The following is a 57,671-nucleotide window of genomic DNA, read 5'->3' as shown; positions in this document are numbered from 1 at the left end:
CGTCTTTGATGGACTGACGATTTAAAACCAGGACCTATTCAAAATGCAGATTGAACGCATCGCAAGCAGCCGCGCTACCGATTCCACGGCAACGGGCATCGTCCACCTGGGACTCGGCGCTTTTCACCGCGCCCACCAGGCGGTGTACCTGGAGCAGTACCTGGCGCTAAAAGGGGGCGACTGGGGCATTTGCAGTGCCAATATTCGCGCCAACCAGACCCTGGTTGACCAGCTCAGTGCAGCAGAGTACCGCTACCCGGTGGTGGAATACCGCAGCCGCGAACAGGCCTGCGTACGCGAAATCCGCGCCATTCAAGAAGCCCTGTTCGCGGGGTCTGACGCCGGGCGCGAGACACTGTTACAACGCCTGGCGGCACCCGACACCCGTATCGTCACCCTGACCATCACGGAAAAGGGCTACTACCTGGAACCCAGTGTGGCGCGGTTGCGCCTGGATGATCCGGCTATCCAGCACGACCTGGCCCGGCCCCAGAGCCCCAAAACCGCACCGGGATTGCTGCTTGAAGCTCTGCGGCGGCGGCGCCTGGCGGGTATCGCGCCCTTTACGGTGCTGTCCTGCGACAACATGCCCCATAACGGCCGCCGTACCCGGGCCGCCGTGCTTGCCCTGGCCAGCCGGCAAGACCCCGAGCTGCACGACTGGATCAAGACCCACGTCTGCTTCCCGGGTTCGATGGTGGACCGTATCGTACCGGCCATGACCCCTGAGGACTTTGCGCGCCTGGCACGGGAACTCGACTGCACGGAGCCGACAGCAGTGATTTGCGAGTCCTTCAGTCAGTGGGTGGTGGAAGACAACTTCAGCCTTGGGCGCCCCGAGTGGGAATGCGTGGGCGTACAGATGGTGGACGATGTAACGCCTTTTGAAACCATGAAACTGCGCATGCTCAACGGCAGCCACTCGCTGCTGGCCTATCTGGGCCCGCTGGCCGGGTACCGGACCGTGGCCCAGGCCATGCAAGACCCCGCGATACGCAACTTTCTGCATCACTATATGCTGCACGAAGCCGTACCCACGCTGCAGGGTATTGACCCGGCAGAACTGCAGGCCTACGCAACGCGGTTGCTGCAGCGCTTCGCCAATGACAGCCTGCAGCATCAGCTGCACCAGATCGCCATGGACGGTTCGCAAAAGCTGCCCCAGCGCTGGCTCGATGGCTGCCAGGTCCTGCTCGACACGCATCGGCCTATTGCCTGTACGGCGCTTGGCATTGCCGCCTGGATAAACCACGTGCAGCAGGCCCAGAGCGAGCGGCGCGAACTCAATGACCCGCTGGCCCCGCGGCTTCTGGCACTGGCTGAAAGCCATCGTGACCAGCCGCAGGAGCTGCTCGCTGCCTTCCTGGCCCAGGACGATATCTTTGCCCCCGCGCTCGCAGCCAACAGCCGGTTTCAGGAGGCTCTGAGCCATGCCTATAGCGCTCTGCAGCAGGGCCCCCTGCCCGAACTGCTCAAGCAGCTGACCGCACATTCCGATTAAAGGATCACAACATGGAACATACCTGGCGCTGGTTCGGACCCAGTGACGACATTACCCTTAGCGACATCCGCCAGGCGGGCGCAACCGGCATCGTGACCGCACTGCATGAGATTCCCAACGGCGACGTCTGGCCGCTGGAGGCCATCCAGGCCCGCAAGGCCATGATCGAGGCGGCGGGTCTGCAATGGTCCGTGGTGGAGAGCATTCCGGTCCACGAAGACATCAAGCGACGCTGCGGCAACTATGCCCAGTACATTGCCGCCTATCAGCAAAGTATGCGCAATCTGGCGGCCTGTGGCATCAGCACCGTGTGTTACAACTTCATGCCCATGCTCGACTGGACACGCACCGATCTGGCCTACGAGCTGCCCGACGGCTCCCGCGCCCTGCGGTTTGACCAGATCGCCTTTGCCGCCTTTGAACTGTATATTCTCAAACGCCCGGGCGCTGAGGCCAGTTACAGTGCCGATGAGCAGGCCGCCGCACGCGCCTACCTGGAAAGTCTGTCGCCCGACGGTCACAGCAAGCTGGTGGCCACCATCATCGCCGGCCTGCCGGGGGCCGAAGAAAGCTATACCCTGGACGACTTCCAGCATGCCCTGACGGCCTACCAGGATATCGACAAGGACAGGCTGCGTGAGCATCTCAGGCTCTTCCTGCAAGCCATCATCCCGGTAGCCGAAGAATGCGGCATGCGCCTGGCGATTCACCCCGATGATCCGCCCCGACCCATCCTCGGCCTGCCGCGCATCGTCTCGAACCGCGAAGACGTGCAGTGGCTTATCGAACAGGTGCCCTCCCAGGCCAACGGTATTACCTTTTGCACCGGTTCCTACGGTGTACGGGCAGACAACGACCTCTGCGCCATGGCCAGCACCTTCGCCGATCGCATCTACTTTACCCATCTGCGTTCCACCGAACGGGAAGCGACGCCAGGCAGCTTCCATGAAGCCTCGCACCTGGCTGGGGACGCCAACCTGATCGATGTGATCCGCATCCTGCTGGAAGAAGAACAGCGCCGTGAACAGGCCGGCGACCTGCCCGCTATTCCCATGCGGCCCGACCACGGACACCAGATCATGGACGACCTGAGAAAAGCCGTTAAACCGGGTTACTCGGCGCTGGGCCGCATGAAAGGCCTGGCAGAACTGCGCGGTGCGGAACTGGCCATCAAGCGCTATGTACTTGGGAGCCGGCAGCCATGACGACGAGCCTGCCCTCTGTCGCCTGTATCGGCGAATGCATGGTGGAGCTGGCCCCCGCCGGGGATGGCCTGTATCGCCAGGGCTTTGCCGGCGACAGCTACAACACCGCCTATTACCTCAAGCAACTGCTGGGGTCCCGCGCCCACGTCAGCTACATCACCGCCCTGGGTGATGATCGCCTTAGCCAGCGCATGCTGGCGCAATTTCAGAGCAGTGGTCTGGATACCCGATTGATATCGATCCTGGCGGGCCGCTCTCCGGGCCTTTACATGGTGGAGAACGATGATAGCGGCGAGCGCTGGTTTCAGTACTGGCGCCAACAGTCAGCCGCGCGGTCGATGTTCGACGGTGCCGCCGGCACGGCGCTGCTTGACGCCCTTGCCAACTATGATGTGCTGTATCTGTCGGGTATATCCCTGGCCATCCTGGCGCCGGATGCACGTCAGCGCCTGATGGACATGCTGCGCCGCAGCCAGGCACGCATCGTCTTTGATCCCAACTACCGACCGGCGCTCTGGTCATCCGCGACAGAGGCCGCCGCGGCCATGGCCGAGATCGCCGCCTGTCATGCAACGGTACTTACCACCCTGGATGACGAGCATCTGCTGCACGGCCTGGACGATGCCGACCAGGTGATCGCGCACTGGCAGGCACTCGGCGCTGCCGAAGTCCTGATCAAGCAGGGTAGCGAAGGATGCCTGATCTCGACCGATCGACTCAGTGTCCCCGCCGAGATTGGCATCAAGCCGGTGGATACCACCGGTGCCGGCGACTCCTTTAATGCCGGCTACCTGGCCGGGAGACTGTCGGGCCTGGCGCCACAAGCCAGTGCCCGCCTGGCACACCGTCTGGCCGCCCAGGTTATCCAGCATCGCGGCGCCATCCTGCCCAGCGATGCGGTTCTGCCGACACTGACCGCTTAGTGACTCACTGACCGCCTATCCAGAAGCAAAAAGCTCCGCAGGGCAAACCCTCAAGCGCGTCTAGTCGATCCGCTTGAGAGTTGTCTTGTGTTGTCTCGCCCGTTCGACGTAGTGCTCGGCACTGGCGCGCAGGCCGGCGATGGTTGCCTCGTCAAGCTGCCTGACAACCTTGGCCGGGCTGCCGATAATCAGGCTGTTATCCGGAAAGACCTTGCCTTCGGTGACCAGTGCCCCTGCCCCCACCAGGCAGTTCTTGCCAATCACTGCGCCATTGAGCACCACCGCCTGAATGCCGATGAGGGAACCTTCGCCCACCGTGCAGCCGTGCAACATGGCCTGGTGGCCAACGGTCACATTCGCAGCCAGGGTCAGCGGAAAACCCATGTCCGTATGAAACACCGCGCCTTCCTGTACATTGCTGCCGACACCGATCTCGATGGTCTCGTTATCACCGCGCAGCACCGCCTGGGGCCAGACACTGGCGCCCTGGCGCAAGATCACCTTGCCAATCACCGTGGCCTGATCCGCCACATAGCTGTCGTCGTGAATGTCCGGCACCTGACCGTCGTACTGATAGATCGCCATTCTGAGCTCCTTATAAAAAAGATCAGCGCCACGGCACGGGGGCCGGGCGCTGAAAAAGAATTGTACTGTACCTGTCGGGCAGGGTGTTGCAGCGGATTCTATTTGTCGCCTTCTAATTTGTCGCCTTTTAGCACGCCGCGCTGGATCTGGTCGCGCTCGATCGATTCAAACAGCGCCTTGAAGTTGCCTTCGCCGAAGCCATCGTCCAGCTTGCGCTCAATAAACTCGAAGAATACCGGCCCCAGCAGGGTGTTGGAGAAGATCTGCAGCAACAGCTTCGGTGTGCCGCCTTCGGTGGTGCCATCCAGCAGGATGCCCCGCGCCTTCAGTTCATCCACCGGCTCTCCGTGGCCCGGCAGGCGCTCTTCGAGCATCTCGTAATAGGTCTCGGGGGGGGCAGTCATCAGCGGCACGCCCCGCTCGCGCAGGCGGTCAACACAGGCCGGCAGGTCGTTGCAGCGCAGAGCGATGTGCTGAATGCCTTCGCCATTGAACTGCATCAGGAACTCCTCGATCTGACCGTGGCCGCCGGACGCCTCCTCGTTCAGCGGAATGCGGATCTTGCCGTCCGGCGCCGTCATGGCCTTGGAGGTAAGCCCCGTGTATTCGCCCTTGATATCGAAGTAGCGGATTTCACGGAAGTTGAACAGACGCGTGTAGTAATCGGCCCAGTAGGCCATGCGCCCGCGGTAGACATTATGGGTCAGGTGATCGATCTCGTAGAAGCCGCAGCCTTCGGGATGCCGCTCCACGCCGTCGAGAAACTCGAAGTCGATATCGTAGATCGACAACCCCTCGTCGAAGCGGTCGATCAGATAGACCGGAGCGCCACCGATGCCCTTGATGGCCGGCAGCCGCAGCTCCATCGGGCCGGTCGGGATCTCCAGCGGCTGCGCGCCCTTGTCGAGCACGTATTTGTAAGCCTGCTGCGCATTGCGCACTCGAAAGCCAAGGCCGCAGGCCGAGGGGCCATGCTCCTGGGCAAAGTAGTCGGCCAGGCTTTTCTTCTCCCGGTTGAGGATGAAGTTGATGCCGCCCTGGCGATACAGATCCACCTGCTTGGAGCGGTGACGCGCCACCTTCGTGAAGCCGAGCAGCCGAAACACTTCGGCAACCTTTTCGGGGTCGGGCCCGGCAAATTCGACAAATTCGAAACCGCAGAGGCCAGCGGGATTTTCAAACAGATCAGTCATCTTCTTACCCTCCAGATTTCGGGTACTTTACCGGGCGACAGGACCAGAGCCCGTAACCGGCACCGTACGAATGCACAGTCGCTAGCCCGAAGCACGCAACCAGCACAGCCAGACCGAATACAGCGTGACAATTTAAGGATAGGCCCCCTTATAACCTCTGACAGCGGTTCATCCGTAATGCCCTTGAACACACGCAAATTCATCGCCACCGTCGGCGCGACAACTGCCCGGCGACAAAAAATATCAATGTGAACATCAGGATAATCCCAATCAGGTCCAGGCATATGCCCATGACGAGGATGATCACCAGGATAAGGCTTAGCGGGGTGAGGTTTGCCGATAGCAGCCAGTCGGAGATACCCGCCGGCACGCGGATGAGGTAATGGCTTGCACGAATTTCGCAGCGGCCGGTCTTGCTAACGACGTCATGTGGCCCAGGTCAATCGGGTCCATGCGACCGGGGCGCAAGCTTGCGATACCCTCATTGCACGGGCCCGTCAGCGCGCCGTCTTGACGCCCTGCGCGATATTGGTATCGAGGATCACGCTTTTGCTGTCGCGATTGAACGCGCAAACAGCCTATGTAAAGCCCGCCGCTACAGCCAGACCACGAGCAGGGTACCCGCCAGTATCGCCGTGAGCATCGCATTCAGCGCCATGCCGATAGAGCTGTAGACCCCCATGACACTGTTAACCTGGAAAGCCGCGGCAGTCCCAATGCCATGGGAGGTAACCCCCATGGCCAGCCCCTGGGCCCGCGCATCACGCACACCCAGGCGCGTCATCAGCGGTACGCCGATAATGGCACCAAAAATACCGGTTATGGCACACAGCACAGCGGCCAGCTCCGGAATGCCGCCCAGATCCTGAGCAATGCCCATGGCCACCGGTGCGGTGGCTGATTTGGGTACCAGGGTCAGCAAAATGGTACTGTCGAGCCCCAGCGCCCAGCCCAGCCCGACGGCGCTCAGCACCGAGACCAGCGAGCCGGCCACAAGCGCCGGAATCAGCGCCGGCAGACTGCGTCTGATGCTGCGCCGGTATTGCCAGATCGGCAGCGCCAGACAGACCACTGCAGGACCGAGCAACACGTGGATAAACTGTGCGCCGGCGAAATACTCGTCATAGCTCACCCCGGTGATACTGAGCAACAGAACCAGTTGGCACACGGTGAGCGCCATGGGGTTTAAAAACGCGGTCTGCCCTGCCCGCTCATACAGCGCGCGTGACAGCACAAAGGCGGCCAGCGTAATGAGCAGCCAGGCCAGCGGATCGCGCCCTAGATACACCCAGAATTGCCCGAAATCTGCATTCATGGCAGTAACTCCTCTTCCCGCGCGGGCGTGAAACGGCGCGCCAGGCGAGCAAATACCCAGGATGCAACCACCAGGCCTGCCAGCAGGCTCACCACCAGCACCAGCACCAGCCGCCCCAGAATGGGACTCACCAGATCCAGATGACTCACTATACCAACGGCCGCCGGCACAAACAGTAACGACAGGTTGGCCAGAAAGAAATTGTTAACCTGCTCCAGCTCCTGCCAGTGGCCCCGCATCACGGCCAGCACCAGCAAGAACAGCACCATGCCGACCACCGGCCCCGGTACGGGCAACGCCAATAGCTCGGCCAGTAGGGTGCCCAGTACCTGCAGGCCAATAATCAGTGTCAATGCACCGAGCATGAATCCGTCCTTTGCTATGCCTTGTTTAACCTGAGGATGTTTTTAGCGCCCTATCAGGCTGATACACGCTGTGCCGGACGGGTGCCACCGATGGCGCGGGTAATCGCATCGGCGGCGCGCATCACCGCCGCGCTGTAATGATCCAGCCGATCGGTACCGACACGCACGGACGGCCCGGAGATGGACACCGCGGCAATGACTTCTGCATTCTCGTCATAGATATTGGCCGCGATGCAGCGCAGGCCTGACACCTGTTCCTCATCATCAACGGCATAGCCCTGTTGCCGAATCCTGCGCAGCTCTTCCATAAAAGCCGCCGGGGTGGTGATGGTCTTCTGCGTCAGGGACGCAAGCCCGGTATGGTTGATGATGTTGGTGACTTCCGCATCGCTAAGGCCCGACAGCAGCGCCTTGCCGACACCGGCTGCGTGCAAGGTGCCGCGGCTGCCGATCTGCACCACCATGCGCATGACTTCGTTGCATTCCACCTGGCCGACAAACACATGGTTAAAGCCGTCCAGAATTGCGAGGTTCGAAGTCTCACCGGTTTCTGCCACCAGGCGTTTCATGTGCGCCCGGGCCTCGGCCACGAAATCGCGTTTCTTCAGGTAGGCGCTGCCCACCGAAAACGCCGTAACGCCCACTGACCAGAGCCCGGACTGCTCATCGAAATCGACAAAGTCCAGTTGGCGCATACTGTTGAGCAGGCGGTGCGCAGTAGAGGGGGCTAGACCCAGATCACCGGCCAGCTCTGTCAGATTCAGCCCGATGTCGGAGGAGGATATGCGTTTAAGGAGCAGCAGAGCGCGGGTCAGGGACTGTACCTGTACCGCGCTGGAGGAGGTTTTCTTGCCGGCTTTGGGCCCGTCATTCGGACTGTCGTTCATGGGTTCTGGAATCCTTGCAGAAGGCCTGCGCCACACAAACTGCCGGTTCTCCCAAGAAGGCTATCCCACATCACAGGTGCAATCAGCGGGAGCCGGCAGACTCAATGGGCGCCAGTTTATCACCCAAATGCCCACATCGCTGCCCCCTGTTTCCCGGAATTCGCAGGCTCATTCCAGCCTACAAACTGCAACCCGTAGGTTGGAAATGAGCGTAGCGAGTTCCGACATCCGCAGCGCAGCTGTGGGAAACAGCCGGATCTCAGCGATCCAGCAGTTCGATCCAGTGCTGCACCGGACGGTCCGCCTTGGATTCCAGATGCAGCTGGCAGCCGATATTGGCCGTTACGATCCGTTCGCGCGTCTTTTTGATAAAGAGTACCCGGTCAAGGCCTTAAGTTTGTTTGGCAGTATTGCTCGCTCATGATCGGCAGCAGCATGGATATTCCCAGTGCCTACCTGCCGCCTGACCATAAACCCTAGGCCCGCTAGCGATCCAGCAGTTCGATCCAGTGCTGAACCGGACGGTCCGCCTTGGATTCCAGATGCAGCTGGCAGCCGATATTGGCCGTGACGATCCGTTTGGGATCATCGCCGGTCAGCGCCTCGAGCTTGTTCTTCAGCAGCTTCTGGCTCATTTCCGGCTGCAGGATCGAATAGGTGCCGGCGGAGCCGCAGCACAGGTGCTTGTCCCGGGTTTTGGCCAGTTCTATGCCGGCCTTCTCCAATACCTGTTCCACCACACCACTCTGCTTCATGGCGTGCTGCAGCGTGCAGGGGCAATGGAACGCCACCTTGCCTGCGTCTTTTCCATTGGCCCCCAGCGCCGAGAGGTCTTCCTGTAACAGCACCTCCCCCAGGTCCCGCGTCAGCTCGCTGACGCGGCGCGCCTTCTCAGCGTAGGCCGGGTCAGAGCGCAACAGGTGTCCGTACTCCTGCACCATGGCGCCACAACCGGATGCGGTCATGACGATGGCCTCGGCGCCAGCCTCAATCGCCGGCCACCAGGCATCGATATTGCGGCGCATGAAATCCAGCCCCTCATCCTGTGCCGACAAATGGTAGCTCACCGCCCCGCAACAGCCGGCCCGGGGGGCTTCCACCAGGGTGATCCCCAAACGATCCAGCACCCGCGCCGCTGCCGCATTGGTGTTCGGTGCCGCTGCCGGCTGGGCACAGCCGGCCAGGGCCAGCATGACCCGGGGATGGCTGCTGGTCGGCCAGGGGCTGGCCTGGCGCCGTGGCGGCAGTTTTGCCTTGACCGCTGCCGGCAACAACGGTTTTACACTCTGTCCAAGGCGCAGCAGCGGTCCGAACCGATCCGGATACGGCAGCACCTTGCGCAGCCCCCAGCGCAGCAAGCGCTGAGCCCGTGGGCGCTCAAGTTTTTCGTCCACGATGGCGCGGCCGATATCCACCAGCCGTCCGTATTGAACGCCCGACGGACAGGTCGTCTCACAGCTGCGACACGTCAGGCAGCGATCCAGATGGGTGCGGGTTTTCTCGGTGACCGTGCCCTCCTCCAGCAACTGCTTGATCAGGTAGATACGCCCACGCGGACCGTCACGCTCGTCATTCAGCTCCTGGTAGGTCGGGCAGGTCGCCGTGCAAAAACCGCAGTGCACGCAGCTGCGCAGAATAGCCTCGGCTTCCTGCCCGCGGGCGCTCTGTTTGAACTCGGATACTATGTTTGTTTTCATCGCAAACCTGCCTGTTACATCCAGCTATACAGACGACCGGGATTGAAAACGCCATCCGGATCGAAAGACTGCTTGAGTCGCTGTTGAAGGGTTTGGAGCACCGGGGACTGTGCATGCATGACCTCCCCCTGCCGATCGCCGCCGCGGAACAGGCTGACCTGGCCACCCGCCGCCTCCGCCAGCTCCTGCATCTGTGCCATCGACGCATCGCCGCGATACCAGCGCTGGGCGCCGCCCCAGTCGAGCAGCCAGTCACCCTCAAGCGCAGGGTTGGCTGCGGTCGGGTTCACCGAAAAGCGCCACAGCGGCGCCGCACCGTCGAAAAATGCCAGTTCCTGGTCGCGCAGTGCCGCCCAGAAAGCATCACCATCGTCCAGCTGTTCCCCCTGCCCCTGCCATTGCCGCACAGTGGCATCCACCGCCGCCTGTGCACCGCTGAGGCGCAGGTAGAGACGGTTATCGAGCCAGCAGGCCGCCGACAACGGCTTGGGCTCGGCGGCGCGCCGGTTCATCAGCCCCAATGCTTCATTGAGCGGCATATCGAACACCAGAGTGCGCGTTACCGCAGGCTTGGGCAGCACCTTTAGACTCACTTCGGTGATCAGGCCCAGACTGCCCATGGCGCCGGCCTGCAGCCTGGAGACATCGTAGCCCGCGACGTTTTTCATCACCTGCCCGCCGAAGCGCAGATGTTCGCCACGGCCATTCAGCAACCGAATACCCAGCACCTGGTCACGCACCGAACTCCACCAGGGCCGGCCTGGTCCCGACTGATTACAGGCCAGGGTGCCCCCCAGGGTCGATTCGTTGCTAAAGCGTGGCGGCTCAAAGGACAGCATCTGACCCTGTTCATCCAGCGCCGCCACCAGTTCGGTCAGCGGCGTACCGGCCCGGGCCGTAAGTACCAGCTCCACCGGCTGATAGCTGACAATACCGCTGTGACCCGCCACCATAAGCGGTTCACCGCTGGAAACGCGTCCCATGAAGGACTTGCTGTTGCCGCCGATGATATTCAGTTTTGTGCCTGCATCGCGCGCAGACAGAATCTGTTCCTGCAGGCGTTTGGCTATATCCGCCATATCAGGCTGCTCCCTTTGTGGTCATGGATGCGGGCGCGGGCTTTGTCTCAAGTGCCCGGTGCTCCTGGCAGTGGCGCAATGTCGGCACGCCCTTGCCGGGATTCAGCGTGCCGGCCGGATCAAAGGCATCCTTGATGGCATTGAACTGAACCAGCTCCTGTTCATTGAACTGGATCGGCATCTGGCGAATCTTTTCGATGCCCACGCCATGTTCACCGGTGATGCAACCACCCACTTCGACACAGAGTTCAAGAATGCGGGCGCCGAATTCCTCCGTCTTCTCAAACTCGCCCGGCACGTTCGCATCAAACAGGATTAATGGATGCAGGTTGCCGTCGCCGGCATGAAATACATTGGCGACGCGCAACTGGTATTCGTCGGACATGCGCTGCATCTCGGTCAGTACATGGGCCAGCTGGCCTCGAGGAATGGTACCGTCCATGCAGTAGTAATCAGGTGAGATACGCCCCACCGCCGGGAACGCCGACTTGCGTCCTTTCCACAACAGGGCGCGTTCGGCCTCGCTTTGCGAGGTGCGTACCGAGGTGGCACCAAAGGTGGCAAACAGCCCTTCGACCTGGGTGATATGTTCCTGTACTTCCTCGGCGGTACCATCGACTTCGCATAACAACAAAGCCTGGGCGTCCCTGGGATAACCCGCCTTGGCGAAATCTTCTGCCGCACGGATGGCATGGGTATCCATCATTTCCAGCCCGGCGGGAATAATGCCGCGGGAAATGATGCCGCCCACGGCGTCGCCCGCCTGTTGTACGCTGTCAAACGCCGCCATCACCACCTGGGCCTTTTCAGGCTGGGGCAACAGCTTGACGGTGACTTCCGTCACAATGCCCAGCAAACCTTCGGAACCGGTTATCAGCGCCAGCAGGTCCATGCCGCAGCTGTCCAGGCCCTGGCTGCCGATAATGAGCTTCTCGCCCTCAACACTGAGCATCTCGACACTCAAAATGTTGTGCACCGTAAGGCCATACTTCAGGCAGTGCACGCCGCCAGAATTCTCCGCCACATTGCCGCCAATGGTGCAGGCAATCTGGGAAGACGGATCAGGCCCGTAATAGAGCCCATGCTCGGCAGCCGCTTCCGTAATGGCCAGATTGCGCACCCCCGGCTGTACCCGCGCGCTGCGTGCCAGCGGGTCGATCGACAGAATGCGATTGAACTTGGCCAGCGAAAGCACCACGCCCTCGGCGTGGGGCATGGCACCGGCACAGAGCCCGGTGCCGGCGCCGCGCGCCACCACCGGAATCGAATACTGGTGGCAGATACGCAGTACCCGCTGCACCTGCTGGACGGTTTCAGGCAAAACCACGATGAGCGGCATTTCGCAGTACATCGAAAGGCCATCGCACTCGTACGGGCGCAGGGTTTCTTCATCGACAATGACATATTCGGCGTCAATGAAATCCCGAAACATCTCGGCCAACTGGGCCTTGCCAGGTTTGTCTTGGTCAGTCATGAGAGCGCTCCACTTCTGCTATGGATGGTAGTGCTGCCTCAGGATCGACTTTTAAGAAAATAGTCGATGCCGGCCTGGGCACAGTCCATGTCCTGGGCGGGCGTGCCGGAACTCAAACCGATGCCGCCAACAACCTCACCATCGATCATAACAGGCAGGCCACCGCCCACCACACAGAGGCGGCCGCCGAGCGCGGTGTGAATGCCGAACACCAGATTGCCCGGCACACAGGCGGCGTTATATTCGTGGGTCGCCTTGCGCGCCGCACTGGCAGTGAAAGACTTGTCCTGGGCGATGGTAATACTGGTGACCTTGCCACCGTCCATGCGTTCAAATGCCAGCAGGTTGCCGGACTCATCGGTAATGGCGATGCACATGGGCACACCTATTTCAGTGGCCCGTGCTGTGGCGCCTGCGATAAGAAGGCGCGCATCGGCCTGATCGAGTCGATTGATGGTTAACATGGTATAGCTCCTATAAAAATAAACGTAGCGAAACGCGGGCGTTCCCCGCGTGCAGCCGCTGTCAGGTACGCGTCGATCGCGCGATAAAGTCAGCCCGCCTGTTGCATCAGCTGCAATGCCTTCTTTTCGCGCCGACGCTGATGCAGCAGCGGCTCGGTATAACCACTGGGCTGTTCACAACCCTTAAAAATCAGGTCGCAGGCCGCTTGAAACGCCACACTGTGTTCCAGTTCCGGCACCATGCGCCGATAGGCCGGATCCGCCGCATTCTGCGCGTCCACCACCACGGCCATGCGGCGCAGTGTATCCATCACCTGATCGTCGGTGCAGATGCCATGCAACAGCCAGTTGGCCAGATGCTGGCTCGATATGCGCAGCGTGGCGCGATCCTCCATCAGTCCGATGTTGTGAATATCCGGTACCTTGGAGCAACCGATACCCTGATCGATCCAGCGCACCACGTAGCCCAGGATCCCCTGTACATTATTGTCTACTTCCGCCTGTACCTGTTCAGCATTTAGGCGCGTGCCCTCCAGCAGCGGCGGGTTCAGCAGCGTTGCGAGTGTTGCCCGGTTGCTCCCTTCCAGCGCCGCCTGACGCTGCGCCACATTGACACGGTGATAGTGCGTGACGTGCAAGGTTGCAGCCGTGGGTGACGGCACCCAGGCGCAGCTCGCGCCCGCCTCTGGATGGGCGATCTTGGCCTCGATCATCTGCTTCATCTCATCCGGCATGGCCCACATGCCCTTGCCGATCTGGGCACGGCCGCGCAAGCCGCAGGCCAGCCCGATATCGACATTGCGGTCCTCGTAGGCACTGATCCAGGGCTGCGCCTTGATGGCATCCTTGGGCAGAACCGGACCCGCCTGCATGCAGGTGTGAATCTCGTCACCGGTGCGATCCAGAAAGCCGGTATTGATGAAGAACAGCCGCTCGCGCACCGCCCGAATACACTCGGCCAGGTTCGCCGAGGTACGACGTTCTTCATCCATGACACCCACTTTTAGCGTATTCGGTGCCAGTCCCAGCAGCTGTTCCACCTGCGTGAACAGCTCATTCGTCAGCGCGGCCTCTTCGGGCCCGTGCATCTTTGGCTTGACGATATAGAGGCTGCCTGCGCGGCTGTTACGCCCTGCGTTGGTGCCCTGAAGATCATGCAACGCGCAAAGGCTCGTAATCACCGCATCGAGAAAGCCCTCCGGCACCGGCTGGTTGTCCCGATCCAGAACCGCATCGGTGGTCATCAGGTGGCCGACATTGCGCACAAGCAACAGGCTGCGCCCGTGCAGACACAGAGGCTCCCCCGTCGGCGTGCTGTAGTGGCGATCGCCGTTCAGGCGCCGCGTTATCTGCTGCTCGCCCTTGGTAAAGGTTTCCTGCAGAGTGCCCTGCATCAGCCCCAGCCAGCTGCGATAGACCTGCACCTTGTCAGGCCCGTCCACCGCCGCCACCGAGTCTTCACAATCCATGATGGTGCTCAGTGCAGACTCAAGCACCACATCCTTCAGGCCCGACGCCGACAGCGCGCCCACCGGGTGTTCACGATCCAGCTGCAGCTCGATATGCAGGCCATGGTTGCGCAGCAATAGCGTTTGCCCCGTGCCCTGGGATTCGGTCCCAAACCCGACGAACTGCTGCGGGTCTTTCAGTGCCGTTGTCTCACCGTTGCCCAGCCTAACCGCCAGGCGAGTGCTGCCCGCGCTCTCCACCAGGCTATAGCTCAGCACCAGCGCATGGCTGCCACTGGCCAGGGGTACCGCCTGATCCAGAAAGTCCGCTGCCCAGGCGATTACACGCGCCGCGCGCACCGGATTGAAGCGTGTACCTTTTTCGCCGCCCTCACCTGCATCAATGACATCGGTACCATAGAGCGCGTCATACAGGCTGCCCCAGCGCGCATTGGCGGCGTTGAGGGCAAAGCGGGGATTGTTGACCGGCACCACCAGTTGCGGACCGGCGATAAGGGCGATCTCCTCATCGACATTGCGCGTTTCAATCTCGAAGGGATCACCTTCGGGAACCAGGTAACCGATATCTGTCAGAAAGGCCTGATACTGCACCGGGTCGATAGGCCCGTTGCCATGCCGAGTGCGATAACTGCGGTGCCAGTCGTCAATCTGCTGCTGCAGGCTGTCACGTCGATCCAGCAAACGGCGGTTTACCGGCCCCAGGTCATCCAGCAGGGTCTCGAACCCGGACCAGAAATACTCAGGGTCTATACCGGTGCCGGGCGTAATTTCATTGGCAACCAGCGCATAGAGGTCGGCCGATATCTTGAGCCCACCGGTTTTGATTCTGTTGGTCATTATTTCTACTCGCTTTGGTTGTGACCGGCGACAGGATGCCCCCGTCGCCGGCATACCAGTCCCGTGAAAAAGTTCTCGATCCCTGAGCGGGCTTAGTCGTTGAGCGGGCCATCCGCCGGACGGCCCGGATTAGAGGGTCTAGCCATAGACCAGGTTTGGCAGCCAGGTCACCACACTTGGCATCAGCACGCAGATCATCAAGCCCAGGGCCTGCAGTGCCAGGAACACCAGGGATGACTTGAAGATCGTAGCCATGGTGATTTCCGGCGGACAGACGCCGCGGATATAGAACAGCGCGTAGCCGAAAGGCGGGCTGAGAAACGACATCTGCATGTTCACCAGATAGAGCACACCGAACCAGAGCACCACGTCTTCTCCGGCGACACCCGGCAGCCCGAACAGACCATCAAACTGCAGTGCCTGCACGATCGGGATGAAGATGGGTACTGCCAGCAGCAGGATACCAACCCAGTCGAGGAACATGCCCAGCACGACCAGCAGGATCATCAGCAGGAACAGGATGCCGTAGGCCGACATGCCCGTGGACAGGATCGACTGGGTAATGAATTCCTGGCCACCCTGCAGGATGTAAAAGCCGACGAACACAGAGGCGCCAAACATGATCCACAGCACCATGGCGGATGCCTTGGCGGTGGTGACTGACGCGTCCTTGAGTGCTTCCACCGAGAAGGCACCGTGCTTCATCGCCACCAGCATGGCACCGAAAGATCCGATCCCGGCCGCTTCCACCGGCGTGGCGATACCGCCAAACAGCAGGCCAAGCACCAGCATCACCAGCACCAGCGGTGCGACCAGATCCTTGAGCAGCATCAACTTCTGCCCGAAGGAGATGCGTTCTTCCATCGGCACCGGCGGCCCCAGCGTGGGGTTAAGCTTGGTGCGGATCAGTACATAGGCGATATACATGCCTGATAGCATCAGCCCCGGAATGATGGACCCGAGGTAGAGTTCGCCCACCGACTGCTGTGCCACCACCGCATAGAGGATCGCCAGGATCGACGGTGGTATCAGAATGCCCAGGGTGCCACCGGCCATGATGGAGCCCAGCGCAATCTGATGGTCATAGCCACGTTTGAGCATGGCCGGCAGGGCGATAATGCCCATGGTCACCACGGCGGCGCCGATAACACCCACCATCGCTGCCAGGATCGTCGACGCCAGAATCGTGGCCGTCGCAAGTCCGCCACTCAGGCCACCCATCCATTTGTAGACGACGTTGAACATTTCCTCGATAAGACCCGCGCGTTCCAGCATCGACGCCATGAAGATGAACAGCGGTATGGCGGCCAGATCCGAGTTGGTCATCATGGGGAAAATGCGCCCCGGAATGATGTTCAGCATGGTGGAGTCCCCCACCAGGTAGATAAACATCACCCCCAGACCGCCGGTGACGAAGGTCAGCGGCAGCCCCATCATCAGCGCCACCAGCAGAGAACCGAACATCAGGTAGGTCAGCGGCCCGATGGCCACATTCTCCAGGCTGCCGGCCAGGCGGAACAGAAAATACTCCTCTTCATAGGGGTCGTAGAACAGCGTATTGATCACTTCGACACCGATGATCAATGCCATGGCCAGCGTGGCCAGAATCATCAGCCCGGTACCCAGGTTACCGATGACCGAACCTCCCAACCGGGGGGGGCTCAGGTTTGCTTGCATCACTTTTGTATTCACGTGTTTTTCCCCCGTCCCATAAGGACGAACAGCGCAATGTCCTTAATCAGTTTCGAGATCCCGGCCAGCAGAATCAGCACGGCGCCGAGCAGCATGACGGCCTTGACCGGCCAGTACTGGATGCCCCAGGTTTCCACCGTGGTTTCATGCATGGCGTAGGCATCGGCAAAAAAGGTCCAGGACGTCCAGACCAGGGCCAGCGCGAAGATGAAAAAGAACATGGACGTAAAGATATCCATGCCGACACGTCCGCGTTCCGGCAGGAAGTTGTACATGACATCCACCCGCACGTGGGATCCGTGCAACAGTGCGAAACCGCCCGCCAGCAGGTACTGCATGCCCAGCAACAGGAAGCTGGCCTCATGCACCCAGACCGTCGGCATGTTGAACACATAGCGCATGATGACTTCGAAAAAGTAAAAGCAGACCGCGTTTACCGTCCAGAAAGACACGAAAACACCGGATTTCTCGCTCGTCCAGTCGATGATCCGGGTCAGGCGATTGCCTTTAAAATGGTATTTGATTACGGGATCGTCATCGGCCTTGAGTTCGCTTTCCGGTGTCGTCGAGGATGCAAGCGCCCCCCTTTTTTTCACTTCCCGCCGATCCAGCGCAATCATGATCAGCGGCATAACCGCCAGCCAGCCCCAGTAAAACCAGTGCGGCATGACGAAACCAAAGCCTTCTAAATCAGACATGACCTACTACCTCGCATAATGAACAGGGAGGGCCGGCAGCCCTCCCCCGTATTCAGCCCGCTTTGTTACTTCAGACCCTTGATGTCATCGGGAGTGATGTAGCCGACGGTATCGTTCATCATGTAATCGAGCTGGATGTCAAAGATCGCCCGGGCATCCGCATCCTTGTTAGCCCAGTTGAACCAGATGGGAAGCGCAGCCTGGCGAAACGCCTGTACATCCGCCTGTGACAGACGCGATACAGAGGTGCCATCAGCCTTGAACTTTTCCATGGCCGCAATATTGCGCTTCTGGATGGTCAGGTAGTGGCGCTGCGAGTAGTTGCGTACCTCATCCTCGACAATTTTCTGCACCTTGGGTGAGAGCTTGTTCCAGGAACGCAGGTTAACGGTAAGGTCCATCAAATCCACCGGCTGGTAGATCGACATGACGCCCGGAGGCCCCATCAGGATGGTATCGGTCACCTGTGAAAAGCCCAGTTCATAGTTAACCGCAGGGCCTACATAGTCCGCTGCGTCTATGGTGCCTTTCTCCAGCGCCGGAAAAATATCCGATCCCGGCAGGCTGACGCTGGATACGCCAAACTTGCCAAAGACTTCCGCCACCATGCCGCCTGGCAGACGAATCTTCATGCCCTTGAGGTCATCCAGGGATTTAACCGCCTTCTTGGAATGGATGATGTTGGCGTCATGCTGAATGGGGCCGACATAGAAGAGGCCGAATTTCTTGTAGATCTCACGGGTTTTTTCCAGCATGCCCATGCTGTAGAACATGGTGTCCCACTGCGCGGGCTGATCGGGGCCTGCCGGGTACGAGGTCAGGAATACTGAGGCAGGGATCTTGCCGGACCAGTAAATAGTGAACGGGTTCATACCCTGCAGCACGTTGTTACGCACCGCATCGAACAAGGCATTATTATCTGCCGCAACAGATTTGGCCGGAAACGGCTTGATCTTCAGCTCGCCACCGGTCTTTTCCTCCATCTCGCCGGCCCATTGTTCAAACAGGTCATACCCAACGGTGCCCGCATCCCATACGGACTGCACTTTCCAGGTCTGCGCAGCAGAGGCCTGGGCCGGTGCCAACAGGGTCGTGCCCACCAGGGCGGCGGATGCCAAAGCGATAGATTTCAGAAATCCGCGCCGGCGCGGTGTGGACGTATCGGTCTTGGTGTACGGGTTGATCATCGGATGTCTCCAGATGTCTTGTTATTGTATTAGTCAATGTGGCTCGGGGGTGTGAGGCACGGATCTGAACCCAGGATTCGGGCTCGTTCGAAATGCCATGCCCCCTTGCTGGCACCGAGATTCGCCGTAACGCGGCGCCACGTCCATCGAATACACGACTGGTCTGACCAGTTTATTTCACCCCGATATGGACGCTTCAGGGCCTATAGTCGATAGTATGTCGGGCTGCAGCCATGCTGCGCTGTCCTGTACATACGCTACGGAGAACTGGTCTAACCAGTACAAAAAGATGGAAAACAAAGCCCCGCCCATCGCCCAGTCGATCGCACGACACCTGGAAGAACTGATTCTTGACGGCACCCTGGCACCGGAACAGAAAATACCGTCTGAACGTGCACTGTCGGCAAAACTCGGCGTTTCCCGTGCCATCATTCGCGAAGCCCTGCACGAACTGCATGGGCGCGGCATCATTGAAACCCGCCATGGCAAGGGGTCCTTCGTTGCCAGTATTGTCACGGAGCCTGACGAAACAGGTCCGCTAATGAACCTGTATTTTGGCCATGCCCGCACACTCTACGACCTGTTCGAAGTGCGCGAGCAGCTTGAAGGCCAGGCGGCCTACCTCGCCGCGCAGCGTGCCACCGACAAGGACCAGTACCGTATTACCCAGGCCTTTGAAGCCATGGAGGCGGCTGACCCCCTGACCAATGCCCACCTGGACCACGCCTTCCACCGCGCCATCGCAAGCGCTGCCCACAACCCGGTGCTGGTGCACATTCTTAACAGCCTGAAGAACCTGATGCTGTACTCGGTGCAGGCCTCGGTACTGAATCTCAGCCACCGCACCGCCTTCAAGCAGCAGATCGACAAGCACCACCGACAGATCTACCACGCCATCATCAGCCGCCAGGCCCCGTGGGCAAAAAAAGCCGCCATGGCCCATGTGCGCCATGTCAGTGACGCCTTGCGCCAGATCGAGCAACAGGAAAAGAACATCATTCGCGCAGCCCTGACCGACAGCGAGACCTGAGCCCTCGCGCGAATGGCTCAACAGGCTGTTGAAACGGATTGATCAAGCCGGATCGACGAAAAACAGCCGTTTGCGTGGTGCAAATGAACATGCTGACCGGGTCCGGCCCTGCGAGGATTTCTAGCAGGATGTGCCCTGCAGGCCGGCTCTGAACGGCCGGTTAACACCCGGAGTCCCTCCCCGCCCTTTTCGGCCACCCCCTGACTGACAGCAGTCCTCGCCCCATCGACCGACTTCACAAAGCGCTTCTTCGCTGCGCGAGCCCGTCCGCCGCGCGACGCGCAGGCGTACTACCCGTATCGATCCCTACCCCGTTTCAACCTCCCCGTGCTCCGGCGTTTTTCCAGGACAGAGCGGGTCCGTTCAGTGCACCTCGCCCACCGTTTGGCCGAGCGGCACGCATCTATAAGAAAAACCTTTTTAAGATTCATTTTTACTGAGTGGAATTTTTATGATTTCCACAAATGACCTATATAAAGATTATAACTTTTTGTTTTTAAATAATTTTAACAAACAAAAACTAACACAAAACATCTTCCACAATATGAAATCAACTTCCATTATAGTTGAACGGTATCCCCATACCTGTTCTACTGGCCTCAACAGCGCGGCACACCCGGTTACAGACTCTTGCACGGCAAGCACCTAATCGACCCGGCGCGCCATTCGATGCGGATTCACTACTAGACCTGGGAGGCCATCACCATGGCGAAGATGAGAGCAATAGAAGCGGCAGTTGAAATTCTGAAAATCGAAGGCATCGACACGGCCTTCGGCGTTCCGGGTGCGGCGATCAACCCGATGTATGCGGCCATGAAAAAGCTCGGCGGCATCGACCATGTACTGGCGCGCCACGTTGAAGGCGCCTCCCACATGGCCGAGGGCTATACCCGCAGCACACCCGGCAACATCGGCGTTTGCATCGGCACCTCCGGGCCCGCCGGTACCGACATGATTACCGGGCTCTATTCAGCCTCCGCCGACTCCATTGCCATGCTGTGCATTACCGGCCAGGCACCCCGAGCCCGGCTGCACAAGGAAGACTTCCAGGCCGTGGACATCGAGACCATCGCCAAACCCGTTACAAAATGGGCCACCACCGTACTGGAGCCCGGACTTGTGCCGCAGGTTTTCCAGCAGGCGTTTCACCTGATGCGCTCAGGTCGCCCAGGCCCCGTCCTGATCGACCTGCCGATTGATGTGCAAATGGCGGAAATCGAATTCGATCCCGAAATGTATGAGCCGATGTCGGCCTACAAACCCACCGCAACCCGCAAACAGATCGAACGGGCGCTGGAAATGCTCAATGCGTCCGAGCAGCCGTTGCTGGTCGCGGGCGGGGGCATCATCAATGCCAACGCGTCGGCCAAACTGGTGGAGTTCGCTGAGATCATCGGTGTACCGGTTATTCCGACACTCATGGGCTGGGGATCAATCTCAGACGATCACCCGCTGATGGCCGGCATGGCCGGACTGCAGACGTCGCACCGCTATGGTAACGCCACGATGCTTGAATCAGACTTTGTACTGGGTATTGGCAACCGCTGGGCCAACCGCCACACGGGCTCGGTTGACGTTTACACCCAGAACCGTACCTTCGTGCATGTCGATATCGAGCCCACCCAGATTGGCCGTGTCTTTACGCCGGATCTGGGTATCGTTTCCGATGCCGGCAGCGCGCTGGAGCTGTTTGTCGAGGTCGCGCGTGAATGGAAAGCCGCCAACCGTCTCAAGGATCGTTCGGCCTGGGCCGCCGACTGCCTGGAACGCAAGCAGACCATGGGGCGACGCAGCGACTTTGACAATATTCCCGTCAAGCCACAGCGTGTCTATGCAGAAATGAACGCGGCGTTCGGCGAGGATACGTGCTATGTCACCACCATTGGCCTGTCACAGATTGCGGCGGCCCAGTTTCTACACGTTTACAAGCCGCGCAACTGGATCAATGCCGGCCAGGCCGGTCCGCTGGGCTGGACAGCGCCCGCGGCACTGGGTGTCGTCAAGGCCAACCCGGATCGGGAGGTCGTTGCGATTTCCGGCGACTACGATTTCCAGTTCATGATCGAGGAGCTGGCGGTGGGTGCGCAGTTCAACCTGCCCTACATCCACGTACTGGTAAACAACTCCTACCTGGGGCTGATTCGCCAGGCACAGCGCAACTTCGATATTGATTACTGCGTCCAGCTGGCATTTGACAATATCAATGCACCAGAATTGGAAGGCTACGGTGTCGATCACGTTGCCGTAGTCGAAGGGCTGGGCTGCAAGGCCATACGGGTACGGGATCCCAACGACATTGGCGCCGCCCTTGAAGAGGCCAAGCGCATCAAGGCACAGTACCGCGTACCGGTTGTCGTTGAAATTATCCTGGAGCGTGTCACCAACATCTCCATGGGTACCGAGATCGACAACATCAATGAATTTGAGTCCCTGCCGGCCTGATGGGCCGCCAGTACAACATCAAGCCAGCCCCGGCACAGACCGGGGTGGCGAGTGACCCAACAACTGGAGACTGCCATGACACGCTTATGTGCCAACCTGTCCATGCTGTTTACTGAATACGATTTTCTTGATCGCTTCGAGGCTGCCGCCAAGGCCGGCTTCAGTGGCGTGGAATACCTGTTCCCGTACGACTATGAAGCAGCAGACATCAAGGCGAAACTCGACGCCAATGGACTCACCCAGGTGCTGTTCAACCTCCCCGCTGGCGACTGGAATGCGGGGGAGCGCGGTATCGCCTGTCACCCAGAGCGCACAGAAGAGTTCCGTGCCGGTGTACAGCGCGCCATCGACTACGCCCAGGTGCTGGGCAACCGCCAGGTCAACTGCCTGGCGGGTATTCAGCCGCAAGGCGTCAGCAACGAACAGGCTCGCAGCACCTTCATTGCCAACCTGAAATATGCAGCCGACCAGCTGAAACAAGCCGGCATTCGACTGGTGATGGAAGCGATTAACACCCGCGATATACCGGGTTTCTTTCTTAATACGACGGCCCAGGCGCTCGCCATTCGCGACGCGGTTGGCAGCGACAACCTGAGCCTGCAATACGACATCTACCACATGCAGATCATGGAAGGCGACCTGGCGCGCACCATTGAGGCCAACCTCGGCGCCATCAACCATATCCAGCTGGCGGACAATCCCGGCCGGCACGAGCCGGGTACCGGCGAAATCAATTACCACTTCCTGTTCAACTTCATTGACACCCTGGGGTACGACGGCTGGATCGGCTGCGAATACAAGCCGGCCACCAGCACCGAAGCCGGTCTTGGCTGGCTGAAAGACTACAACCAGATCTGACCCCCAACGACGAACGGAGCATACAGATGGCACGTATAGGATTTATCGGCACTGGCATCATGGGCAAGCCCATGGCAGAAAACCTGCAAAAAGCAGGTCACAGTCTTTATTTTTCCGAGCATCACTCCCCTGCACCGGCAGATCTGCTGGGCGCCAACGGCACAGCCCTGCCAAGCCCCAAGGCGGTCACGCAGGAGAGCGAATTCATCATCCTGATGGTGCCTGACACCCCCCAGGTTGAAGAGGTTCTGTTCGGTACCGATGGCGTGGCCGAGGGGGCTGCCGCCGGCAAGATCATCATCGACATGAGCTCGATCTCGCCCATCGCCACCAAGGCATTTGCCGCCCGCATTAATGAGACCGGCGCCGAGTACATGGACGCGCCCGTGTCGGGCGGTGAAGTGGGCGCCAAGGCCGCCAGCCTGACCATCATGGTGGGTGGCAGCGACGCGGCCTTTGAGCGCGCCAAGCCGCTGTTCGACGCCATGGGCAAGAACATCACCCTGGTGGGTGGCAACGGTGACGGCCAGACCACCAAGGTCGCCAACCAGATCATCGTGGCGCTGAATATCCAGGCCGTAGCCGAGGCCCTGCTGTTCGCCTCCAAGGCAGGCGCGGATCCTGCCAAGGTACGCGAAGCCCTGATGGGCGGCTTTGCCTCGTCCAAGATTCTGGAAGTGCACGGCGAGCGCATGGTCAAGGGCACCTTCGATCCGGGTTTCAAGATCTGCCTGCACCAGAAAGATCTCAACCTGGCGCTGGAAGGCGCCCGGGCACTCAAGCTGAACCTGCCCAACACCGCCAGCGCACAGCAGAACTTCAGCACCTGCGCGGCACTCGGCGGCGAGAACTGGGATCACTCCGCCATGATCAAGGCGCTCGAGCATATGGCCAACCACTCGATCCGTGACTGATGCTCTAAAACTGGGGCTTACCCTCTGCGGCGATGATCAAGGCCCTGGAGCACATGGCCAACCACTCGATTCGCGATAAATAAGTCGATTCGCCCGCAGACCAGGCTCCTGCATCCGCGTAGATACTCTGTTGAGAGTCAAGCGTTCATGTGCTCGTCACTGAACAGCAGTGTTGAGTCGAACGCGGCTTCAGTCTGAATACAGGCCCATAATCCGGTCAGGTACTTCCTCATGACCGCACACTGGGCCTGGATTTTTTTCTTACCTCTCGATACCAGCGCCTCGTAGAACGCTTTCGCCCTCGGGTCATGTCGTACCGCACTCATCGCTGGCATGTACAGCGCAGCACGCAGGTAGGCATTGCCTGCCTTGCTCAGGCGCGCTGGCCTGTTTACGCTGGTGCCTGACTGGGTCAGTCGTACATCCAAGCCAGCAAAGCGGCTTACCTGTGGCGCTTTCAGGTGTTGCGGAAGCACGCATAGCTCGGCCAGTATGGCGATAGCCGAAGCCTCCCCTATCCCCTTCGCCGCCCGCATATTCTCCAAACTCCTTGAAAGGGTTCTGTTCTGGGCTATCAGCGCCAGAGCAGCCTTGCTCAACCGCTCAATACGTCGATCCAGCAAGTCGATGCCTTCCTGCTCGTCCTCAATCAGCAGTGGCATCGTAGAGCGTTTGGACTGCAGAGCGTGTAACCGGTTTTTGGCCTGAGTTCGCGTCGCGGTCAAGCGGTTGATCTGCCTCCCCAAGTCTCGCAAGGCTAGGCACGCTTCATCGGGAGGCGTCCAGAGTCTGGGCCTCATGCGTTCACCATACTCAGCAAGCAGGGCCGCATCGATGCCGTCAGTCTTACTGCCCGTCAACATGAGTTCCGCGAAATGGCGGAAGCTCTTCGGGTTTATGACGGCGACAGGCAGCCCTGCCTGGACCAACGCCACCGCCAAGTCCAAGTAGTAGATCCCTGTGGCTTCCAGCACGATGACCGTGGGCTGGAGTGCGGTGAGCCGTTTGATCGCCTTGGCATGACCGTCCGGTGTCTGCTTGAACTGCTCAGTCTTTGAACTATGTCCGGCTTTCCTGCTGACGAGATCAAACGTCTTGGCTGAAATATCCACACCGACAAACACACTCACTGACTTTCACTCCAGGTCAAGTTTGCTTCACAATAGAAACCGGTTCCCCGACCTCGCACTTGATGCTGCCTCGACCTTGTGATGCGAAATCCAGTCTGACTGGCTTCCTGATACTCTTCGAGGTTGGCAATGAGGCGGGGAGCCACTCTACGGACGAGGTCAGTCAGAGCTGCCTCCAGGAGCCAGCGGCCTCCCCGGTAACTGGTGAAGAACCCTATCATTTCGTTGAGTCTTAACATACAAGGAGCTCACTCTGTGCGCGATACACTTGCAGAATGCCTGCCGACATAGGCAAAAAGGCGCCGGACTCTCGCCCGGCGCCTAGTGATGTTGCTGTTCCTTTAGACCTGAGCATGCGCACCTGTGTACGCGCTCATGCTCGAATCACCTGAATTTACCGGGCAGGCGCCCGGTTTGCGCATGTCGCCAGCGTTCGGCCGTTGCGGCTTCGCACCAAAGCTCCTGCCGGCCTATAGAGTCTGAACTAAACTTTAAGGCATCCGGTAAGCGCAGGAGAATCGCCATGCCCATTGCCGCCACACTTAAAGAACAGCTGGATCGTTACGCAATCGTCTACGAAGCCCAGCACCACCATTACAGTCCGACGTCCAGTGCCCGTACGGCGGAAGTGGCCCATGTGCCAGGCCATCAACTGGCCAAAGCCGTGGTACTCAAGCGCAACGATGACAGCTACCTGATGATGGTCTTGCCGGCCGATCACCGGGTACAACTCGGGCAGCTGCACCAGCTGCTGGGTGAACCGGTCGGACTGGCGACCGAAACGGAACTGCAGAATATTTTCACCGATTGCGATCCCGGTGCACTGGTCCCCGTTGGCAGCGCCTACAAGCTCGAAACGCTGGTTGACCGCCGCCTGCTGGGTGAAGCGGAGGTCTTCATCGAATCCGGCGACCACCAGAATCTGCTCAAGTTGTCGGGTAACGAGTTTCGCCGCCTGATGGCAACTGCCGAACCGGTCGATGCCACCAAGCACCTGTAAGCCGCTACCCGCTCGCGCAGTCCGCCCACCACGCCCAACAGCGGGTGGGCGGACAGGCGTGCTGCGTTAGCCTGCAGCCAGCCGGCCGTCGAGCCAGGCTGTCATCTGGGCGGCGGGTAGCGCGCCAACCTTCGTATTGACCACCTCCCCATCACGCAGCAACATCAATGTCGGCAGCCCCCGAATGCCCATCTCACCGGTGATCTGCGGGTTCTCATCAACATTCAGCTTTACAAAACGCACTTTGCCAGCATAGGTCTGTGCCAGACTCGCCACAACCGGCGCCACATCCTCACAGGGCTTGCACCAGGGCGCCCAGAAATCAACAACCACCGGTAATTCGCTGGCCAGAACCTCCTGCGCGAAATTGGCATCACTTACACTGTTTACCTGATCACTCATTGCTTTTGCTCCTTATCGATTAACCTAAAGCTGATAGGCAACGCTGCCATCCGCCTTTGCGCTACCGCGGATGTCCACCGGCGTAACGCTCATGCCGGGCATAACCCGTAACAGGCTGTTTACCATCACCTTGTCACCCGCATTGAGTCCCTGCAGCACCAGGCGCCGTTCGCCCACCGCGGCCCCCAGCGTCACCGGGCGATACGACACGACGTTATTGTCATCCACGACATACACGTATTTCTGATCCTGATTGGTGCCCAGCGCCCGCTGCTCGACCAGCAGTGCCTGCCCCTGCACCGGGGCGGCAACACGGACACTGGCAAACATGCCAGGAATCAGGGCGCCGTCCGGATTGTCAAATAACGCCCGAGCACGAATGGTGCCGCTCTGGCTGGACAGACGGTTGTCGAACGCATGCATCTCGCCCTGGTAGATCGCCTCTTCACCCGCCAGACTGAGTGTCACGGCCAGCGGCTTGTCGCTGCGGTTCCGTACCAGGTTCAGGTAGGTCTGCTCATCTACATCGAATTCGGCATAGAGCCGGTCACTGGATACGATGGTCGCCAGCACTGGACCATTGGCACCACCTTCCACCAGGTTACCGCGCGTCACTTCGCTGCGACTGATACGCCCGCTGGTCGGGGCGCTGATATGGGCGTACTCCAGATTGAGCTGCGCAATGTCCAGTGCGGCCTCGGCCGCATTCATATCGGCCTGGGCAACACGGTAGTCATTATTCACCGAGTCGAACTGACTTTTTGAAATCACCTTGCGGTATTCGAGCCCCTTGACCCTGTCGAGTTCGACACGGGCAAACTCAACCCTGGAGCGCGCCGAAGCCAGCGCAGCCTTGGCACTGGCCACCGCTGCGGCATAGGGACGCGGATCGATCACGTAAAGCGGTTCTCCGGCCTCAACCAGGCTGCCCTCACGGAACAGCACCTGGTCGAGCGTGCCGCTGACCCTGGGCCTGATCTGCACCACTTCCACCGCCTCAAGCCGGCCTGAAAACTCACTCCAGATATTGACGGCTTCCGGCTGGAGTGTTGCGACTTCCACCTGGGGCGCTGCCGACGCTGCCTGGGGTTCAGCCGTAGCGGCCTGGGATTGCTGAGAGTACTTAAAACCCGCAGCCCCCAGCACCAGTATCGTTGCCGTTGTCACCACCAGGGCGACACGCCCCCTGCCTTTACCGATACTCATAATTCACCTCCGAGCAGCCTGTTAGCAACCATTAAACATACCGGTTGGTCTAGTAGAGAATGAAGTTAACCATACCGGTTGGTATGTGTCAAATGGATTGATTGCTAAAGAAACAAGAGATGATATTTGGAAACAGCGGGTAACAGGTCCCTGGTTTACAGCCACTTACCAGCCGGTCAGTACTGCACCAACAAAAAAGGCCTCAAAATGAGGCCCTTAGATTCGACAGTGAAAGTAGTCAGGCAACCTGGCTGCAGGCGGGCTTGGCCACGAAACGGTATTCCTGCTTGAGATCGATAAGGCGATAGACACCGTCGCGCAGGTCCGCCTTAATCCGCTCCAGGTCATTGTAGATGCGACCGTAAATCAGCAGCCCCTGGATGTACTGGTACATCAAACGGCCCAGTTGCGCAGGGTCCGGGTCACCGTTGAGCAAGCCTGCATCCTTGAGGCCCTGAATGAGACGGATGTCGTAGGCGATCGTGAGTTCGGTCATTTCCTGCGCTACCAGACGTACCTTGTCTTCCTCGCAGCCGCACTGACCGCCTGACGTAAATACAGGACACCCCACGACCTTTTGGCCCGACGCAGCACCGCAGGCATCTTCTTTCACCTGCGCATGGCCTACCACCATTTCTATCAGCGTTTCAAGCTGTTCAAGCGGAGTCAGCCCGGAGGTAAAGAGCCCTTCAAGCTCCTGCTTCATCTGCTCCCAGTAGTGCATCACCGCGGCATAATACAGATCCGCCTTGGTCTCGAAGTAATGGTAAAAGCTGCCCTTGGTAACGCCCGCCTGCTTGCAGATCTCATTCACACCCACACTGGTGTAATTGCTCTGCCAGATAAGGCTCATCGCGGTACAAAGCAATTTTTCCCGGGTATCTGTTTGCTTGCGCATGACGATATGGGCCTCCTGAGTATTTATTATGAGCCTGCACTATAACAAACCACTCGGTATGTCCACAAGCCACGCAGGGTTTTAGAGTCGACAGCGATACCCGCTGCCGACCCAGGGACCTGCCTCACAGCGGCTCTGGGGCAGCAACTGTTTTGCGCAACCGAAGACTGCGCAGCAGCACGTAGAACACCGGCGTCAGAATCAGGCCGAACAGCGTGACCCCGAGCATGCCTGCGAAGACAGCGACCCCCATCGCGTTGCGCATCTCGGCGCCCGCCCCGGTGGAAACAGCCATGGGCAATACCCCCATGATAAAGGCAAAGGAGGTCATCAGGATCGGCCTCAGGCGCAGCCGGCTGGCCTCGATCGCGGCAGCGACGACACCCCGCCCCTGATGTTCAAGTTCACGGGCAAACTCGACGATAAGAATTGCATTCTTGGTCGCCAGTCCCATCAGTACAAACAGGCTGATCTGGGTAAAGATATTGTTATCGCCACCGCTCAGCCAGACACCCACCAGCGCCGACAGCATGCTCATGGGAATGATGAGCACGATCGATAACGGCAGCAACAGGCTTTCGTACTGCGCAGCCAGCACCAGGAACACCAGCAGGATGACCAGCGGAATCACCAGCGTCGTGGTATCACCGGCCAGAATCTGCTGATAGGTCAGCTCCGTCCACTCAAACTGCATGCCGGGCGGCAGGGTTTCCTCCAGAATGCGGGTAATGGCGGCCTGTGCCTCACCCGAAGAGTAACCCGGTGCGGCACTACCGTTCAGGTCCGCCGCACGAAAGGCATTGTGACGTTGCGCAGCCTCGGGACCAAAGGTTTCGCTGACCCGGATCACCGCGCCCAGCGGCACCATCTCGCCGTCACTGTTGCGCACCTTGAGGCGCAGGATGTCATCGGGCGAATCACGAAACGCCTTGTCAGCCTGAGCAATAACCTGATAAGTACGACCGAACTGATTGAAATCATTCACATATATCGACCCAAGATAGGTCTGCATGGTGTCGAAGACTTCGCTAATATTCAGCCCTAGCTGCTTGGCACGCGTACGATCCAGATCCGCATACAGCTGCGGCACATTGATCTTGTAACTCGAAAAGACACCGGCCAGCTCCGGCGCAGACCGGGCCTTGGCCTGGATCTCGTCCACGATTTTCTGCAACGCTTCGTAACCCTGATCGGTGCGATCCTCGATCTGCAACTTGAATCCCCCGATGGTCCCAAGACCCGGTACCGGCGGCGGCGGGAAGATGGCGACAAAGCCCTCCTCGATCGTATTGTACTGCTGCTGCAGCTGCTGACTGATGGCAAAGGCCGACAGCGCGGGGTCGGTTCGCCGGTCGAAATCATCCAGGGTCACGAAAACAATACCGGCGCTCGGACTGTTGGTGAAACCATTGATCGAAAGCCCCGGGAACGCCACGGCACCGGTCACGCCAGGCGTGTTCAGGGCGATGTCACTCATTTCCCGAATCACATTCTCGGTGCGGTCCAGCGTGGCGCCGTCAGGCAACTGCGTAAAGCTGACCAGATACTGCTTGTCCTGGGTCGGCACAAAGCCCGCGGGCACGGCCTGGAACAGGCCGTAGGTCGCCACCAGCAGCAGCGCATACGCCAGCATGCCCAGCCCCTTGCGCCTTACAACGCCACCTAGCCCCCCGGCATACCCCTGGGACGCGCGGCGAAAGAAGCGGTTGAAGAGACGGAAAAAACCACCCAACAACCGGTTCATCAGGCGGGTCAGCCAGTCATTGGCTTCACCTTCAGGCTTGAGCAGCAGCCGCGCCAGCGCCGGACTCAGCGTCAGCGAGTTGAGCGCCGAAATCACGGTGGAAATGGCGATGGTCAGCGCGAACTGGCGGTAGAACTGCCCGGTGAGGCCACTGATCATCGCAATCGGCACGAACACCGCCAGCAATACCAGGGTTGTCGCAACAATGGGGCCGGTAACTTCACGCATGGCCTTGATGGTGGCATCGCGCGGCGACAAGCCATCGGAGATGTTGCGCTCCACGTTCTCGACCACGATGATCGCATCGTCCACGACGATACCGATAGCCAGAATAAGCCCGAACAGGGTGAGCACGTTGATCGAAAAGCCGAACAGGTGCATCAGTGCAAAAGTGCCGACAATTGACACTGGCACCGCCAGCAGCGGAATCACCGAGGCACGCCAGGACTGCAGGAAGACCACGACAACAAGCACCACCAGCGCGACGGCTTCCAGCAGGGTCTTGATCACCGCATTGATCGAGCCCTGTACAAAGACCGTGGGGTCGTAGACCACATCGAAATCCACACCTTGCGGGAAATTCTGCTTCAGCTCGGCCATCGTGGCCCGCACATCCCGGGAAATATTCAGCGCATTGGCACCGGGGGCGGCAAAAATGGGAATCGCCACCGCATCCTTGTTATCCAGCAAGGAACGCAGTGCATACTCCGACGCCCCCAGCTCGACTGTCGCTACATCGCCCAGACGCGTGACCTGCCCCTGCGCGCTGGTGCGGATAATAATGTCCTTGAAGGCCTGCGGGCTGTCGAGCCGCCCCCGGGCATTCACCGGCAACTGCAGCTGCGCCACATCGGCATAGGGCGCACCACCAATCATGCCGGCCGCCACCTGCACGTTTTGCTCGCGCACGGCATTGATCACATCGGCCGCGGTGAGATTGCGCTCGGCAATCTTCTCGGGATTGAGCCACAACCGCATGGCGTAGTCGCCGGAGCCAAACAGCCGTACCTGACCCACACCACGAATGCGCGCCAGCTCGTCCTTGACGTTCAGCACTGCATAGTTGCGTAGGTACAGCATGTCATAGCGGTCATTGGGTGAGGTCAGGTGCACCACCATGGTCAGGTCCGGATTGCTCTTGATCGTCGTTACACCCAGCTGGCGCGTCACCTCCGGCAGACGAGGCAACGCCTGGGAGACGCGGTTCTGAACCAGCTGCTGCGCCAGATCTGGATCCGTACCAATTTCAAAGGTGACCGTGAGCGTCATGCGGCCGTCCGTGGTGGACTGGGAATACAGATACAGCATGTTCTCCACGCCGTTGATCTGCTCTTCCAGCGGCGTCGCCACGGTTTCTGCAATCACCTTGGGATTGGCCCCGGGGAAACTGGCGTTCACCACAATCGACGGTGGTGTTACCTCCGGGTATTCAGACACCGGCAGCTGAAACATGGCCAGCAGCCCGGCCAGAAAAATCAGCACCGACAGCACACAGGCAAAGACCGGTCGATCGATAAAGAATCTCGACAAATTCATGATAAGTCCTATCCACGGTTTGGCCACTGGGCATCAAATTGCACTGCAACAGCACTGCCTAATGGAACTGACATCGGTCATTTTCATACCGATCGGTATGCCGAGAGAATTTAAACATACCGGTTGGTATGAAATCAAGTTCATCAGGACACCGAGATAGGACTATTCTGCTAACTAGGAGGCTGTGTTTAAGGTAAGGAGTCATACCCCCAGCAAAAAGATCAAGTGATGATATTCAAGAACCGTAAAGATGCAGGTCGCCAACTGGCCGCCGCACTCAGCCACTATCGTGGCCGTCCTGCTATCGTTTTCCCGCTGCCTCGTGGCGGTGTCGTGCTGGGTGTCGAGGTCGCCCAGGCCCTGTCCATACCGCTTGACCTGATCGTACCGCGCAAGATCGGCCACCCGGGAAATCCGGAATATGCCGTTTGTGCCCTGGCCGAGGATGGCACGCTGTTCTGCGACCCCTATGAGGTCGAGCAGCTTGATGCCGACTGGCTGCGCGCGTCGGTCGCCCGGGAACATCAGGAAGCCCTGCGCCGACGCACTCGCTACATGCAGGGCCAGGCTCCCCTTGATGTCGCTGGCAAGATCGCGATACTGGTGGATGATGGCATCGCTACCGGGCTGACCATGCAAGCGGCCATTCACGACGCCCGTCAGCGCCAGGCGGCCTCAATCGTCGTGGCCATTCCCGTGGTGCCCGAAGACATCTGCATCAAGCTGCGATCGGAGGTTGACGACGTCATCGCGCTGGATTCTCCAGCCCGTTACCTCGGCGCTGTCGGGGCCTACTTTGAGGACTTTGACCAGGTCTCGGACGCAGAGGTGATGAGGCTGCTGAGCCAAGTGCAACAGGACGGCGATGCCGACTGAGCCGCTCCCGCAGCCAATATTCATCGGCATGGAAATTCGACAGGCCCACGCGCTACACAGCGCGACAGATCCCGTCGAACGGCACTGGATACAGCAACCCATAGTTCTGCTAGTCTGCTAACCACCCCGAGACCACCGCTACACTGTTACAGCAAAGGTGTTATATCAGGAGGACGCCATGCCCGGTCTTTTACCCGACGTTGACCCACAGGGATTACTCGAGTATTCGGTGGTCTACACCGACCGCTCACTGAACCATATGTCACAGTCCTTCCAGGGCGTGATGAACGACATATCCAGCACTCTGAAAGAAATCTACCACGCCCATTCAGCCATCATCGTGCCGGGCAGCGGTACCTTTGGCATGGAAGCCGTCGCACGTCAGTTCGCCGGCGACCGAAAATGTTTCGTTATCCGCAACGGCTGGTTCAGCTACCGCTGGACACAGATTTTCGAGATGGGGGACATCCCCGCGGAATCCGTGGTATTCAAAGCACGGCCAATCGATACGGCACCACAGTCGCCCTTTACACCCGCCCCCATCGACGAAGTCGTGGACGCCATCCAGACACAAAAACCCGATCTGGTGTTTGCCCCCCACGTAGAAACCTCCTCCGGCATGATCCTGCCCGATGACTACATTCGCGCCCTGGCCGAGGCTGTACACGACGTAGGCGGCATGCTGGTCATCGACTGCATCGCCTCCGGCTGCGTCTGGCTCGATATGCAGGCAACCGGCATCGACGTACTGATCAGCGCACCACAGAAAGGCTGGAGCGGCTCGCCCTGCTGCGCCATGGTGATGCTAAGCGAACTGGCCCGCGAACGCATCGAGTCCACCACCAGCACCAGCTTTGCCTGTGATCTGCGCAAATGGCTGCAAATTATGGAAGCGTACGAAGGCGGTGGCCATGCCTACCACGCCACCATGCCCACCGACGGACTTCGGCAGTTGCGCGACGTGATGCAGGAAACCCGTGACTATGGCTTTGCCGATGTGCGTGAAGAACAGATCGAGCTGGGTCTTCGAGTTCGGGCCCTGCTCGAACGCAAGGGCTTTGCCAGTGTCGCTGCGCCGGGCTTCCAGGCACCTGGGGTCGTCGTCTGCTACACCCAGGACAAAGGCATCCACAACGGCAGCAAATTCCTGCAAGAGGGCCTGCAGATCGCAGCCGGCGTACCGCTGATGTGCGATGAGCCCGAGGACTACCAGACCTTCCGCCTCGGCCTCTTTGGCCTCGATAAACTGCACGACCCGGAGCGCACCGTTGCAAACTTGGAAAAGGCGCTGGACCAGGTTGTGGAATGAGTGTCATGCCCGCAGCGCCTCAACCGGCATTACGGCCCTGCACAGGCGTTGCGGCACGGCTAAAGATGCATCGACAGACATGCAGGATTCAACCGCAGGCAGCGCTAAGTCATTGATGTATGTTTAGGCCATACCCACTATACACAGCATAAATGTTTAACATAAGTTGTGAAGTATATAACACAACTTATTGAAAATATTAAACATACAACGTTTTGGCATACATCTATACGGCCTTGGTCGAAGCCCCAAGATTGTCGACACATATTAACTTGAGAGCTGCATTGCGCTAAAATAGCGCCCGCCAATGAACAATTGAAAGCGAGTCGACACACCGCCAAGGCCGCACTGCTAGTGACACAATTACTAGTTTAGTAAATAGACATATTACGAATGTCTTGGCAGAAGCGACAACTGATGAGGGCTATATCGTGCTTGAAGCATATCGCAAACATGTAGAAGAACGTGCCCAGGAAGGCATTCCGCCGAAGCCCCTGGATCCGGAACAGACCGCAGCCCTGATTGAACTGCTTAAAAATCCGCCCGCCGGTGAAGAAGAAACACTGCTGGATCTGCTCAGCAACCGTGTCCCCGCCGGTGTTGACCAGGCCGCTTATGTAAAAGCCGGCTTTCTGGCCGCCATCACCACCGGAGAAGCCTCTTCTCCGCTGATCGACGCGGTTAAGGCAACCGAACTGCTCGGCACCATGCTGGGCGGCTACAACATTCAGCCGCTGATCGCCTGCCTGGACAACGAAGCCCTGGGCGCTACCGCCGCCAAGGCCCTGTCCCACACCCTGCTGATGTTCGATGCATTCCACGATGTGCAGGAAAAGGCCGAAGCCGGCAATGAGTTTGCCAAGCAGGTGCTGCAGTCCTGGGCCGATGGCGAATGGTTTACCAGCAAGCCCGAAGTCGCTGAAAAGATCACCGTAACCGTCTTCAAGGTATCCGGTGAAACCAACACCGACGACCTGTCGCCAGCCCCCGATGCCTGGTCACGCCCGGACATCCCGCTGCACGCCAATGCCATGCTGAAAATGACCCGTGACGGCATCGAACCTGCCAAGCACGGCGAAATTGGCCCGCTGAGCCAGATCGAAGCCGTCAAGGCCAAGGGCTTCCCCGTAGCCTACGTCGGCGATGTGGTCGGTACCGGTTCTTCACGCAAGTCCGCCACCAACTCCGTACTCTGGTTCTTCGGCGACGACATCCCGCACGTGCCGAACAAGCGCGCCGGCGGCTACTGCTTCGGCAACAAGATTGCCCCGATCTTCTACAACACCATGGAAGATGCTGGCGCCCTGCCGATCGAAATGCCGGTCGACAAGCTCAACATGGGCGATGTCATCGACGTGTACCCGTACGAAGGCGTTGCCAAGAATCACGACACCGGTGAAGAGCTGTGCCGCTTCGGCCTCAAGACCCAGGTCCTGCTGGACGAAGTCCGTGCCGGCGGCCGTATTCCGCTGATCATCGGCCGCGGCCTGACCGACCGTGCCCGCCAGGCACTGGGGCTGGCACCGGCCGACCTGTTCCGCACTCCGGAACAGCCCGCCGACACCGGCAAGGGTTACACCCTGGCACAGAAAATGGTCGGCAAGGCCTGCAACCTTGAGGGCGTGCGCCCCGGCATGTACTGCGAACCGAAGATGACCACTGTCGGCTCCCAGGACACCACGGGCCCAATGACCCGCGACGAACTGAAAGACCTGGCATGCCTCGGCTTCTCCGCCGACCTGACCATGCAGTCCTTCTGCCACACTTCGGCCTATCCGAAGCCGGTCGACGTCAACACCCACCACACCCTGCCGGACTTCATCATGAACCGCGGCGGCGTGTCCCTGCGCCCGGGCGACGGCGTTATCCACTCCTGGCTCAACCGCATGCTGCTGCCTGACACTGTCGGCACCGGCGGTGACTCCCACACCCGCTTCCCGCTGGGCATCTCCTTCCCAGCCGGTTCCGGACTGGTTGCCTTTGCTGCCGCCACCGGTGTTATGCCGCTGGACATGCCGGAATCCATTCTGGTGCGCTTTAAAGGCGAAATGCAGCCGGGTATCACCCTGCGCGACCTGGTTCACGCCATCCCTTACTACGGTATCAAGCAGGGCCTGCTGACCGTTGCCAAGGCTGGCAAGATCAACGCATTCTCCGGTCGCGTACTGGAAATCGAAGGTCTGGAAAACCTCACTGTCGAACAGGCATTCGAGCTGTCTGACGCCTCTGCAGAACGTTCTGCTGCCGGCTGCACCATCACCCTGTCTGATGAGTCTGTCGCCCAGTACCTGCAGTCCAACATCGTCATGCTCAAGTGGATGATCTCCGAAGGTTACGGTGATGTTCGCACCATCTCCCGCCGCATCAAGGCGATGGAAGAATGGCTCGCCAACCCGAGCCAGATGCGTGCCGACGCCGACGCCGAATACGCAGAAATCATCGAAATCGATCTGGCCGACATCAAGGAACCTATCCTGTGCGCGCCGAATGATCCGGACGATGCCCGCCTGCTGTCCGAAGTCGCCGGCCAGAAAATCGACGAAGTCTTCGTGGGTTCCTGCATGACCAACATCGGTCACTTCCGCGCCGCCGGCAAACTGCTGGAAAGCTCGGGCCAGACCCTGCCGACCCGCATGTGGATTGCACCGCCGACCAAGATGGATGCCGCTCAGCTGACCGAAGAAGGCTACTACAACATCTTCGGCCGCGCTGGGGCACGTATCGAAACACCGGGATGCTCACTGTGCATGGGTAACCAGGCACGGGTGGCAGACAACTCCACCGTTGTATCCACCTCGACGCGCAACTTCCCCAACCGCCTGGGCAATGGCGCCAATGTCTTCCTGGCATCGGCTGAGCTTGCGTCCGTCGCAGCGGTCATGGGCAAGCTGCCGAGCGTTGACGAGTACATGGAGTACGCCCAGCGCATCAACAGCATGTCCGGTGATATCTACCGTTACCTGAACTTCCATCAGATGGATAACTATGTCAAATCCGCTTCCAGCGTGATTCCGACCGTAGAAGCCTGATTGCCGCCGGCATCTAGCTGACCTGAAAACCCTGCTTCGGCAGGGTTTTTTTATGCGCCTGACAAACCGGCAACCAGCTTCACAGGACACCCATTGCCAACGCGCCAGCGCAGTACCCCATGCAGCTTTGCGGCCACACCACGGTGGCATCCCTGCATACACACCGCCATTCACTGTATAATAGGCCGGCATTTTTACCGGAGGCCCTTATGAGCGACGCAACAACCCCCGAAACCCCGAACAGCAACAACGAAACCGGCCAAACCAAGAGCGGCTTCCTGGCGCTGGTATCACGGCTGATTTTCGATGAAAAGCTGCCGGTACGCTTTATGTACAAGACCGTTCCCGAGCACCTGAACGATACCGGCTGGCGCCTGTTCAGCGGCTACGAGGACGATGAATTCCTGCAGGACGAAGTCGCCAACCTGACGCCCGTACCACTGGAAAAACTCTACGGCATGGATGCGAGCCTTGAGGAAAAACTGGCCTTCAATGCCGGCACCGTCTGGGAACGGGCACCCGGATCAGACTGGGAACGGGTCTATGATTTCCGTATCCCGAGCTCCAGTATCGACGTCACCATTACCAACGACCCTGAACAGTTCAGCGGCTAAAACCTCACATTGAATTCAGCCCAGGGAAGCGGCACCTGTACAGGAACCGCTTCCCTGGGCTCGCGCAAATCAACCCCTCTCCCGCTGCGACAGCACCTGCCCGGCCGAGCCCAGGAATGATTCGACTTTGCGACGCCCGCGCTATGTACCTTAATTTCGCTTCCCGCCGGCTTGAAATTTTTTCCGCTTATCCTCATATAAAAAATCAGACGTGATCGCTTCGATGAAGGTACGCGTCCTGTAAGCCCGCAGCGTGCGGGCACCCATATTGCTCAACGAGGATATGACCATGAGAGATTTTGACCTGTCCCCCCTGTACCGCTCCGCCATCGGCTTTGACCGCCTCGCCTCCTTGCTGGACAACGCGAGCCGCAATGAACAGGGCCAGCCGGCGTACCCGCCCTACAACATCGAGTTGCTGGACGAAAACCATTACCGCATAACGATGGCTGTCGCCGGGTTCGACAATTCTGAACTCAGCATCAAGAGTGAACAGGACATCCTGATCATCGTCGGCCAGAAGCAACAGGATTCGGGTGATCGCAAATACCTCTACCAGGGTATTGCCGCGCGCAGCTTTGAGCGGCGCTTTCAGCTTGCCGACCATGTGCGCGTTGTAAAGGCGAGCATGGATAACGGACTGCTGCACGTCGACCTGGTACACGAAGTTCCCGAGGCGATGAAGCCGCGCCTGATTGAGATCGAAAATCCGGCCTGATTTCCCGCATCAAATACCGGGCACTGCGCGTGCCCGGTATTACGCCGACTTTCCGCGACCACCCGCACCAGCCCGATGGCATATCGTTTCAGCGCTTGAGCGCCTGCCTGTACAGTTCAGCCATGCTGGCATCAAAGCAGCAAAACAGAACGCGCAACGGCTGCTTGCGCAGCCTCAGTTGCTCCCGCACTGTCTGAACCGCGATTTGAACTGCCTGCTGCACCGGATAGCCATAGACACCACAGCTGATCGCCGGAAATGCCAGCGACTCGACATCAATGGTCTGCAGACACTCAAACACACTGCGATAACAATGCTCTAGCAACGACGCCTCGCCCCGATCACCGCCGTGCCACACAGGCCCCACGGTATGTACAATCCAGGCCGCCGGCAGATTGAAGCCCGGCGTCAACTTGGCCTCACCCGTCGCACACCCCCCCAGGGTACGACAGTAACGCAGCAGCTCAGGACCGGCCGCGCGATGAATGGCACCATCCACACCGCCACCGCCGAGCAGGCTGTTATTGGCAGCATTGACCAGCGCATCCACCTGCAGGCGCGTAATATCGCCCTCCACAACCTCAATGTGCGATTCGATGGTTCCACCCTCCCTTAAGCGATTCGCCGACATGCCGGCCTGAATCCCGGCCACAGCCTAAGCGCTGTCACAATATTCCGGTCGCTCACTCTGTAACCCTGATGGCTTACGCCTCGGACATGTAATGCAGCGCCAGCCAGACCGTGGCCTGATCCGGGTCGGTCCAGATCACGCGATGGCGGCAGTGTGCCGGCAGCAACACAGCATCACCCGGCCCAAGCGCAAGCGCTTCCTGCCCCTCGACAAGCAGCCGTGCCGCGCCCGCAAGCAGTAGCACCCATTCATTCTGTGCCTGATCGTACCATTCGCCCTCGGGGGTCACCTGCCCCCAGGACAGAATCCGCTCCAGATGAAAGCCGGGGTGCCGCAACAGGCTTTCAAACACTTCGTTCGGCTGCGCCGCCGGTAGCTGGCTCAACAGATTTACTGCGCTGACAGGCTTCATTACAGTCTCCCGTGATCGTCGGCGACGTGTGACTCAGCACCCGGCAAGTCGTGTGATGGATACCCTCTTACTGGCTTTGCGGTTCGCAATCATCGAACTCGACCTGTTCCGCTTCGCGGATCTTCAGCACCCGATAGCGCCAGCAGCGCAACTTGGGACTCCAGAAGTCTGCCGCCAGTCCCGCCTTGTGCTTGAGATGAATCCAGAAATCATCGACATTCGGCAACTGCCCCCAGACTGAAGGCAGGAAAGTGCCGCGATGCTCCCCACACTCAATCACAAGCCCATCCTCACCCGCCACCAGCTGGCGCAGCAAGTCGGCCTCGTCGGTGAAGTGCAGCGCAACCAGTGGCGACAGTATCGACAGCTCAAGCTCAAGGGTGGACAACTCGCCCGGAGTCACCGGCGCAAAACGCCGATCCTTAAAGGCGCTGCAGTACGCATTAAACGCCACATCCTGCAGCAGCGGCCTGCGCGGCTCGAGGGAGCCGACACAACCGCGCAACAGCCGTTCCTGCCCCATACGCCGGTAGAGGGTTACAAAGCTCGCACCAGGCTCACGGAACACCTTGGGCACATGTTCAAGATCCGGCTCCAGCACCTGCCCCGACTCGGCACCCACTATGATGGCCTGGCGTGCCACATCCAGCAGACGACGACACAGATCCCTGTTCAACTGCAGGCTTTCAGGCACCCTGCCGCCGGCATCAGAGCAAGCGGGTCGAGCATCAGTTGAAGACATAGGCTCCGTATCCCACCACCCTGTCCCGGGAACCCGCCGTGTCCCCGGAATTTCGCAGATCGAGACAGCGTACACTCAGGCCACGCTGGGCCGCCGCACTCAACAGACCATTCACGGCATTACAGCCACAGGCCTGCTCTGAATGCAGACCCGGATCCAGCTGTTCAATGTGCTGGGAGGTGGCGGCATCGATGCGCTGTGCCACTGTATAGCTATGGTAATGGCTCAGATCGCTGCTGATGACAACCAGGGTGTCAGGATCATCCAGCCCGAGCCCCACGAGCCTGGCAACGGCAGCAGGCCCCACCTGCCCCACGATCACCGGCAGCAGCTTCCAGCGCGGATTGATAGTGATCAGGAACGGCAGCTGCACTTCGATGCAGTGTTCCAGCCGATGGGCTTCGTCGTCATAGTCCACCCAGCCCCGATCCACCCACTCCCGCAGACATTCGGTATCCAGCGCCATCATCCCCAGGGGCGTGTCAAAGCCGTCGGCGGTGGGCACCACCATGGACCGCAGCGGCACCCGGTGATTGGGCCCCAGCAGCAGTACCCGCTGAAATCGCTCGGCGCTGGCGCGCAACAGACTGTAGGCGCTGGCGGCCACGGGGCCTGAATAAATCAGTCCGGCATGGGGCACGATCAGCGCCCTTGGCGGCTCGCCCTGCTGTTCATTGTCGCCAAGCAACTGCTGGACCATAGACCCCAGCTCGCCCCTGGCCCCGGGATAAAAAGTACCACTCACGGCCGCTTGTCGTACTCCCATTTTCAAGCCTCCCACGCTGATAGAGTGACCTGCACGCTTGCTTCAAGCCCGAGCGACTCCAACAAACTCAGCCCCAGCTGACCACCTGGGCTTCGCCCCCAACGCGCTATTAAAAGTATAGCCCGCAGTACGACGTCGCCACCGCATGCAGCCCCGGTACCGCAACTCTTTGACTAAACTTTATACAGGGCAGAACAGAACAGAACGAGGCAACAGCATGCAGGCTTCAGATATAAAACCGGTCCCGACCCGGTATTGGCATCAGGTTGATCACGGCAAGATTCAGTGCGATGTGTGCCCGCGCTTTTGCAAGTTAAGCGAGGGCCAGCGTGGCCTGTGCTACGTGCGCGGGCGGGAAAATGACCAGATCATGCTGTACACCTATGGCCGCTCCAGCGGCTTCTGTGTCGACCCGATCGAGAAAAAGCCGCTGAACCATTTTCTGCCTGGTACTCCGGTACTGTCGTTCGGCACCGCGGGCTGCAACCTGGCGTGCAAGTTTTGCCAGAACTGGGACATGAGCAAGTCACGGGAGATGGATACCCTCGCCGACTCGGCGTCGCCACAGGATCTCGCGGACACCTGCCTGCGACTGGGCTGCCGCTCGATTGCCTTCACCTACAACGATCCGGTCATCTTCATGGAGTACGCCATGGACGTCGCCGATGCCTGCCGTGAGCGTGATATCCGCGCCGTCGCCGTCACCGCAGGTTACATCTGCCCCGAGCCACGGGCCGAGTTCTACCGCCATATCGATGCCGCCAACGTCGACCTCAAGGCATTTACCGAGCGATTCTACAAGAAAATCTGCGGCGGCGAGCTGGCTCCGGTGCTCGATACACTGAAGTACCTGCGCCACGAAACCGATGTGTGGTTCGAAATCACCAATCTGCTGATTCCCGATGAAAACGACAGCAACAGCGAAATCGAGGCCATGTGCCAGTGGATCCTCGAGAACCTGGGGCCAGACGTGCCGCTGCACTTCAGCGCCTTCCATCCAGACTGGAAGATGCTCGACAAGGCATCCACGCCCCCGTCGACGCTGACCCGGGCACGGCGCATCGCAATGGAGCAGGGATTAAAGTATGTCTATACCGGAAACGTGCACGACAGGACAGGCAGTTCCACCTGGTGTCCGGACTGCGGCGAACTGCTCATTGAGCGGGACTGGTATCAGCTTGGGGAATGGAATCTGAACCCGGCAGGACAATGCAGCCACTGCGGCACACAGGTGCCGGGGCATTTTGAAGCAGGCCCGGGCACCTGGGGCGCTCGACGCATGCCGGTGCGCATTCACGCCCGCAGCGCCTGAAGCGCCTTGACCGGTCAGGCGGCGGCGCGCTGCTCGAGCAGCAGCTGGCGAATGGGCTCAATATCGCGCAGCGTCTTGACCTGGCTGAACAGGTCCTCTGCCTGGGGGTAGTGTTTTTTCAGCTGATGCAGCCACTGCTTAAGGCGGCCATGGACATAACCACGTACCTTGTCAGCCACGATCTGGTCGAAATAGTCGAGCAATACACCCTGCATTTCCTGCCAGTCAATGCCGGCTTCATCTTCACCCTGCAGGCGGCGCCTGATGGAACGGGCAAGATCCGGCCTTGAGATCAGGCCCCGGCCGATCATGACATCCTCGCAGCCACTGACCTCGCGACAGCGCTGGTAGTCATCCCAGCTCCAGACCTCACCATTGGCGGTTACCGGTATGGAAATGGCCTCACGAATCTGGGCGATGTATTCCCAGTAGGCCGGCGGTCGATACCCCTCCACTTTGGTACGGGCATGCACCGCCAGACCATCGGCCCCGGCCTCAAAGATGGCCTGGGCATTGTCCAGCGCCAGCGCCTTGTCGCTGTATCCGAGACGCATCTTGGCCGTGACCGGAATATGCGCAGGAACCGCAGCCCTTACCGCGGCCACAATGCCATGTACATCTGCCGGCGTTTCCAGCAGCACGGCACCACCACGGTTACGATTGACCGTTTTGGCGGGGCAGCCAAAATTAAGATCAATTCCGGGCGCACCCAACGCTGCTGCACGCTCGGCATTGGCGGCCATCAGCTCAGGATCACTGCCCAGTAACTGCACGATCACCGGCACTCCGCTCGGCGTGGTACCGCCACGCAGCAACTCGGGCGCCAGGCGATAAAAAACACTGTCGGGCAGCAGATTCTGGCTTACGCGAACGAATTCGGTGACACACAGATCGATACCGCCGATGCGGGTCAGCACATCACGCATCAGGTAGTCGACCACGCCTTCCATCGGTGCCAGTATGATTTTCACGTCGTATTCATCTAAACAGTGGAAAACCGCATATTATACGGTGATCAGAATTAAGGGAGGGATGTTATGCGACTTTTTGTGGCCATTGATCTGCCCGACCGGCTACAGGACGTTATCGGCCGCCTGCAGCAGCCGGTGCGTCATCTGCACTGGACGGCGCCCGAGCGCATGCATATCACACTTCACTTTCTCGGTGAGCAGCCGGCCCACCGGCTCGAGGCCATTTACAGCGCACTGGAGCAGATCGAGTTTTCGCCAATGAACCTGCGTTGCGAGGGCGTGGGACAGTTTGCGTCCGGCGTCATATGGCTCGGGGTGGACCCACAGCCTTCACTGGAGCGACTGCAGCACCAGATTGGTGGCGCATTGCGCGCCGCCGGTATCCCGCTGCAGCAACGCCGCTTCATTCCCCACATTACGCTGGGCAGATGCCCGAGCAATCGCCTCAGTACCGTTCTGGAACATGTAGCCGCACGCTTTTATGGCCAGGCATTCTGTTTTGAGGCTGACATGTTCAGCCTCAAAAGCAGTCAATTACGCCCCGCCGGCGCGTTGCACCATATCGAGGCGCAATACCTCTGCGCCGGTGGCTGAGGCGCTCTCCAGCACCACAGGCGCAGCAACCAACAGCGACGACAGACGCCCAGTCGTCCGATTAATCGTCAGCTGATCAGAGCGCCTCAAGTCCAAGCTGCAGGTCCTGCTTGATATCCGCCAGGTCCTCAAGCCCTACCGAGACGCGGATCAGGTTGTCGCGGATACCGGCGCGGGCCCGGTCTGCAGCCGTCATGCGCCCGTGGGTCGTCGTGCCCGGATGCGTGATGGTGCTCTTGGTATCACCCAGGTTACCGGTGATCGACAGCATGCGCGTCGCATCAATGAAGCGCCAGGCGGCTTCGCGGTCGCCCTTCACTTCAAACGAGACGACTGCCCCGAAAGCGCTCTGCTGACGCTTGGCCAGTTCATGCTGCGGGTGGTCCGGCAGACCTGCGTAGTACACTTTGTCGATGCCCGGCTGCTCAATCAGCCACTGCGCCAGCGCCATGGCACTGGCGCAGTGCGCGTCCATGCGCAGCTTGAGGGTTTCCAGACCTTTCATGAAGACCCAGGCATTGAATGGACTCATGCAGGCTCCACCGGTGCGTATAAAGCCGAACACTTCGGCCATCAGGCCCTCGGGGCCGGCAACCGCGCCACCCACACAACGCCCCTGGCCATCCAGAAATTTGGTGGCCGAGTGGATGATGATATCAGCCCCCAGGGCCAGCGGCTGCTGCAGTGCCGGTGTACAGAAACAGTTGTCGACCGCCAGCAGGATATCCCGCTCGTGGGCGATGGCCGCCACGGCCGGGATATCGGCCAGCTGTGCCAGCGGGTTGGACGGCGATTCCAGGAAGAACAACCGGGTCTCGGGGCGAATCGCATTGCGCCAGTCATCATTGTCGGTTGGGTCGACATAGGTGGTTTCAATGCCGGCGCGGCTCAGGTATTTGTCGAACAGTGACACGATGGACCCAAAGACACTGCGCGAGCACACCACATGATCACCCGCCTTGAGCAATGACAGTACGGTACTCAGAATCGCGGCCATGCCGGACGACGTGGCCACGGCACGCTCGGCGCCTTCAAGCGCCGCAATGCGGCGCTCAAAAGCCTGTACCGTGGGATTGGTGAAGCGGGAATAGATATTGCCCTCTTCATCACCGGAAAACCGGGCGGCCGCCTCGCGGGCGCTGGAATAGACAAAGCTCGACGTCGTGAAAATCGGATCGCCATGCTCGCCTTCATCGGTGCGCTGCTGACCCGAGCGCACCGCCAGGGTAGCGAACTCGTAGCCGGTCGCATCAAACTGGATACGTTCTTCGCGCTCGAATTTTTTCATGCTGCGCGATGTCCTCTGTTAATCGATTTTGGTGTGCAGATCAGCCGACTCATTGCTTTCGGTGTCAACTTCGTCATCCGACTTGGCCGCATCGTTGCGCTTGGCCTCGAGCCGCGCCAGGTAGTCACCATCGACATCGCCTGTTACATACTTGCCATCAAACACGCAGGTATCGAACTCGCGAATTGCCGGATTACCTGCGCTGACGCACGCCTTGAGGTCGTCCAGCTCCTGAAACAGCATCCAGTCGGTACCGATATAGGCGCCCACTTCCTCTTCCGTACGGCCATGGGCGATCAGCTCGTTCGCCGCTGGCATGTCGATGCCATATACGTTGGGGAAGCGTACCGCGGGGGATGCCGATGCGAAGTAAACCTTCTTGGCACCCATGTCCCGCGCCATCTGGACGATCTGCTTGGACGTGGTACCGCGCACGATGGAGTCATCCACCAGCATCACCACCTTGCCGCGGAACTCCATCTCAATGGGGTTAAGCTTGCGGCGCACCGACTTCTTGCGCTCGCCCTGCCCCGGCATGATAAATGTACGGCCGATATAACGGTTCTTGATAAAGCCTTCGCGAAAATCAACCTTTAGGGACTTGGCCATTTCCAGCGCAGCCGTCCGGCTGGTATCAGGAATGGGGATAATCACGTCGATATCGTGGTCCGGACGCTCACGCAGCACCTTGGCGGCGAGCTTTTCCCCCATCAGCATGCGGGACATATGCACGTTTACGTCATCAATAATGGAGTCAGGCCGTGCCAGATAGACATATTCAAACAGGCAGGGCGCATATCGGGTGTTACGTGCGCACTGCTGGGTATGGACGTTGCCATCCATGTCGATGTAAATGGCTTCACCGGGCTCTATATCCCGCACGCGGGTGAATCCGCATACATCCAGCGCCACGCTTTCGGACGAAACCATATACTCTTCGCCGGTTTCGGTCTCGCGTTTGCCGTAGCACAGCGGACGTATGCCATTTGGGTCACGAAACGCCAGAATGCCGTAACCCGTGATCATGACCACCACCGCATAGCCACCGGTGCAGCGCTCGTGAACGCGTTTCACAGCGCTGAACATATCGTCGGCCGTGGGCTGCAACTTACGCTGACCCTGCAATTCGTGTGCGAAGACGTTGAGCAGCACTTCCGAATCGGAGGTGGTGTTGATATGACGCAGGTCGGCACGGAACATTTCGTCGGCCAGTGCATCGGCGTTGGTCAGGTTGCCATTGTGGGCCAGCGCAATGCCGTAGGGCGAATTGACATAAAACGGCTGCGCTTCAGCAGCGCTGGAGCTACCGGCCGTTGGGTAACGCACATGACCAATACCGGCGTTACCGGCAAGGCGCTTCATGTGACGGGTGCGGAATACCTCGTTTACAAGGCCGTTATCCTTACGCAGAAAAAACCGGTTCCCCTCACCGGTCACCATGCCGGCCGCATCCTGGCCCCGGTGCTGCAGCACCGTAAGCGCGTCGAAAATCGTCTGATTGACGTAGGATTTGGCAACAACGCCGACAATACCGCACATGTAACGCACCTCAAACCAGTTCAGAAAAGCCTTGATGAAACCTGCCGCTACGGATGTTCAACTAGCGTCCAACATTCCATATTGCACGCACGACGTCCTGCGCCAAATCACGTGTCCAGGATTCCATTTGAATAAAATGGGGAATTAGACGCGAATCATGCCACCAGGGATCCTGCGTCGCGGGAGTAATGCCTAACAGCGCTACCATAACCACGATCAGCAAAGCCCCGCGGGCAAGTCCGAAACCTATTCCAAGTATACGGTCGGTGCTACTCAGCCCGGTGGCCTGCACCAGCGCTACAATCAGCGCACTGATGAGGGCGCCAACGATCAGGGTAGCCAGAAAAAGGATAGCAAAGGCCACGGCAACACGCGCCGATGGCATTTCGATGTAGTCCTGCAACACCAGGCTCAGGGGAGCCGTAAAGAGTCGCGCGACTATGAAGGCCGCTACCCAGCTTGCCAGGGACAGAGCTTCCTTGACGAAGCCCCGTTTCAGGCTGAAAAGCCCTGAAATGGCGATGATAGCGATGATGGTCCAGTCAGCCCAGTTCATTATTCCGGTCGGATCCTTTAAACAGCGCGCATTCTAACAGAGGGCCTGACACAACCCAATGCTCACTGTGTGGTAAAACGCACGATAATACCGTTGAGATCGAAATCCTTCTTGAGCTCTGCCTGCAGCGCTTCAAGCTTGCTTCTTTGTATATCGGGCCCTACGTAGACCTTTACCAGCTCGCCGATACGTCTTGTGTACACCTTGTGGCCCGAACCTACCAGTTTCTTGCGCAACGACTTGGCGTTTGCCTCGTCCTTAAAGCTCGCCAGCTGCAGTGTCCAGGCGACCGGAACATTCTGCTCATCCAGCACCGGCGTATCGGCACTCAGCTCCAGATCCGGCGCCACCGGCTGAGCGTCCCGCACCGGTACGACGGCCTCGACCACAGGTTCGATATCGCGCGGCTGGAGCGCGGGCGCAACCGCCTGTGTATCGGGCAATGCCTCTAACTGCGGCTCGATACTCACAATCTCGGCAAGCTCCGGCCCTGGCGGAATATTGCTCGGCAGATGCCGCTCCCGATAGCCATCACCATCAAAAAACAACGGAATGAACACCAGCGCTGCCACCAGGACCGCCGCTGTACCTACCAACCGCTGTCGGAGTCCGTCATTCATGCTTGCGCCCCTTCATTCAAACAAGTTCCCTTTACACATCGTCCCGGTGACTGTGACACCGGGAATTCCACAACATCCATTCCGCCCGGGCATTTCCCGATACTCCGGCCTGTGCCGGAAAATCTGGCAGGCCCCAACGACACTCGCCCGCCTTAGCGTGTCAGGTGCTGCGCTCAAGCTGCTCCAGAGCCGCGCTCACCGTAAAGAAGGAACCGGCAATGAGCACCCGATCCGCCGCCCCTACATGCTGGCGCACACCGGACAGGGCAGACGGCACATTTTCATAGGTCCAGCACTGCGCCTGCGGGTCCAATACATGCATGCGCTGGGCCAGTGCCTCGGCGCTCTGACCGCGCGGCCCGCCCAGACTGGCAAAGTGCCAGCACTGCCCCACCGGCTGAAGTGCCGTCAATACACCGCTAACATCCTTGTCGCCGAGCATTCCCAGCAGAACGTGCAGGCGACCGGCGGGCGGCGATTTGGCCAGACGACCGGCGATATACTGCGCCGCCTGGGGGTTATGGGCCACATCCAGAATACATTCAGTATCGCCGAGCATCAGCTGCTGCATCCGTCCGGTCATCGTTGCGGCACGCAGTGCCGACTCGATCGCCTTGCGCGATGGCGACTCAAGCAGCAGATGCAGCACCTGCAGCGCCGTGGCCGCATTGGGCAGCGGCAACACTGGCAATGGCAGATCTGTCAGCTCAACCGCAACGCCTGCTCGCGTATGACCCTGCCAGCACCAACCGGACGACAGCTCCTGATACGCAAAGTCAGTGCCGACCTGGTACATAGACGCACCGAGCTCGTGCGCCACGGCGGCCACGGACTCGGGCGGCTCGGGATCCCCACACACCGCTGCAGTACCTGCACGGAAAATGCCCGCTTTCTCACGGCCGATCAGTTCACGCGTATCACCCAGCCAATCGGTATGATCCAGCGCCACAGTGGTCACCACGGCAACCTGGGGATCAACGATATTCACCGCATCCAGACGTCCGCCCAAGCCCACTTCCAGCAGCACCACATCCGGCGCCTGCTGCGCAAATATTTTCAATGCAGCCAGGGTGCCATACTCGAAGTAGGTCAGCGCAATAGTGCCACGCGCCGCTTCAACCGCGGCAAACGCCTCACACAGCACGGCATCGGACACTTCCGCGCCATTAATGCGAACGCGTTCGTTATAACGCAGAAAATGCGGCGAGCTGTAGCAGGCCGTACTGTAGCCGGCACTACGCAGCATATGATCGAGGAACGTCTGCGTCGATCCCTTGCCATTGGTGCCGGCGATGGTAACAACCTTGCTGCGAGGAAAGTCCAGCGCAAGCCTGGCGGCAACGTCCCGCACGCGATCCAGGCCCAGCTCAATATCACTGGGATGACAGGCTTCAATACGTTCAAGCCATTCACTCAGATTCTCAGGACTGCCAGATAACATTTAAGTTTCATCCGCTAAAAGCTAAACCGGGGCCGACCGAACCGCCTGATCAGTGATCAGCGGCCCGGCGACCCCGGATTCGAAGGCGCTGAATCAAGCTTCGCTATAGTGCGTAAGCTTGCGCAACAGCGAGCTGATTCGCTCGCGAAGTTCCTTGCGGTGAATAATCATATCCACCTGACCGTGCTCCAGCAGAAACTCGCTGCGCTGGAAGCCTTCGGGCAACTTTTCGCGCACCGTCTGTTCGATAACGCGAGGACCGGCAAAACCAATCAGCGCCTTGGGTTCGGCGATATTGAGATCACCCAGCATGGCAAGACTCGCCGATACGCCACCGTAGACGGGATCGGTCAGCACCGAGAAGTACGGAATGCCCGCCTGGCGCATTTTTTCCAGCGCCGCACTGGTTTTGGCCATCTGCATCAGGGAGGTCAGTGCCTCCTGCATGCGGGCACCACCGGAGGCTGAGAAGCACACAAGCGGAATACCCTCTTCCAGGCACACATTGGCGGCACGCACGAAACGCTCGCCCACCACAGCCCCCATGGATCCGCCCATGAAGCGGAATTCAAATGCAACCGCGACCACCGGCATTCCATCCAGCTCACCGCGCATGGCAACCAGGGCATCCTTCTCGCCAGTTTCCTTCTGTGCCGCTGACAGGCGATCCTTGTACTTTTTCGAGTCCCGGAACTTCAGGCGATCAACCGGCTCAACGTCGGCACCAATCTCGCGCAGGGTGTCGGCATCCAGAAACATCTCCAGACGCTTGCGGGCACCAAGGCGCATATGATGGTTACACTTGGGGCAAACGTTCAGGTTCTTGTCCAGCTCCGGACGGTACAACACCGCCTCACACTTGGGGCATTTCTTCCAAAGCCCTTCCGGCACGTTGGATCGACGGTTCTGGGCGTTACGCGCCAGTGAAGGGACAATTTTTTCCAGCCAGTTACTCATGTTGCTCCAATCCCTGTGCGGGAAAACTGTTCAACGATTTTCAGGCATCCATTGCGGCACGCATGCCGGCAATAATACGGGATACCTGCGCGGGAATCTGCTCCGGCTGAGCCACCAGCTCAGCAATGCGATTAACCAGCACACTGCCGACGATAACGCCATCAGCGACCTGGGACACCGCCCGGGCGGACGCATCGTCACGAATACCAAAACCGACACCCAGCGGCATGTCGGTATGACGGCGCACCTGTTTCAGCTTTTCTTCCACGGCCGCAACATCAAGCGCTGCGGAACCGGTCACGCCCTTGAGCGAGACATAGTAGACATAGCCGCTGCCCTTCTCACACACCGATTTGATGCGGGACTCGTCGGTCGTCGGCGCCAGCAAATAGATCACGTCGATCTCGGCCGCGCGCATGACCTCGACAAACTCGTCGGACTCTTCCGGCGGCAAGTCCACCGTCAGAATGCCATCGACACCGGCGGCCTTGGCGCGCGCGGCGAAATTGGCGTAGCCCAAGACTTCAACCGTGTTGAGGTAGCCCATCAGCACGATGGGAGTCTGGCTGTCGGTTGTGCGGAACTCCGCCACCATGTCCAGTACGTCCAGCAGGCGGGTACCATGCGACAGGGCGCGTTCACAGGCCAGCTGAATCACCGGGCCATCCGCCATGGGATCGGAGAAAGGCACACCCAGCTCGAGAATGTCGGCCCCGGCCTCAACCATCGCGTGCAACAGTGGCACGGTGACCGCCGGCGACGGATCGCCTGCTGTCACATAGGGAATCAGCGCCTTGCGTCCGGCCGTCTCCAGGCGGGCGAAACAGTCTTTAATACGACTCATGTCAATCTGTACTCCAGCAATTCGCTTAGACGTCGATACCATCGAGGCTGGCAACGGTGTGAATATCCTTGTCGCCGCGCCCGGACAGGTTAACGACGATAATCTGGTCTTTGCGCATGGTACGGGCAAGCTTGAGTGCATAGGCCACCGCGTGGCTGGACTCCAGCGCCGGCATAATGCCTTCAACCTTGGTCAGGGTGCGGAACGCGGCCAGTGCCTCTTCATCGGTGGCATCGACATATTCGGCGCGACCCGCATCCTTCAGCCAGGCGTGTTCAGGCCCGACACCGGGGTAATCAAGACCTGCCGACACCGAATGGGTTCCCAGAATCTGGCCCGCGTCATCTTCCATCAGATAGGTGCGGTTGCCGTGCAGCACGCCCGGACGCCCGGCCGACAGGGGCGCGGCATGCTGACCTGTTTCAATGCCATAACCGCCCGCTTCAACGCCGTACATGCGAACGTCCGCATCTTCGATAAAGGGATGGAACAGACCGATGGCATTGGAGCCGCCGCCCACACAGGCGACCAGCGCATCCGGCAGGCGACCGATCTGATCCAGGCTCTGCTGGCGGGCTTCGCGACCGATAATGCTCTGGAAATCCCGCACCAGCTTGGGATAGGGGTGCGGCCCTGCGGCCGTACCGATAATATAATAGGTCGAATCGACATTGGTGACCCAGTCGCGCATGGCTTCGTTCATGGCGTCTTTGAGCGTGCGGGTACCGGACTCCACCGGCACCACGGTGGCACCCAGCAGTTTCATGCGGTAGACGTTCAATGCCTGACGGCGTACGTCTTCAATGCCCATGTACACGACACATTCAAGCCCCAGGCGCGCCGCTACAGTCGCGGAAGCAACACCATGCTGCCCGGCACCGGTTTCAGCAATCACACGCGGCTTGCCCATTTTCTTGGCAATCAGCGCCTGACCGATGGTGTTGTTCACCTTGTGCGCACCGGTATGGTTCAGGTCTTCGCGCTTGAGGTAAATCTGCGCACCGCCATTTTCCCTGGACAGTCGCTCAGCATGGTAGAGCGGCGACGGACGACCCACATAGTGTGCCAGGTCCTTGTCGAACTCTGCCTGAAATTCCGGATCCCGCCACAGCGATTCGTAGGTACTTTCCAGTTCCTGGAGTGCCCCAATCAGTGTTTCGGAAACGAAACGACCGCCGTAGGGACCAAAATGTCCGCGATCGTCCGGTAACTGCATCAGCGCAGCCAGCTCAGCTTTTGTCGGCACGTGCCACCTCTTCGATAAACTGCTTCAGTTTATTGTGATCTTTGATACCTTTTGCCGCTTCAACGCCTCCACTGACGTCCACGGCAAAGGGGCTGACCTGCTCTATGGCAGATCGAATATTATCCGGATTCAAACCGCCCGCCAGAATGATCTGCGGTCGCAACGACACCGGTATGCGTGCCCAGTCAAACGCCTCGCCAGTACCACCCGGCACTCCGGCCCGATATGCATCCAGCAGAACACCGCGGGCGTCGGGATATTCCCGCACGCGAGCGGCAATATCCACCTCGGGTTTCATGCGCAGCGCCTTGATATAGGGGCGATTAAAGCCACCACAGAATGCTGCGGACTCATTGCCGTGAAACTGCAGCAGGTCGACGCCCGTGCTGGCCACGACCTGCTCGATGTAATCCGGTGCCGCATCGACGAACAAGGCGGTGGTCGTCACGAACGGCGGCAGGCCTGCGATGATGCTTGCCGCCACCTCGGGCGTCACACAGCGCGGGCTCTTGGCATAAAATACGAAGCCCAGCGCATGAGCCCCTAACCGTACCGCAGCCAGTCCGTCTTCGAGTCGAGTGATACCGCAAATCTTGACGCGTGTAGTCACGAACGTTGATCCTGTGAAAACGCACGATAATAACAGAAGGCCTGCCCGAAAGTCAGTCCGCCCCGGCCAGGAAATAGGGCCCAAGCGGCGATGGCGGCAGCTCGAAATGCGCCGGATAACGCACATCGACAAAATACAGCCCGTAGGGCGGCGCCGTAATGCCTCCCTTGCGCCGGTCCCGCGCCTGCAACACCGCCTGCGCCCACTCAGGCTCCGCCTCGCCGGCGCCCACTTTCATCAGCACACCTGCAATATTACGCACCATATGGTGCAAAAACGCATTGGCCTGCACATCAATAACAATCAGCTCTGCGGCCTGATAGACCTGCAGCACACGGACCTCGCGCACCGGACTCTTGGCCTGGCAGCCAATGGCACGGTAAGAGGTAAAGTCGTGCTCACCGACAAGATAGGCCGCCGCTGCGTTCATGCGCACAATATCGAGCTTCTTGTGGGTCCAGGTGACGCCGCGGGCGAGCAGCGCGGGCTTGACCGCAGCCGAGCGGATCAGATAACGATAACGCCGCTCCCGGGCACTGAAGCGGGCATGAAATTCAGTATCGACCCGACGGGCCCACTGGATTGCAATATCATCCGGCAGATTGGTATTGGTGCCCAGCACCCAGGCCCGCTCATCGCGGCGCGCCGTACTATCAAAATGAATGATCTGATAAGTGCCGTTTACACCGGCATCGGTACGCCCTGCACAGACAACGCTGATCGGCTCGTTGGCGACCCGACTCAGGGCCTTTTCCACCGTTTCCTGCACACTGGGAACATTGTTGGTTTTCTGTGTCTGCCAGCCCCGGTAGGCAAAGCCTGCATACTCAACACAGAGCGCATAACGGACGGGGGCGATCGAAATCGCCCCCGGGGTAGTTTCTGTTTCGGACTTCATGAATTTACGCAATAGACTCCATCAGTTTGCGAGCTTCCTGCTGCTGGACATCGCTACCTTCGCTCAGTATCTCGCTCAGTATATCCTTGGCGCCGTCGCGGTCTTCCATATCGATATAGGCACGCGCAAGATCAAGCTTGGTTTCGACTTCGTCAGTCCCTTCGAGGAAACCCATGTCTTCAAACCCGCGATCTTCGTCATCGGCGCCACTTTCGTCAAGCGCAATATCATCATCTACGGAGCCAAGCAGCGCTTCCAGCTCAGTATCCAGATCCATGTCATCGTCGAGGGATACCTCGAGATCGTGGTCATCCTCGTCCAGCGACAACGCTTGAGCATCGACGGCATCCGCTTCAGGACCTGACTCAGACTCCAGCGCAGCCAGCATCGCATCGAGATCATCGTCGTCGCCATGATACTCCAACTCAACCTCATCCGGCGCCTCGCCCACCTCAGCGGGCATACTTTCGGCCAGCAAGTCATCAAGATCATCCAGCGCCTCTTCCGGCTCGACTGCAGCCGGCTCATCCCCGGCGGCCTCGCCTGTCTGCGGCGGATTGAAGACTAACGCATCATCCAGTTCAAACTCGAGCGCATCGTCATCGGAGTCGACAGACTCGCTTTCTACGGCGGGCTGCACGACCGCTTCGGGCGTCGGCTGCTCATCCAGGACATTCTCCACCGGTGCGCCAGCTTCTTCCTCTTGATTGAGATCGGCATCAGGCTGTGCAAATTCGACTTCCGGCGCCGCATCCGAAGCCGCTTCCACCTCGGGCTCAGCTTTGCCCTTGTGTGCATCGATCAGATCATCATCCTGTGCCAGATCCAGCGGCGCTACCTGATTCAGGCGGAAATCAAGCCCGTCATCCTCATCGCTGACACTGGTCTCAACCTTGCTGCCCGGGCGGTAATCGGACACTTCTTCTTCCGCCGATCTGGGAACATTGCTGGCCTCAATGACCGAGTCCAGCCCCAGGCTTTCGAGTGTTTCTTCAGGCTCTTCAAACTCCTCGACCCCGGTATCCAGCTGCCCCATGCCAGAGCGCAGGGCAGCACGTTCGGCTTCAGCCTCATCGCCGGGCGCCAGGCCCAGCAGATCATCCAGGCTATCATCGAAGTCGTCATCGACGTCAGCAACCTGGCTCTTGGCCGGCGCCTCTTCTTCAAAGTCCGTATCAAGGCCCAGGTCGAACTCATCGTCTTCAAATAACGGACGATCTGACGATGCTTTAGGTTCGGTACTGGCGGCTGCTGCAGTAAGTGCAGCGTCATCTGCAAGATCCAGGTCCAGGTCAAGATCCAGGTCAAAATCAGCCGCATCCGCTGCAGCGCCCGTCGGAACATCCTCGGACTGAGTCTCTGACGCGACGGTGTCCTGCTCGGATTCCGGCTCCTCAGCCGGTATCCAGACCGCCGTTGCGCCGGCAGTGGCAACCGCTGCACCGGCCAGTGCAGCACCTGACTCCTTATTCATCTCATGACGTGTTTCCAGGTGCGTGTCATCACTCGCATCCTCGCCGTCATCATCACGCCGCCTGCGCCCAAGCGCGATAAGACCGACCAGCAAGCCACCCAGGACGGCACCCAGTCCCGCCATGTAGGCCGGCGTTTGGAGCACTGTTTCAATGATGCCGGACGGCGTTTTGGGCGCTGGTGCTGCGGAGGACTCAGGCACCGCCGCAGCAGGCTGAACCTGTTGCAATTGATCCTGCAACGCAGCCAATTGCTGGTCTTTGAGTTCCAGCAGGCGCTGCAGGGTTTCCATCTGCTGCGAGATGGCTGTCAGTTTGTCATTGAGCTCGCTATTCTCGCGTTCGATCTTGTCGACCGACTCCTGAGTCACGGCGAGGCGGTTTTCCAACTCTTCATTACGGCGCAGCAGTTCGGCTTTTTCCGGGTCCGTTATCGACGCTTCGGCCACCTTGGCGGAACCCGTTTCATCCTGAGCCGTGTCAGCCTGATCAGGCGCGCTCAGTATTTTCAGCTGCCCCTCTCCCGCCGCTACCGCTGCGGGCTGCGCATCATCCGGGGCTAGCGGCTTTTTTTTTGAGCCGTCCTGCTGTGGCGCACTGGGCGCGGGCGCCGCTGTACCCGCTTTCCAGCGCTGCATCTGCCGCGCCACTTCGTTGGCAGCCTCTCGGGCACTTAACGCCTTCACTTCACTCGGACTCGGAATGTCGAGCACGACACCGGCCTTGAGGAAATTGATATTGGAACTGGGGAATGCCTGGGGATTTTTGCGCTGCAAGGCCAGCATCATCTGGTTGATATTGGCACCCGCCGGCAAATGCCGCTTGGCCAAACCACCCAGGGTATCGTTGGTTTCAACGAACACCTGTGTCTGCGCATTCATATTGGTACGAATGTTGTTCGCCGGGGGGCGGGAACGCGATGGCGGTGCAAACACCGGCTGCGGTGCCGGCACGGCGGCACGGGCGACCTGCGCAGGCTCCGGTGCGGTGCTACCACCAATGGCAGCGGCCTGAAACGCAGGCGGATCCAGCAGCACGGTATACTCGCGCACCAACCGGCCATTGGGCCAGTTCACCTCTACCAGCAAATTGAGAAAGGGTTCGCGCACCGGCCTGCTCGAGGTCAACCGAATGCTGCCGGTACCGTTCTGATTGATATTAACCTTGAATTTAACATCGGACAGCAATCTGGAACGATCAATGCCGGCCATTGCAAACTGATCCAGATCCGCCATTTTCGGCAGGACCTGCATCGGATCCAGATCGCGAACCTGCAGCAGTTGAATCTCCGCATCGAGCGGCTCATTCAAGGCTGACTTGATTCGGATTTGCCCCAGACCCAGAGCATGCGCCTGACTGGCCCCTAGGACTCCCGCTACAGCTAGACTTAAAGCAAGTTTACGCCACATCTGCTTTTTCCTTTTGTCCACTGGCTGATTACGCCATCAAATCAGACAGTTGCGATTCCGAATATCGAACAGAGTATTATTTATAAAGTAGGAGACGGTCAAGGAAAGCACCGGACCAACTTCCTGAATTACGCCTTAACCCACTTTTATCAGGAAAAAATAGCATTAAAAAAGGGCCGCAGCCCTTTTAAAGTCGATTTTACAAACCCGACTGAATCAGCAGCTCGGCGATCTGAACCGCATTCAACGCAGCCCCCTTTCGCACATTGTCAGACACGACCCACAGATCGATGCCGTTCTCGCTGGAAAGGTCTTCACGAATACGGCTGACAAAAACGGCATCTTTGCCCGTCGCCTCAGTCACTGGCGTGGCCCAGCCACCGGCCAGCGCTTCATCAACCACCTCGATGCCGGGTGCCATCTGCAGCATTTCGCGCACTTCAAGCGCACTGATCTGCTCGCGGGTCTCGATATGCACCGCTTCGCTATGACCAAAAAACACCGGAACGCGCACGCAGGTCGGATTCACACCGATATCCTCATCTTCAAGGATTTTGCGTGTTTCAGTGACCATTTTCATTTCTTCGCGTGTATAACCGCTGTCATCAAAATCATCGATTTGCGGCAGTACATTGAACGCCATCTGCTTGGGGAAAATCTGCGTATCGACCTCTTGCGCATTGAGCAGCAACGCAGTCTGACGCGCCAGTTCTTCCACCGCCTTGCGACCACCACCGGACACCGCCTGGTAGGTTGCCACATTGATCCGCCGAATACCTACGCTACGGTAGATGGGCGCCACGGCCACCAGCATCTGGATAGTCGAACAGTTGGGGTTGGCAATGATACCCGTGTGCTCATGAATCCGCTCCGGGTTTACCTCCGGCACGATCAGCGGCACCTCGGGCTCATCACGGAAACAGGAACTGTTGTCGATCACCACGCAGCCAGCCTCCACAGCCTGGGGCGCGTACTCGGCAGCGACATCACTGCCTGCAGAAAAGAGCGCGATCTGTACCTGCGAAAAATCAAATTCGGCCAGATTTCCCACACGGCGGGATTTGCCGTTGAAATAAATCACGGAGC

At 59.3% G+C, this 57,671-nt stretch carries 52 protein-coding genes (2 of these 52 only partly in view); 17 read left to right on the top strand and 35 right to left on the bottom strand.

Features of this window, described 5'->3' with window-relative positions; genetic code table 11:
* The 4 genes in view from F451_RS0105970 to F451_RS0105955 are tightly spaced (at most 26 nt apart) and all read left to right on the top strand, a layout consistent with a single transcriptional unit that may run on beyond the window.
* A protein-coding gene (locus tag F451_RS0105970) for a TRAP transporter large permease (protein WP_020680446.1) crosses the window boundary here: on the top strand, positions 1-17 show its final stretch. The gene continues 1,258 nt to the left of window position 1, outside the view; 17 of the gene's 1,275 nt are visible here — the last part of the coding sequence; its start codon lies off the left edge, out of view; it ends in the stop codon at positions 15-17.
* Between the two features lie 26 nt (positions 18-43).
* Positions 44-1,501 (top strand): mannitol dehydrogenase family protein, encoded by a 1,458-nt coding sequence (locus F451_RS0105965; protein ID WP_020680445.1) that lies wholly within the window; start codon positions 44-46, stop codon positions 1,499-1,501.
* Positions 1,502-1,512: 11 nt separating this feature from the next.
* Positions 1,513-2,706 carry a mannonate dehydratase gene (uxuA, locus tag F451_RS0105960; RefSeq protein WP_020680444.1) on the top strand — a complete coding sequence of 398 codons (1,194 nt, stop codon included), beginning with the start codon at positions 1,513-1,515 and terminating at the stop codon, positions 2,704-2,706.
* A complete protein-coding gene (locus tag F451_RS0105955; RefSeq protein ID WP_020680443.1) occupies positions 2,703-3,629 on the top strand; it encodes a sugar kinase in 927 nt (308 codons plus the stop codon). The genes uxuA and F451_RS0105955 overlap by 4 nt, the downstream gene beginning before the upstream one ends.
* A 60-nt stretch (positions 3,630-3,689) precedes the next feature.
* Here F451_RS0105955 and F451_RS0105950 read toward each other — a convergent pair whose 3' ends face one another.
* The 5 genes from F451_RS0105950 to F451_RS0105925 all read right to left on the bottom strand — a co-directional run bounded on the left by F451_RS0105950 (position 3,690) and on the right by F451_RS0105925 (position 7,974).
* On the bottom strand, positions 3,690-4,214 hold the full coding sequence (locus F451_RS0105950; RefSeq protein WP_020680442.1) for a gamma carbonic anhydrase family protein: 525 nt from the start codon (positions 4,212-4,214) through the stop codon (positions 3,690-3,692).
* Positions 4,215-4,312: 98 nt separating this feature from the next.
* Complete coding sequence (gene hppD, locus F451_RS0105945; protein ID WP_020680441.1) at positions 4,313-5,407, bottom strand: 4-hydroxyphenylpyruvate dioxygenase; 1,095 nt, start codon at positions 5,405-5,407, stop codon at positions 4,313-4,315.
* Between the two features lie 595 nt (positions 5,408-6,002).
* Positions 6,003-6,722, bottom strand: coding sequence for an LrgB family protein (locus F451_RS0105935; RefSeq protein ID WP_020680439.1), 720 nt, complete (start codon positions 6,720-6,722; stop codon positions 6,003-6,005).
* The gene (locus tag F451_RS0105930) at positions 6,719-7,087 is read right to left on the bottom strand and encodes a CidA/LrgA family protein (RefSeq protein ID WP_020680438.1); all 369 of its coding nucleotides are present in this window, start codon (positions 7,085-7,087) and stop codon (positions 6,719-6,721) included. Before F451_RS0105930 ends, F451_RS0105935 begins: the two co-directional genes overlap by 4 nt.
* 53 nt (positions 7,088-7,140) lie before the next feature.
* Entirely contained in the window at positions 7,141-7,974 is an 834-nt protein-coding gene (locus F451_RS0105925; RefSeq protein WP_020680437.1) for an IclR family transcriptional regulator, read from the bottom strand.
* Between F451_RS0105925 and F451_RS27595 the strand changes: the two genes are divergently transcribed.
* Complete coding sequence (locus F451_RS27595) at positions 7,973-8,398, top strand: hypothetical protein (protein ID WP_156826385.1); 426 nt, start codon at positions 7,973-7,975, stop codon at positions 8,396-8,398. The genes F451_RS0105925 and F451_RS27595 overlap by 2 nt on opposite strands.
* Positions 8,399-8,459: 61 nt before the next feature.
* Here F451_RS27595 and glcF read toward each other — a convergent pair whose 3' ends face one another.
* The 8 genes from glcF to dctP all read right to left on the bottom strand — a co-directional run bounded on the left by glcF (position 8,460) and on the right by dctP (position 18,571).
* Positions 8,460-9,671, bottom strand: coding sequence for a glycolate oxidase subunit GlcF (glcF, locus tag F451_RS0105915; protein WP_020680435.1), 1,212 nt, complete (start codon positions 9,669-9,671; stop codon positions 8,460-8,462).
* 14 nt (positions 9,672-9,685) lie between these two features.
* A complete protein-coding gene (gene glcE, locus F451_RS0105910) occupies positions 9,686-10,750 on the bottom strand; it encodes a glycolate oxidase subunit GlcE (RefSeq protein ID WP_020680434.1) in 1,065 nt (354 codons plus the stop codon).
* A 1-nt stretch (position 10,751) separates the two neighbouring features.
* On the bottom strand, positions 10,752-12,224 hold the full coding sequence (locus F451_RS0105905; RefSeq protein ID WP_020680433.1) for an FAD-linked oxidase C-terminal domain-containing protein: 1,473 nt from the start codon (positions 12,222-12,224) through the stop codon (positions 10,752-10,754).
* Between the two features lie 38 nt (positions 12,225-12,262).
* Positions 12,263-12,688: a GlcG/HbpS family heme-binding protein gene (locus tag F451_RS0105900; protein ID WP_020680432.1), complete on the bottom strand. Its 426-nt coding sequence runs from the start codon at positions 12,686-12,688 to the stop codon at positions 12,263-12,265.
* Positions 12,689-12,777: 89 nt separating this feature from the next.
* Positions 12,778-14,994, bottom strand: coding sequence for a malate synthase G (locus F451_RS0105895; protein WP_020680431.1), 2,217 nt, complete (start codon positions 14,992-14,994; stop codon positions 12,778-12,780).
* A gap of 138 nt (positions 14,995-15,132) precedes the next feature.
* Positions 15,133-16,686: a TRAP transporter large permease gene (locus F451_RS0105890; RefSeq protein WP_040879427.1), complete on the bottom strand. Its 1,554-nt coding sequence runs from the start codon at positions 16,684-16,686 to the stop codon at positions 15,133-15,135.
* Positions 16,683-17,384, bottom strand: a complete 702-nt coding sequence (locus tag F451_RS0105885) for a TRAP transporter small permease subunit (RefSeq protein WP_020680429.1) — start codon at positions 17,382-17,384, stop codon at positions 16,683-16,685. The genes F451_RS0105890 and F451_RS0105885 overlap by 4 nt, the downstream gene beginning before the upstream one ends.
* Before the next feature lie 65 nt (positions 17,385-17,449).
* Positions 17,450-18,571 (bottom strand): TRAP transporter substrate-binding protein DctP, encoded by a 1,122-nt coding sequence (gene dctP, locus F451_RS0105880; protein ID WP_020680428.1) that lies wholly within the window; start codon positions 18,569-18,571, stop codon positions 17,450-17,452.
* A 289-nt stretch (positions 18,572-18,860) separates the two neighbouring features.
* On the opposite strand from dctP, the gene F451_RS0105875 reads away from it, so the two are divergent.
* The 4 genes from F451_RS0105875 (at position 18,861) to F451_RS0105860 (ending at position 23,815) form a co-directional block, all read left to right on the top strand.
* Positions 18,861-19,601, top strand: coding sequence for an FCD domain-containing protein (locus tag F451_RS0105875; protein ID WP_020680427.1), 741 nt, complete (start codon positions 18,861-18,863; stop codon positions 19,599-19,601).
* Between the two features lie 705 nt (positions 19,602-20,306).
* Positions 20,307-22,043, top strand: coding sequence for a glyoxylate carboligase (gcl, locus tag F451_RS24930; RefSeq protein WP_020680426.1), 1,737 nt, complete (start codon positions 20,307-20,309; stop codon positions 22,041-22,043).
* A gap of 75 nt (positions 22,044-22,118) precedes the next feature.
* Complete coding sequence (hyi, locus tag F451_RS0105865) at positions 22,119-22,901, top strand: hydroxypyruvate isomerase (RefSeq protein ID WP_020680425.1); 783 nt, start codon at positions 22,119-22,121, stop codon at positions 22,899-22,901.
* Positions 22,902-22,927: 26 nt separating this feature from the next.
* Complete coding sequence (locus tag F451_RS0105860; RefSeq protein ID WP_020680424.1) at positions 22,928-23,815, top strand: 2-hydroxy-3-oxopropionate reductase; 888 nt, start codon at positions 22,928-22,930, stop codon at positions 23,813-23,815.
* Positions 23,816-23,952: 137 nt separating this feature from the next.
* Here F451_RS0105860 and F451_RS0105855 read toward each other — a convergent pair whose 3' ends face one another.
* The gene (locus tag F451_RS0105855) at positions 23,953-24,945 is read right to left on the bottom strand and encodes an IS110 family transposase (RefSeq protein WP_020680423.1); all 993 of its coding nucleotides are present in this window, start codon (positions 24,943-24,945) and stop codon (positions 23,953-23,955) included.
* A gap of 523 nt (positions 24,946-25,468) precedes the next feature.
* On the opposite strand from F451_RS0105855, the gene F451_RS24925 reads away from it, so the two are divergent.
* Positions 25,469-25,945 (top strand): aminoacyl-tRNA deacylase, encoded by a 477-nt coding sequence (locus F451_RS24925; RefSeq protein ID WP_020680421.1) that lies wholly within the window; start codon positions 25,469-25,471, stop codon positions 25,943-25,945.
* Between the two features lie 66 nt (positions 25,946-26,011).
* Here F451_RS24925 and trxA read toward each other — a convergent pair whose 3' ends face one another.
* The 4 genes from trxA to F451_RS0105825 form a co-directional block, all read right to left on the bottom strand.
* Positions 26,012-26,347, bottom strand: coding sequence for a thioredoxin (gene trxA / locus F451_RS0105840; RefSeq protein WP_020680420.1), 336 nt, complete (start codon positions 26,345-26,347; stop codon positions 26,012-26,014).
* A gap of 24 nt (positions 26,348-26,371) precedes the next feature.
* Positions 26,372-27,553 (bottom strand): efflux RND transporter periplasmic adaptor subunit, encoded by a 1,182-nt coding sequence (locus F451_RS0105835; protein WP_020680419.1) that lies wholly within the window; start codon positions 27,551-27,553, stop codon positions 26,372-26,374.
* Between the two features lie 238 nt (positions 27,554-27,791).
* Complete coding sequence (locus tag F451_RS0105830) at positions 27,792-28,451, bottom strand: TetR/AcrR family transcriptional regulator (protein ID WP_020680418.1); 660 nt, start codon at positions 28,449-28,451, stop codon at positions 27,792-27,794.
* A gap of 124 nt (positions 28,452-28,575) precedes the next feature.
* Positions 28,576-31,731: an efflux RND transporter permease subunit gene (locus F451_RS0105825; RefSeq protein WP_020680417.1), complete on the bottom strand. Its 3,156-nt coding sequence runs from the start codon at positions 31,729-31,731 to the stop codon at positions 28,576-28,578.
* A gap of 228 nt (positions 31,732-31,959) precedes the next feature.
* Here F451_RS0105825 and F451_RS0105820 point away from each other — a divergent pair, with 228 nt between their 5' ends.
* The 5 genes from F451_RS0105820 (at position 31,960) to F451_RS0105795 (ending at position 38,277) form a co-directional block, all read left to right on the top strand.
* Entirely contained in the window at positions 31,960-32,607 is a 648-nt protein-coding gene (locus F451_RS0105820; protein ID WP_020680416.1) for a phosphoribosyltransferase, read from the top strand.
* A gap of 178 nt (positions 32,608-32,785) precedes the next feature.
* Positions 32,786-33,916 (top strand): aminotransferase class V-fold PLP-dependent enzyme, encoded by a 1,131-nt coding sequence (locus F451_RS0105815; protein ID WP_020680415.1) that lies wholly within the window; start codon positions 32,786-32,788, stop codon positions 33,914-33,916.
* Between the two features lie 431 nt (positions 33,917-34,347).
* A complete protein-coding gene (gene acnB / locus F451_RS0105810) occupies positions 34,348-36,945 on the top strand; it encodes a bifunctional aconitate hydratase 2/2-methylisocitrate dehydratase (RefSeq protein WP_026291541.1) in 2,598 nt (865 codons plus the stop codon).
* Positions 36,946-37,154: 209 nt separating this feature from the next.
* The gene (locus F451_RS0105805) at positions 37,155-37,559 is read left to right on the top strand and encodes an immunity protein Imm33 domain-containing protein (protein ID WP_020680413.1); all 405 of its coding nucleotides are present in this window, start codon (positions 37,155-37,157) and stop codon (positions 37,557-37,559) included.
* Positions 37,560-37,848: 289 nt separating this feature from the next.
* Positions 37,849-38,277, top strand: coding sequence for an Hsp20 family protein (locus tag F451_RS0105795; RefSeq protein WP_020680411.1), 429 nt, complete (start codon positions 37,849-37,851; stop codon positions 38,275-38,277).
* 88 nt (positions 38,278-38,365) lie between these two features.
* Here F451_RS0105795 and F451_RS0105790 read toward each other — a convergent pair whose 3' ends face one another.
* The 4 genes from F451_RS0105790 to amrB all read right to left on the bottom strand — a co-directional run bounded on the left by F451_RS0105790 (position 38,366) and on the right by amrB (position 40,828).
* Positions 38,366-38,908, bottom strand: coding sequence for an O-acetyl-ADP-ribose deacetylase (locus F451_RS0105790; RefSeq protein ID WP_083928361.1), 543 nt, complete (start codon positions 38,906-38,908; stop codon positions 38,366-38,368).
* A 73-nt stretch (positions 38,909-38,981) separates the two neighbouring features.
* On the bottom strand, positions 38,982-39,320 hold the full coding sequence (locus F451_RS0105785) for a cupin domain-containing protein (RefSeq protein WP_020680409.1): 339 nt from the start codon (positions 39,318-39,320) through the stop codon (positions 38,982-38,984).
* 67 nt (positions 39,321-39,387) lie between these two features.
* Positions 39,388-40,062: an AmmeMemoRadiSam system protein A gene (gene amrA, locus F451_RS24920; protein WP_083928358.1), complete on the bottom strand. Its 675-nt coding sequence runs from the start codon at positions 40,060-40,062 to the stop codon at positions 39,388-39,390.
* Positions 40,049-40,828, bottom strand: a complete 780-nt coding sequence (gene amrB, locus F451_RS0105775) for an AmmeMemoRadiSam system protein B (RefSeq protein ID WP_026291539.1) — start codon at positions 40,826-40,828, stop codon at positions 40,049-40,051. The genes amrA and amrB overlap by 14 nt, the downstream gene beginning before the upstream one ends.
* A 217-nt stretch (positions 40,829-41,045) precedes the next feature.
* Here amrB and amrS point away from each other — a divergent pair, with 217 nt between their 5' ends.
* Positions 41,046-42,140 (top strand): AmmeMemoRadiSam system radical SAM enzyme, encoded by a 1,095-nt coding sequence (gene amrS / locus F451_RS0105770; protein ID WP_020680406.1) that lies wholly within the window; start codon positions 41,046-41,048, stop codon positions 42,138-42,140.
* A gap of 14 nt (positions 42,141-42,154) precedes the next feature.
* On the opposite strand, the gene F451_RS0105765 is transcribed toward amrS, so the two are convergent.
* Positions 42,155-43,111, bottom strand: a complete 957-nt coding sequence (locus tag F451_RS0105765) for a tRNA dihydrouridine synthase (protein ID WP_020680405.1) — start codon at positions 43,109-43,111, stop codon at positions 42,155-42,157.
* A 66-nt stretch (positions 43,112-43,177) separates the two neighbouring features.
* On the opposite strand from F451_RS0105765, the gene thpR reads away from it, so the two are divergent.
* Positions 43,178-43,705: an RNA 2',3'-cyclic phosphodiesterase gene (gene thpR, locus F451_RS0105760; RefSeq protein ID WP_020680404.1), complete on the top strand. Its 528-nt coding sequence runs from the start codon at positions 43,178-43,180 to the stop codon at positions 43,703-43,705.
* Positions 43,706-43,781: 76 nt separating this feature from the next.
* Here the strand turns inward: thpR and F451_RS0105755 are convergent, their stop codons facing one another.
* The 12 genes from F451_RS0105755 to F451_RS0105700 all read right to left on the bottom strand — a co-directional run.
* On the bottom strand, positions 43,782-44,993 hold the full coding sequence (locus tag F451_RS0105755; protein ID WP_020680403.1) for an O-succinylhomoserine sulfhydrylase: 1,212 nt from the start codon (positions 44,991-44,993) through the stop codon (positions 43,782-43,784).
* 18 nt (positions 44,994-45,011) lie between these two features.
* On the bottom strand, positions 45,012-46,532 hold the full coding sequence (gene purF / locus F451_RS0105750; protein ID WP_020680402.1) for an amidophosphoribosyltransferase: 1,521 nt from the start codon (positions 46,530-46,532) through the stop codon (positions 45,012-45,014).
* A gap of 61 nt (positions 46,533-46,593) precedes the next feature.
* Positions 46,594-47,088: a CvpA family protein gene (locus F451_RS0105745; RefSeq protein WP_020680401.1), complete on the bottom strand. Its 495-nt coding sequence runs from the start codon at positions 47,086-47,088 to the stop codon at positions 46,594-46,596.
* A 62-nt stretch (positions 47,089-47,150) separates the two neighbouring features.
* Positions 47,151-47,708, bottom strand: a complete 558-nt coding sequence (locus tag F451_RS0105740; protein ID WP_020680400.1) for an SPOR domain-containing protein — start codon at positions 47,706-47,708, stop codon at positions 47,151-47,153.
* Between the two features lie 160 nt (positions 47,709-47,868).
* Entirely contained in the window at positions 47,869-49,149 is a 1,281-nt protein-coding gene (folC, locus tag F451_RS0105735) for a bifunctional tetrahydrofolate synthase/dihydrofolate synthase (RefSeq protein ID WP_020680399.1), read from the bottom strand.
* 93 nt (positions 49,150-49,242) lie between these two features.
* The gene (gene accD / locus F451_RS0105730; protein ID WP_020680398.1) at positions 49,243-50,106 is read right to left on the bottom strand and encodes an acetyl-CoA carboxylase, carboxyltransferase subunit beta; all 864 of its coding nucleotides are present in this window, start codon (positions 50,104-50,106) and stop codon (positions 49,243-49,245) included.
* 40 nt (positions 50,107-50,146) lie between these two features.
* Positions 50,147-50,950, bottom strand: coding sequence for a tryptophan synthase subunit alpha (trpA, locus tag F451_RS0105725; RefSeq protein ID WP_020680397.1), 804 nt, complete (start codon positions 50,948-50,950; stop codon positions 50,147-50,149).
* 25 nt (positions 50,951-50,975) lie between these two features.
* On the bottom strand, positions 50,976-52,196 hold the full coding sequence (gene trpB / locus F451_RS0105720) for a tryptophan synthase subunit beta (protein WP_020680396.1): 1,221 nt from the start codon (positions 52,194-52,196) through the stop codon (positions 50,976-50,978).
* On the bottom strand, positions 52,180-52,806 hold the full coding sequence (locus tag F451_RS0105715; protein WP_020680395.1) for a phosphoribosylanthranilate isomerase: 627 nt from the start codon (positions 52,804-52,806) through the stop codon (positions 52,180-52,182). The genes trpB and F451_RS0105715 overlap by 17 nt, the downstream gene beginning before the upstream one ends.
* 52 nt (positions 52,807-52,858) lie before the next feature.
* A complete protein-coding gene (gene truA, locus F451_RS0105710; RefSeq protein WP_020680394.1) occupies positions 52,859-53,704 on the bottom strand; it encodes a tRNA pseudouridine(38-40) synthase TruA in 846 nt (281 codons plus the stop codon).
* Between the two features lie 4 nt (positions 53,705-53,708).
* On the bottom strand, positions 53,709-56,585 hold the full coding sequence (locus F451_RS0105705; RefSeq protein WP_083928356.1) for a FimV/HubP family polar landmark protein: 2,877 nt from the start codon (positions 56,583-56,585) through the stop codon (positions 53,709-53,711).
* A 199-nt stretch (positions 56,586-56,784) separates the two neighbouring features.
* On the bottom strand, positions 56,785-57,671 hold the 3' portion of the coding sequence (locus F451_RS0105700) for an aspartate-semialdehyde dehydrogenase (RefSeq protein WP_020680392.1). 130 nt of this gene lie beyond the right edge of the window; the window shows 887 of its 1,017 coding nt (coding positions 131-1,017); the start codon falls outside the window, past its right edge; the stop codon is at positions 56,785-56,787.

Origin of the sequence: Marinobacterium rhizophilum DSM 18822, assembly GCF_000378045.1 — a bacterium.
Classification (GTDB): domain Bacteria; phylum Pseudomonadota; class Gammaproteobacteria; order Pseudomonadales; family Balneatricaceae; genus Marinobacterium_A; species Marinobacterium_A rhizophilum.
This window is presented reverse-complemented; position numbering and strand designations above follow the sequence as displayed.

Bases quoted from the DNA above. Each gene is read 5' to 3' on its own strand.
- F451_RS0105925 (WP_020680437.1), bottom strand. From the start codon at position 7,974: ATGAACGACAGTCCGAATGACGGGCCCAAAGCCGGCAAGAAAACCTCC.
- F451_RS0105830 (WP_020680418.1), bottom strand. From the start codon at position 28,451: ATGCGCAAGCAAACAGATACCCGGGAAAAATTGCTTTGTACCGCGATG.
- accD (WP_020680398.1), bottom strand. From the start codon at position 50,106: ATGAGTAACTGGCTGGAAAAAATTGTCCCTTCACTGGCGCGTAACGCC.
- F451_RS0105875 (WP_020680427.1), top strand. From the start codon at position 18,861: ATGGAAAACAAAGCCCCGCCCATCGCCCAGTCGATCGCACGACACCTG.
- truA (WP_020680394.1), bottom strand. From the start codon at position 53,704: ATGAAGTCCGAAACAGAAACTACCCCGGGGGCGATTTCGATCGCCCCC.
- F451_RS0105905 (WP_020680433.1), bottom strand. From the start codon at position 12,224: ATGACTGACCAAGACAAACCTGGCAAGGCCCAGTTGGCCGAGATGTTT.
- amrS (WP_020680406.1), top strand. From the start codon at position 41,046: ATGCAGGCTTCAGATATAAAACCGGTCCCGACCCGGTATTGGCATCAG.
- F451_RS0105795 (WP_020680411.1), top strand. From the start codon at position 37,849: ATGAGAGATTTTGACCTGTCCCCCCTGTACCGCTCCGCCATCGGCTTT.
- F451_RS0105930 (WP_020680438.1), bottom strand. From the start codon at position 7,087: ATGCTCGGTGCATTGACACTGATTATTGGCCTGCAGGTACTGGGCACC.
- glcF (WP_020680435.1), bottom strand. From the start codon at position 9,671: ATGAAAACAAACATAGTATCCGAGTTCAAACAGAGCGCCCGCGGGCAG.
- F451_RS0105755 (WP_020680403.1), bottom strand. From the start codon at position 44,993: ATGAAAAAATTCGAGCGCGAAGAACGTATCCAGTTTGATGCGACCGGC.
- gcl (WP_020680426.1), top strand. From the start codon at position 20,307: ATGGCGAAGATGAGAGCAATAGAAGCGGCAGTTGAAATTCTGAAAATC.
- purF (WP_020680402.1), bottom strand. From the start codon at position 46,532: ATGTGCGGTATTGTCGGCGTTGTTGCCAAATCCTACGTCAATCAGACG.
- dctP (WP_020680428.1), bottom strand. From the start codon at position 18,571: ATGATCAACCCGTACACCAAGACCGATACGTCCACACCGCGCCGGCGC.
- F451_RS0105785 (WP_020680409.1), bottom strand. From the start codon at position 39,320: ATGAAGCCTGTCAGCGCAGTAAATCTGTTGAGCCAGCTACCGGCGGCG.
- F451_RS0105885 (WP_020680429.1), bottom strand. From the start codon at position 17,384: ATGTCTGATTTAGAAGGCTTTGGTTTCGTCATGCCGCACTGGTTTTAC.
- F451_RS0105935 (WP_020680439.1), bottom strand. From the start codon at position 6,722: ATGAATGCAGATTTCGGGCAATTCTGGGTGTATCTAGGGCGCGATCCG.
- F451_RS24925 (WP_020680421.1), top strand. From the start codon at position 25,469: ATGCCCATTGCCGCCACACTTAAAGAACAGCTGGATCGTTACGCAATC.
- trpA (WP_020680397.1), bottom strand. From the start codon at position 50,950: ATGAGTCGTATTAAAGACTGTTTCGCCCGCCTGGAGACGGCCGGACGC.
- F451_RS0105820 (WP_020680416.1), top strand. From the start codon at position 31,960: ATGATATTCAAGAACCGTAAAGATGCAGGTCGCCAACTGGCCGCCGCA.
- F451_RS0105740 (WP_020680400.1), bottom strand. From the start codon at position 47,708: ATGAATGACGGACTCCGACAGCGGTTGGTAGGTACAGCGGCGGTCCTG.
- glcE (WP_020680434.1), bottom strand. From the start codon at position 10,750: ATGGCGGATATAGCCAAACGCCTGCAGGAACAGATTCTGTCTGCGCGC.
- F451_RS0105895 (WP_020680431.1), bottom strand. From the start codon at position 14,994: ATGACCAACAGAATCAAAACCGGTGGGCTCAAGATATCGGCCGACCTC.
- F451_RS0105705 (WP_083928356.1), bottom strand. From the start codon at position 56,585: ATGTGGCGTAAACTTGCTTTAAGTCTAGCTGTAGCGGGAGTCCTAGGG.
- F451_RS0105950 (WP_020680442.1), bottom strand. From the start codon at position 4,214: ATGGCGATCTATCAGTACGACGGTCAGGTGCCGGACATTCACGACGAC.
- F451_RS0105900 (WP_020680432.1), bottom strand. From the start codon at position 12,688: ATGTTAACCATCAATCGACTCGATCAGGCCGATGCGCGCCTTCTTATC.
- F451_RS0105790 (WP_083928361.1), bottom strand. From the start codon at position 38,908: ATGTCGGCGAATCGCTTAAGGGAGGGTGGAACCATCGAATCGCACATT.
- F451_RS0105805 (WP_020680413.1), top strand. From the start codon at position 37,155: ATGAGCGACGCAACAACCCCCGAAACCCCGAACAGCAACAACGAAACC.
- amrA (WP_083928358.1), bottom strand. From the start codon at position 40,062: ATGTCTTCAACTGATGCTCGACCCGCTTGCTCTGATGCCGGCGGCAGG.
- F451_RS0105745 (WP_020680401.1), bottom strand. From the start codon at position 47,088: ATGAACTGGGCTGACTGGACCATCATCGCTATCATCGCCATTTCAGGG.
- hyi (WP_020680425.1), top strand. From the start codon at position 22,119: ATGACACGCTTATGTGCCAACCTGTCCATGCTGTTTACTGAATACGAT.
- F451_RS0105860 (WP_020680424.1), top strand. From the start codon at position 22,928: ATGGCACGTATAGGATTTATCGGCACTGGCATCATGGGCAAGCCCATG.
- F451_RS0105965 (WP_020680445.1), top strand. From the start codon at position 44: ATGCAGATTGAACGCATCGCAAGCAGCCGCGCTACCGATTCCACGGCA.
- uxuA (WP_020680444.1), top strand. From the start codon at position 1,513: ATGGAACATACCTGGCGCTGGTTCGGACCCAGTGACGACATTACCCTT.
- hppD (WP_020680441.1), bottom strand. From the start codon at position 5,407: ATGACTGATCTGTTTGAAAATCCCGCTGGCCTCTGCGGTTTCGAATTT.
- F451_RS27595 (WP_156826385.1), top strand. From the start codon at position 7,973: ATGGGTTCTGGAATCCTTGCAGAAGGCCTGCGCCACACAAACTGCCGG.
- F451_RS0105825 (WP_020680417.1), bottom strand. From the start codon at position 31,731: ATGAATTTGTCGAGATTCTTTATCGATCGACCGGTCTTTGCCTGTGTG.
- F451_RS0105815 (WP_020680415.1), top strand. From the start codon at position 32,786: ATGCCCGGTCTTTTACCCGACGTTGACCCACAGGGATTACTCGAGTAT.
- folC (WP_020680399.1), bottom strand. From the start codon at position 49,149: ATGTTATCTGGCAGTCCTGAGAATCTGAGTGAATGGCTTGAACGTATT.
- F451_RS0105955 (WP_020680443.1), top strand. From the start codon at position 2,703: ATGACGACGAGCCTGCCCTCTGTCGCCTGTATCGGCGAATGCATGGTG.
- amrB (WP_026291539.1), bottom strand. From the start codon at position 40,828: ATGGGAGTACGACAAGCGGCCGTGAGTGGTACTTTTTATCCCGGGGCC.
- F451_RS0105835 (WP_020680419.1), bottom strand. From the start codon at position 27,553: ATGAGTATCGGTAAAGGCAGGGGGCGTGTCGCCCTGGTGGTGACAACG.
- thpR (WP_020680404.1), top strand. From the start codon at position 43,178: ATGCGACTTTTTGTGGCCATTGATCTGCCCGACCGGCTACAGGACGTT.
- trxA (WP_020680420.1), bottom strand. From the start codon at position 26,347: ATGAGTGATCAGGTAAACAGTGTAAGTGATGCCAATTTCGCGCAGGAG.